Below are 55440 nucleotides of genomic sequence, written 5' to 3' on the forward strand. Positions count from 1 at the left end.
GCTTGCGCGCGGGCCTGGGCGGACGCTACGTCGGCGTGCGGCCGGGGGACCCCACCAACACCTTCCGCCTGCCCGACTACGCCGTGCTCGACGCGTTCCTGGCCTACGACACGGAGGTGGCCGGGCGCCCGACGACGCTGCAGCTCAACCTGCGCAACCTCACGGACGAGACCTACTACCTGTCCTCGATCGGCACGAACAACCTCGGCGTCGCCGTGGGCGAGCCGTTCCAGGCCCTGGTCTCGGCCCGCATGTTCTGGTGACGCGATGCCCCTGACGTTCCGGTCCGTCCTGTTCCGCCTGCACTGGCTGCTCGGCCTCTCGGCCGGCCTGGTGCTGGCGCTGGTCGGCCTGACCGGGGCGCTGATGAGCTACGAGGAGGCGATCACCGCGGCCATCGATTCCGACCGCGCCGTCGTGGCGGTCGTCGAGCGTCCCCGGCTCTCGCCGGAGGCGCTGGTGGCCCGCCTGGAGGCCCAGCGGCCGGGGCTCAGGGTCAACGCCCTGACGCTCTCCGGCGACCCGGCGGCGAGCCCGCGGGCGCGCTTCGTCTACGACGCCGCGACCGGCGCCCGGCCGCCCTCCGTCTACCTCGACCCCTACGACGGGACCGAACGCGGCGAGGCGCGGGCCGAGACCGCCTTTTCCACGATCCGGAACCTGCACCGCTGGCTGCTGCTGCCCGGCGAGGGAAAGGGCTGGGGCCGCACCGTCACCGGGACCTGCGCAATCGGCTTGCTGGTCTTCCTCGCGACCGGACTCTACCTGCGCTGGCCGAAGCTCCACACGTGGCGGGTCTGGCTGAAGCCGAACCTCGCGCGCCCCGGCCGGCCGCGCTGGTGGTCGCTCCACGCGGTCGCCGGGACGTGGCTCCTGCCGGTCTACGCGGTCATCGCGCTCTCGGGCTTGTGGTGGTCCTTCGACGCGTACCGGGCGGGGGCGACCTGGCTGCTGACGGGCCGCGCGCCCGAGGCCAAGCCGGGGCGGGTGCTCGGCCGCAAGGGGCCGGAGGGGCCGCTGGCCCTCGACCGGGCCTGGGCCGCGTTCAAGGCGGGCGAGGGGCGGGAGGCGGCGCTCGCCATCGTCACCCTGCCGGGCCCGGACGCGACGGCCATCCGCATCCGCTACCTCGCCGCCGCGTCCGACCACCCCAAGGCCCGCAACGAGGCGACCTACGACCCGGCGACCGGGGCGCGGCTCGCCGGCAGCCTCTACGTCGACAAGGCGCTCGGCCAGCGCATGGCCGACAACATGCTGGAGGTCCATCGCGGCCGCTTCTTCGGCGGGCCCGTCGCCGCCCTGTTCTTCGCCGCCGCCCTGCTGATGCCGGTGTTCTCGGCCACCGGGCTCACGCTCTACGTCCTGCGCCGGCGCGCCGGCCGGCGGCGGATGCAGGCCCGAGGCGTCGAAGGCCGGGGCGCCTATGCCGGCCTGCGCGGAACCGGGTCCTGAGGCTGCGCGCCGGCGACCGCCTCCGTCAGGGCCGCGATGCGCCGCCCCTGTTCGTGGAGCAGGCCTTCGAGATGCTCCAGCCGGATGCGGTCCAGCTTGTCGTGGAGCGACATGATCTCGATCTCGGACTTCAGGTTCACCTCGTAGTCGAGGTTGGCCGCCAGCCGGTCGCGGGCGGCCTGGCGGTTCTGCGACATCAGGATGACGGGAGCCTGCAGCGCCGCCACCATCGACAGGATCAGGTTGAGGAAGATGTAGGGGTAGGGGTCGAAGCCGCCGTTGAAGCGGGCCAGGACCAGGGTGTTCCCGAACACCCACGCCAGCAGCATCCCCGAAAAGATCAGGATGAAGCTCCAGGACCCGCCGAACCGGGCGACCCGGTCGGCCAGGCGCTCGCCCACCGTCTGCGTCTCGGTGAAGACCCGGTCCGGGTTGCGGCTGACGTGGAGCCGCCGGGCGATATGCAGGACGACGCGCTGCTCGCGCTCCGTCAGGCAGGCCACGCCGCCGTCCAGGAGCCGGCGGGCGAGGTGTGCGACGTCTTCGTCCATGTCGGTCGCGGCGCTCCTCACCCGGCCCGCCCGCGCCACAGGGGGAACCCTGCGGCCTTCAGTCGGCGATGCGCTTCACGAGGCGCTCCACCTCGTCCAGGGCCTGCCCGATGCAGGCGGCCTGGGCCTTGATCGCCGCGGCGTCGACCCTGGCCGGGGCGTCCGAGGCCCACCAGATGCCGCCGTCCATGTCCCGGATCATGTTGGCGAAGCGCGTGTGCTGCGTGCACAGGGCATCCAGGGCGGTCTGGGGAATCGTGGTCATGGGGCTTCCTGCTCGGCCGTCCAGCATCGCACAGGCGGCGGACGCGGGCGAGGGCGACGATGACCCGTGGCCTTGAGGCGGCCAAGCCGAGCGGCTACCTCTGCGCGCGGGGGCCGGCCGCCCGGCGATCCTCGCAAAGCCGTCCCCCGCGGTCGAGAGTGCACCCGTGGCGCCATCCATCCCGCCGATCCCGCCGGTCCCCGAGATCGATCCGACCGCCCCGCGCAAGCGCGTCAGCGCGCGGGGGCGCCTGCGGACCTACTTCCTCACCGGCATCATCGTGGCGGGGCCGCTGGCCATCACCGCCTACATCACCTGGTGGTTCATCGCCCTCATCGACGGCTGGGTGAAACCCCTGGTGCCGGCGAGCTACCTGCCGGACCATTACCTGCCGTTCTCGATCCCCGGCCTCGGCCTCGTCATCGCCTTCGTGGCGGTGACGCTCCTCGGCTTCCTCACCGCCAACCTCGTCGGGCGCAGCGTGATCGAGTTCGGCGAGGTGCTCCTGGCGCGCACCCCCGTGATCTCGGGGCTGTACAAGGGCTTGCGGCAGATCTTCGAGACCCTGTTCTCGGCCAACGGCACCTCGTTCCGCACCGTCGGCCTCGTGGAGTTCCCGGTGAAGGGCACGTGGTCCGTGGTGTTCCTCTCGGCGCCCGCGGCGGCCGAGGTCCAGGAAGTGCTGCCCAAGGGCGAGGGGGAGGGCGCCCACGACTACGTCGGGGTGTTCATGCCCTGCGCGCCGAACCCGACCACGGGGTTCTTCTTCTACCTGCCGCGCTCGGAAATCATCGAGGTGGGGATCAGCGTCGACGACGCGGCCAAGCTCGTGATGTCGGCGGGCGTGATCCAGCCGGAGGACCCGCAGGCCCGCCTCCACGCCATGGCCGCCTCCCTGAGGACGGCGCAGGCGGAGGCCGGGAGTGCGCCGCAGGCGCAGCGGCCGGAGCCCCTGCGCCAGGACGCGTGAGGTGAGTTTAGGACGCGCTGGCGGTGACGACGGGCACCTTGGCGACGGGGTGGACGGCCTGCGAGCCGCCCCCCATCCAGCCCGTCGCGCCCTCGGCGGCGAGCAGCAGGGCGAGGGCGAGGCAGAGGCCGTGGGCCGCGATCCAGAGGGGGCGGGCGGCGCCGCGCACGGCCTCGGCCGCGGACTCGGTTGCGGCCGACGCCTTGGCGTCGAATCCGTCGGAGATCGGCAGGAGCCAGGGATCTCCGGCAGTCCAGCCCTCGGAAGAGCCGGGCAGGCGTTGGAACGGTCCGGTCAGCATCGGCAGGCCCTCCACGTTTCCGTCAATCACCCGTTCTGTTCAGGTAATCGTTCATCCTGAGTTAAGGTTGGCTCACGATGTCTTCAAGGCAGAATGCGCCCTTCTCATGTCCGGCACAACCCCGCCTGACCAGGCAGGTCGGCCGCGTTGCCCTTTCGCCATGGCCGGGACCGGCACCGGTGCGGGGCCGCAGGGGTTCGGTGATGGGCACCTGACAAGGGGCACTGCACCTTCAGAGGCCCGACACAGGCGCGACCGGGGAGCGCCGCGCGGATGCCACGCCGACCAGCTTGGCGCCTCCGCAACACATCGAACGGATTGTCATTTCGTACGTCGAGAATGGCATCACGTTCGAACACGCGCTGCCCTCCCCCCTCTGCGGGGGAGGGAAGAGCCTGCTCCGGAAACGGCGGGACGGCTCAGCCCGCGCCCAGCAGCCGGATCGCCGCGTCGCGCTCGAACAGGTAGAGCAGCACCCGCAGGGCCTGGCCCCGCGCGCTGCGCAAGGCCGGATCGCGCTCCACGATCAGCCTCGCGTCGTCGCGGGCGACCTCCAGCAGGTCGCCGTCGCTCTCCAGCCGGGCGAGGTGGAAGGCGGCCAGGCCCGACTGGCGGGTGCCGAGCACCTCGCCCTCGCCGCGCAGGCTCAAGTCTGCCTCCGCGATGCGAAACCCGTCCTCGCTCTCGCGCATCATCTCCAGCCGGGCCTTGGACACCTGGCCCAGGGGCCCGCGGTAGAGCAGCAGGCAGGAGGAGGCCTTCGAGCCGCGCCCGACCCGGCCGCGGAGCTGGTGGAGCTGGGCCAGCCCGAAGCGCTCGGCGTGCTCGATCACCATGATCGTGGCCTCGGGCACGTCGACGCCCACCTCCACCACCGTGGTCGAGACCAGGAGCGTGGTCTCCCCGGCGGAGAAGCGCGCCATGGCGGCGTCCTTCTCCGGCCCCGGCATCTTGCCGTGGATCAGGCCGACCGCGTCGCCGAAATGCTGCTTGAGGTCGTCGAAGCGCTCGGCCGCGGCGGCGAGGTCGATGAACTCGGATTCCTCCACCAGGGGGCAGATCCAGTAGACCCGCTCACCCGCCCGGAGGGCCCGGGCCAGGCCCGCCACCACCTCCTCGATGCGCTCCACCGGGATGGTCAGCGTGCGGATCGCCTGCCGTCCGGCGGGCTTCTCGTCCAGCACCGAGACGTCCATGTCGCCGAAGAAGGTCAGCGCCAGGGTGCGCGGGATCGGGGTCGCGGTCATCACCAGGAAGTCCACCGCCTCGCCCTTGGCGCCGAGCGCCAGGCGCTGGTGCACGCCGAAGCGGTGCTGCTCGTCCACCACCGCGAGGCCGAGGTCGGAGAACGTCACGGCCTCCTGGAACAGAGCGTGGGTGCCCACCAGCACGTCGATCCGCCCGGCGGCGAGGTCGGAGAGCGTCGCCTTGCGCTCGGCGGCCCGGTCGCGCCCGGTCATCAGGCGCAGGCGCAAGGGAGCGGCCAGCGGCGTCAGGCGCTCGAAATGCTGGCGGGCCAGGATCTCGGTCGGCGCCATCAGGGCGGCCTGCCGCCCGGCCTCGACGGCCGAGGCCATGGCGAGCAGCGCCACCGCGGTCTTGCCGGAGCCGACGTCCCCCTGGAGCAGGCGCAGCATGCGCCGGTCGGCGGACAGGTCCGCCCGGATCTCGGCCACCGCGCGGGCCTGCGCCCCGGTGAGCGCGAAGGGCAGGCCGGCCGCGATGCGCCCGCTGAGGCGCCCGTCGCCGGCGTTGACCCGGCCGGCCTTGCGGCGCTGGCGGGCCCGCAGCAGGGCGAGCGCCAGCTGCGAGGCCAGGAGCTCGTCGTAGGCCAGCCGCCGCCGGGCCGGGGTCGCGGGCGGCGGCTGCGTCAGGTCTGTCCGCTTCGGGGGCGCGTCCTCCGGGCGGTGCTCGGCGCGGAGCGCCTCGGCGAAGGGGGGTAGCGCGTTCCGCTCCAGCCAGGCCGGGTCCTGCCACTCGGGCAGCACCGGCAGGCGCTCCAGGGCGGCCAGCGCCAGCTTGCCGATCGCCCGCGAGGTCAGCCCCTCGGTGGCGCCGTAGATCGGCTCGACGGCGGGCAGGGCCGCCAGCCCGTCCTCGTCCACGATGCGGGACGGGTGGACCATCTGGCGGTGGCCGTCCCAGATGTCGATCCGGCCCGAGACGTAGCGATGGGCGCCCAAGGGCAGCATCTTCTCCACGCGGGCGGCGGGCATGCCGAAGAACACGAGGCTGATGTCCCCGGTCGGGTCCTCCACCAGCACCCGGTGCGGGCGGCGGCCCGCGCCCGCCTGCGCCGCCCGGTGGCCGACGACGGTGACGCCCAGCGTCACCGGCTCGCCCGGCGGCGCCTCGGCGATCGAGCCCTTGAGCTGGCGCGCCACGCCCCCGTGCGGCAGGTGGAACAGCAGGTCGACGATGCGCGCGGGCCGCTCCGGCGTGCCGAGCAGGCGCTCGATCATCGGCGCCATCTTCGCGCCGACCCCCGGCAGGCCGCGCACGGGCGCGAACAGCGGGTCGAGGATCGCGGGGCGGAGCGCCGGGGGGCGGGAAGCGTCGTCGGTCATGGGAGCGGGGCAGGATACGGGTGCGCGCGTTACTATCCCACTCACGCCGGCCGGGGCAGGCGGCACCGCGGCCCAGCCTGTGATCCGGAGATCGGAGGATCACCGGATACCGGTCTCAGCCGATCTCCCTGCTGGTCACGCGCGCGACCCCGGCGGCCCGCATCCGCGCCCAGGCCTCGTTCACCGACCCGTCCCGGTCGATGCCCCGCACCGCGTCCTCGACCACGGCGACCTCGAAACCGGCCGCGCGCGCATCCAGCGCGCTCCAGGCGACGCAGTAATCGGTGGCGAGCCCGCAGAGGTAGAGGCGGGTGAACCCGCGCTCGCGCAGGTATCCGGCAAGCCCCGTGCGGGTGGTGCGGTCGGCCTCCAGGAAGGCGGAGTAGCTGTCGATACCAGCGCGAAACCCCTTGCGGATCACGAGTTCGGCGCACTCCACCGCGAGCCCCGGGGCGAACACGGCCCCAGGGCTGCCCTGCACGCAATGGTCCGGCCACAGCACCTGGCTGCCGTAGGGCAGGTCCACCGTCTCGAACGGGGCCTTGCCCGGATGGGTCGAGGCGAAGGAGGCGTGGCCCGGCGGGTGCCAATCCTGGGTCAGCACCACGTGCGGGAATTTTCGGATGAGCCCGCCGACCGGTCCGATCACGGCGTCGCCCTCGGGGACGGGGAGGGCGCCGCCGGGCAGGAAATCGACCTGGAGGTCGATCACCAGGAGCAGGTCGCTCACGGGATCATCACGGTCGAGCCCGTGGTCTCCCGCCCGGCGAGATCCCGGTGTACCTGCTGCGCGTCGGAAAGCTTGTACTGGGCGTGCACGGGGATCTTCACCGCCCCGCTACCCACCACCGAAAACAGGTTCTCGGCCATGGCCTCGAGGACGGGGCGCTGGCTGGCGAAGGTGAAGAGCGTCGGCCGGGTGACGTAGAGCGAGCCCTTGGCCGCCAAGAGCCCGAGGTCGAGGGCCTGGATCGGGCCCGAGGCCGCGCCGAAGCTCGCGAGCAGACCCAGGGGCGCGAGGCTGTCCAGCGAGCCCATCAGGGTCGCCTGCCCGACGCCGTCGTAGACCACCGGCACGCCCTTGCCGCCGGTGATCTCGCGCACGCGCTTGGCCACGTCCTCCTCGCGGTAGAGGATGACGTGGTCGCAGCCGTGTCGCTTGGCCAGTTCCGCCTTCTCGGGGCTGCCGGCGGTGCCGATCACCGTGGCGCCGAGGTGCTTGGCCCATTGGCAGGCGATCAGGCCGACGCCGCCGGCCGCCGCGTGCCAGAGGATCGTGTCGCCGGCCTTCACCCTGTAGGTCCGGTGCAGCAGGTACTCGGCGGTCAGGCCCTTCAGCATCATGCCGGCGGCGGTCACGTCGTCGATGCCCTCGGGCACGTGGACGGCGCCGGCGGCCGCGATCACCGGCTCCTCGGCGTAGGTGCCCTCGCCCGCCCCCGTGGCGACCCGGTCTCCGACCTTGAAGCCGCTCACGCCCTCGCCGACCGCGGTGACGGTGCCCGCGCCCTCCTTGCCCGGCGTGAAGGGAAGCTGGGCCGCCTTGTAGGCGCCGGAGCGGAAGTAGATGTCGATGAAGTTGACGCCGATGGCGGCCTGCCGCACCCGGATCTGCCCGGGGCCGGGCTCGGCCAGGGGCACGTCCTCGTAGGCCATCACCTCGGGGCCGCCGTACTCATGAACCCGGATCGCCTTCGGCATCGTCACGTCCTCTCAGAGAAACCCGCGCCCTCGACATAGGCGGGCGGGCGGGCAGTGCAATGCCGGACCGGACGTAGGGGCACGCGAAGGGGCCTCGCAAGGGGCCTCGGAAGGGGCTTCGAGCGCGGGGATCATCGTAACCGCCCGTCAAGGGCGCCCGGCCTATGAGGAGGCGTCCCGCCCCGCACCCGTTGACCCATGTCGCGCGCCCTCGACGCCCAGACCTTCGGCTCCCTCACAGTCATCGGGGCGTTCGCCGCCGCCGAGGCGGCGGCGGCCTTCCTCAGCCTGCATCCGGGCTCGGAGGCCGCGTGGTATCTCAACCTCGCGGTGTTCCGGCCGTTCGAGCTCGCCCGCGCCGAGACCTCGCCCCTGCGCGGGCTGTTCGGCCCGGCCGCCCTGCCGGGGGCCGTGCTGCTGCTCGCCGCGACCCTGGCCGTGCGCGCCTGCCGCTTCCGCTTCGGGGTCGCGGCCATCGCCAACCTCTGCTTCAGCGCGGCGGCCACCCTGGCCTATCTCAGCCTCGGCCCCGGCGCGCCCGCGCGGGCGGCGGGCCTGCTGCCGCCCCCGGCGCTCCAGGGCCCCGACCTCGCGGTGATCGGGCTGATGCTGGGGAGTTCAGCCCTCGCCTTCGCGGTGAGCCACCTCTCCCTGGTCGGCCTGATCCGCGCCGACCGCCGGGCGCGCGCCGCAGGCGCTTGAGCGTTTCACGGGACACGGGCCGGGCGCCCCTTGGAGCGGGCCCGCGGCCGGGTCTATCATCTCCCATGCCCGCCCCGACCAGCCCCGCCGGCCGCCCGGTCCGCCGCCTCGACCCCGTCCTCGTGGACCGCATCGCGGCCGGCGAGGTGGTGGAGCGGCCGGCCTCGGCCGTGAAGGAGCTGGTCGAGAACGCCATCGATGCCGGCGCCCGCGCCATCGAGATCACCATCGAGGGGGGCGGGCGCCGGCTGATCCGCGTGGTGGACGACGGCGCCGGGATGGGGGCTGACGACCTGGCGCTGGCGGTGGAGCGCCACGCCACCTCGAAGCTGCCCGGCGGCGATCTCTCGGCCATCGACTCCCTGGGGTTCCGCGGGGAGGCCCTGCCCTCGATCGGGGCGGTCTCGCGCCTGACGATCACCACGCGTACGCGAGAGGCCGCCTCCGGGGCGACGCTCACCGTGGCTGCCGGCCTCAAGGGCGAGGTCCGCCCGGCGCCCGCCGCCAGGGGCACCCGCATCGAGGTGACGGAACTCTTCGCCGCGACGCCGGCCCGGCTCAAGTTCCTGAAGTCCGACCGGGCCGAGACCGCCGCGGTCGCCGAGATCGTGCGCCGGCTCGCGGTGGCCCAGCCGCAGGTCCGCTTCGCCCTGCGCACCGAATCCGGCAGCCCCCTGGTGCTCCCGGCCGAGGACGGGGCGGACGCGAGCCTGCGCCGGCTCGCCGCCGTGCTGGGCGCGGACTTCTTCCCGAACGCGCTCCCCCTCGACCTGGCGCGGGAGGGGTTTTCCCTGTCCGGCCATGTCGGCCTGCCGACCTTCCACCGGGGGAGTGCGGGCCACATCCACCTCACCGTCAACGGCCGGCCGGTGCGCGACCGGCTGCTGATGGGCGCGGTGCGCGGGGCCTATGCCGACGTGCTCGCCTCCGACCGGCACCCGGTGCTGGGGCTGTCCATCGCCTGCGACCCGGGGATGGTCGACGTGAACGTGCATCCGGCCAAGACCGAGGTGCGCTTCCGCGAACCCGGCCTCGTGCGGGCGCTGGTGGTCGGCGCGATCCACGAGGCCCTGCGCCGGGGGGGCGCCCGCTCGGCCACGACCGGGGCGGCGCGCGCGCTGGACGCCCTGCGCCCGGCCGGGGTCCAACCCTTCGGCCGACACACGGGCGCCGCCGCCCCGAGCCTGTTCCAGTCCGCCCGGCCGGGGTTCTTCCCGGCGCAGACCCCGTCTGTCGCCGCACCCTCGGGCTTCCACCGGCCGCCGGGCTTCCATGAGGCCGCCCAGGCCGTGCTGGAGCGCGCGCCCGACCTCGCCCCGCCGATGGCGGACCTGCGCGAGGCCGCCGACGCGGAGGAGGGCCTCGATCACCCGTTGGGGGCGGCGCGGGCGCAGGTGCACGAGACCTACATCGTGGCCCAGACCCGCGACGGCATCGTCATCGTCGACCAGCACGCCGCCCACGAGCGCCTGGTCTACGAGCGGCTGAAGCGGGAGCGCGCGGCGGGCGGCATCACCCGCCAGGGCCTGCTGATCCCCGAGGTGATCGAGATGAACCCGGATGCGGCCGAGCGGCTGGCGGCGGCCGCCCCCGACCTCGACCGCCTCGGCCTGACCCTGGAGGCCTTCGGCCCCGGCGCCGTGCTGGTGCGCGAGGTGCCCGCCGCCCTCAGCCGCGCCTCGGTCCGCACGCTCATAGCCGACATCCTCGACGCGCTCGATTCCAGCGGCCTGGAGGAGGGCGGGGCGCCGGCGGGCGAGGGCGGCCCGCTGGGCCGGCGCCTCGACGCGATCCTCTCGCGCATGAGCTGCCACGGCTCGATCCGCGCCGGCCGGCGCCTGCGCCCCGAGGAGATGAACGCGCTGCTGCGCGAGATGGAGGCCACCGAGCGCTCCGGCCAGTGCAACCACGGCCGCCCGACCTACGTCGCCCTCGAACTCCACGACATCGAGCGCCTGTTCGGCCGGCGCTGAACCATGGCCCGGTCCGCCGGCGCGCCCGGCGGGGATCGTTCGGCCGCGACCGGCGTTCGAACGGTATCGGCCGGGCCGCCCGCGCCCCGGCACCCGGAGGACAGCATGAAGAACCCCGCTCTCAGCCTCTGGATGTCCTCGGCCAACCGCGCGGCGGGCTGGTGGATGGGGCACGCCACCGCCGCGCTGCGGCGCCAGCAGAAGGCGGCCCTGGCCGAGACGGCCCGGGCGGCGACGGGCGCGAAGCCGAAGCGGAAACGCGCCCCGCAGCGGAAGCGCCCCGCGGCCACGCGGTAGCGGGGCCGGGGGCGCGGAGGGTTGCCGCTCGCCCCCCCGTCAGGTCGGCCCCTTCAGGATTCCGGTGGGCCGTCCTTACCCGTTCTATTCTGACGCCAGCCGAGGAAACCGGCCGCGACCAGGAACAGCATGAGACCCGTCCAGAGGCCGCCCTCGGTGATCTTGGCGACCAGCCATTCCCCGAACCCGGGCGCCGTCGCATCCTGCGACCAGCCGAGCGCCACCATCCCCGCGGTGAACAGTGCGAGCGTGAACAGGATCGCGGTGGGGTAGGGCATCCGTTCGCACCTTCCGGGGTCGTGCGGGGCCCCATGTAGCAGTCGCCGACGGGCCCGTCCGCAAGGACCTGGAGGCGACGGCACGAACGAAAAAGGCCGCTCGGAAGCAGCCCTTCGATCGTTCGATTCTCTGGATGAATTGGAGCGGGCGAAGGGATTCGAACCCTCGACCCCAACCTTGGCAAGGTTGTGCTCTACCCCTGAGCTACACCCGCTCACAATGCCGCGCCGCCCGGAAGTCGTGCCCGGCGGCCCCGGACGGCGCTCTCTAAACACCATTCCGCCGGGGGATGCAAGCGCCCTGTTTCCTGCCGTTCGCGGCTCACCAGTCCAGGCTCGGCGGGAGGTCGCCGCGGATCTCCTGCAGGCGCTCCCGCGTGGCGCGGGTGGTGTCGTCGGGCAGCGCGTCGAGGGGAAAGAAGCCGCAGGCGGCGATCTCGCGGTCGGGCGCCTTCGGGCCGGCCACCGTGAAGGCGGGGGCGAGGAAGAGGGCGACGTGGTCGCGGGCGGAAGCCGTCGCGTTGCGGTAGAAGCCGTGCAGCCGGAGCGGGCCTGCCAGCACGATCTCCGCCTCCTCGCGGAACTCGCGTTCCATCGCGTCGGCGGCCGCCTCCCCCCGCTCGACGCCGCCGCCGGGCAGGTACCAGCCCGACATGTAGGTGTGGCGCACGAGGCAGACCCGGCCCTGCGGGTCGATCGCCGCGCCGCGCACCCCGAGCGTCATGCCGCGCAGGCTCAGGGCACCGAGGTGGAACAGGCGCCGCAGCAGCGGCCGGTCGAGGAGCATCGCGTGGGAGATCCGTGGTTTTTCTTTTTTCGCCGCGCGGGGACTGCGCCGCGGTGGAGGGCAGCTGGACCACATGGCACAGTCGCGCGCGCCAGGGCCTGGACCTGTGTCGTATGATGGACGAGCGCAGGGTCGGCGGACGATCCCGCCGGGCCCGTCGTCCGCCGGCGTCAGACCACGTCCAGCACGATCTCGCCGAGCCCCTCGATCGCCGCCGCCATGCGCTCGCCGCGGCGCACCGGCCCGACGCCCGACGGGGTGCCGGTGAAGATCAGGTCGCCGGGCTGGAGCTCGAAATAGGCGGAGAGGTAGGCGACCTGCTCGGCCACCGACCAGATCATGTCGGCAAGGTCGCCCGCCTGCCGCGGCGCCCCGTCGACGGACAGGCCGATGAAGCCGCGGGCCGGGTGCCCGATCCGCGCGGCCGGGTGCAGGGGACCGATCGGGCCGGAGCCGTCGGCCGCCTTGCCGAGGTCCCAGGGCCGCGCCATGCGCTTGGCCTCGTCCTGGAGGTCGCGCCGGGTCATGTCGAGGCCGATGGCGTAGCCGTAGACGTGCTCCAGGGCCGAGGCGACCGGGATGTCGCGCCCGCCCGTCGCGAGCGCCGCCACCATCTCCACCTCGAAATGGTAGTTCTCGGTGCGCGGCGGATAGGGGTGGGGCACCGCCTCGGGGCCGCCGGCGATCTGCAGGGCGTCGGCCGGCTTCATGAAGAAGAACGGCGGCTCGCGGTCCGGGTCGGCACCCATCTCGCGGGCATGCGCCGCGTAGTTGCGCCCGACGCAGTAGACCCGGCGGACCGGGAACAGGTCCTCGCTGCCCAGCACCGGGAGCGCGACGCGCGGGGGATTGGGGATGACGGAGAGCATGCCTTCGCCTCTTGGGTGACGCCGTCGCCTCTTGGGTGACGCCGTGGAGGAAGCCTTGCGGAGGCCGCGGCGCCCAACGACGCCCGGCCGGAGCACCCCGTCGTTGTAAGGCATAGGGCGGCCGCTGCCATCCCGCCCCCCTTGCAACCTGCTCCCCTTGCAACCTGCTCCCCTTGCAACCCACCGGACCGTTGGGACAGAACGCCCCCATGACCCAGCCGGCCCCGCCCCAGGACACCCTGCTCGACGCCCTGCGTGCCCGCCTCGGGGCCGCGCACGTCCTCACCGATCCGGACACGGTGGCGCCCTATCTCGTCGAGGAGCGCAAGCTCTACCGGGGCACGGCGCTCGCCGTGGTGCGGCCGGCCTCGACGGAGGAGGTCGCCTTCGTGGTCCGGGCGTGCTCCGGGGCGGGCGTGCCGATGGTGGCGCAGGGGGGCAATACCGGGCTCACGGGCGGGGGCGTGCCGCAGGGCGGCGTGGTGATCTCGCTCGCGCGGATGGACCGGGTGCGCGGCCTCGACCCGGTCGACGCCAGCATCACCGTCGAGGCCGGGGTGATCCTGTCCGCGGTCCAGGACGCGGCCGAGGCCGCGGGGCTCCTGTTCCCGCTCTCCTACGCCTCGCGGGGCTCGGCCCGGATCGGGGGGGCGCTGGCCACCAACGCGGGCGGCATCGCGGTGCTGGCCTACGGCAACGCCCGCGACCTCGTCCTCGGGCTGGAGGTGGTGCTCGCCGACGGCCGGGTCTGGAACGGCCTGAAGAGCCTGCGCAAGGACAATGCCGGCTACGACCTCAAGCACCTGTTCGTCGGCTCGGAGGGGACGCTGGGGATCATCACGGCGGCCGTGCTCAAGCTGTTCCCGCGGCCGCTCTCGCGCTGCGTCGCCTTCGTCGGGCTGGCCTCGCCGCGGGCGGCCCTCGACCTGTTCGTGCGCCTGCGCGCCGGCGCCGACCGGGACCTGACCGCCTTCGAGTACCTGCCCGCCTTCGGCCTCGACATCGTCCTGCGGCACGGGCACGGCACCGTCCGGCCGCTCTCCGGCGACCACGCCGCCTACGCCCTGATCGAGTTGGCCTCGGCCCGGCCCGGCGCGGACCCCCGCGCCGAGATGGAGGCGGCGCTGGCCGCCGCGATCGAGGACGGCCTCGTGGAGGACGCGACCATCGGCGCGAGCGCGGCCCAGGACGACGCCCTCTGGGCCCTGCGGGAGACCCTGCCGGAGGCGCAGACCCGCGAGGGCGCCTCGATCAAGCACGACGTCTCGGTGCCGCTCTCGCGCCTGCCGGAGTTTTTGGAGACGGCGCGGGCCGCCTGCGAGGCGGCGATGCCGGGCCTGCGCGTCTGCGGCTTCGGGCATTTCGGGGACGGCAACATCCACTTCAACCTGAGCCAGCCGGTGGGCATGGACCGGGCCGCCTTCCTCGGGGAATGGCAGCGCTTCAACCGCATCGTGCACGACGTGGTGGCCGGCCTCGGCGGTTCGATCGCGGCCGAGCACGGCGTCGGCCTGATCAAGCGCGACGAGTTGCAGCGCTACGGCGACCCGGTCGGCCTCGCCCTGATGCGGACCCTCAAGGCGGCCCTCGACCCGGAGGACCGGCTCAATCCGGGCAAGGTCGTCGCCCTCTCGGACCATCCGCCCCAGGCCCTGCCCTGAGGCGTCTCTTCAGATGAGAAAGGCGATCTGCGTGCCCGCCCGCGCCTCCGGGCCGAGGAAGCGGTCGGGGATCGGCGCCTGGCGGTAGGCATCCCCCTGCTGGAGGCGCCGGACGTGCGCCCGCTGGACCAGGGCGGGATTGTACGCCGGGCTGTGGTCGTAGCTCGCGCAATCGTTCAGCGCCGGATCGAGGCCGACCGCGTCCATGAAGACGGGGCGTGCGCCCATCATCGCCAGGAGGCTCGGCACCAGCCCCTCGAAGGAAAACCGGTTGTGCCCGAGCGTGACCAGATTCGTCTCGAAATGGCAGGGCGTCGGCGAAGGCGTCCGGCAGGGTGGCGGGCGCGTCGTACGGGGTCAGGGTCGCGCCGAAGTTGAACGGGCTCGCCGCGATTCCGAGGCGGCCGGCGAGGCGGAGGCAGGGAGTCGTAGTCCGGGAACGGGTCGCCGATCCCCTTGGTGTGCAGGAACAGCACGGCGTCCTAGGCGGGCAGGAGCGGGCGGCAGCGCCCGAGGGCCAGCCGGCAGCCGTCCGAATCGACGTGCCTCTCCGGCGCCACCCGCTCCAGGCCGATCAGGCTCCCGAGCCCGAAGGACACGGCCTCCGCGATCGGGGGCGAGCCGTGGTTCAGGGCAACGCAGGTCGGGGCGCCGGGAGAGTGCGTTTCCACGACGCGGCGGTCCCAGTCCAGCCAGCGGCGCGTGTTCTGCCCGTCGTCGGGGGCCCAGGCGGAGAACAGGACGCGGAGTTTCATCCCGAGGCTCGCCCGATGAGGGCAGGGACCGCAGGATTACCAGCATCGCCACCGCGGAGCAGGGGGTGCGAGGCAGGGGCTCGCTCAGAATCTGATTGTGCGGTGCACCATTTTCGGCTAAGGTGATTGTTCGCATTGCGCCATAAATCGGCTCGCCGGCCGTCGCATGGTTCGCTCCGCGAGGCCGGCCGGTTCGGCCGGGACCGTATCCGGGAGTGTCGAGGACCCGTGCGTTATCGCTGCGTTAACGGTTTGGGCGGAGTTTTATCCACACCCGCCCGGGCCCGCGGACGACGACGGGCCCGCCCTTTGCTTTCCCGGTTCAAGACGCTCGCAACTGCGAAGGTGGAATCGACCCGTCCACCCGCCCGACAAGCTCTAAGGAGACCGTGAGATGCCCACCTCCCAGGCCCGCGTGCAGACGGCCGAGGCGAGCCGCTACCTGCAGCAGCTCTGCCGCCACTGGAGCCACAAGTTCCCGGTGAAGAGCACGCCCGAGCACGGCACCGTGCCCTTCGGCGAGGACCGCGTCTGCACCTTCGACGCGGAGCCCGACGCCCTCCTGATGCGGATCAACACCACCGACCCGGCCGGCCTCACCCGCCTGGAGAACGTGGTCTCCGACCACCTGATGCGCTTCGCCTTCCGCGAGAGCCTCGGCGAGATCACCTGGTCCCGCGCGACTTGACCGGGCCCGCCCCGCACCGATCATAACGCGATCGGACGGTTCGCGGGGAATGAGATGAACGTGCACGCCAAGCCGCAGGGTGTCGGGTTGCCCTTCGCGGAGCGCCTCGACCGGCTGGCCCGGGTCGCGATCCGGGTCGGGCTCGACCTGCGCCCCGGCCAGGAGCTCGTGCTGACCGCGCCCCTCGACGCGCTGCCGCTCGCCCGCGCCGTGACGGTGCAGGCCTACAAGGCCGGCGCCTCCCTGGTCACGACGCTGCTCGCCGACGACGTGGCGACGCTCGCGCGCTTCGCCCACGCCCCGGACGCGGCCTTCGACACGGCCGCGGGCTGGCTCTATTCCGGCATGGCCGACGCCTACCGCAACGGCGCGGCCCGGCTCGCGATCGCGGGCGACGACCCCGCGCTGCTGGCCGGCCAGGACCCCGACCGGGTGGCCCGCGCCAACCGCTCCCGCTCGAAGGCCTACGTGCCGGCGCTGGAGCTGATCGCCAACTTCGCCACCAACTGGACCATCGTCTCGGCGGCCACCCCCGCCTGGGCCCGCACGGTCTTCCCCGACCTGCCGGAGGAGGAGGCGCTCGCCCGCCTCTGGGACGCGATCTTCTCCGCCTCCCGCGTCGACGGGGACGACCCGATCGCGGACTGGACGGCCCACAACGCCGCCCTCCACGCCCGCAAGGACCGGCTCAACGGCCACCGCTTCTCCGCGATCCGCTTCCGGGGGCCCGGCACCGACCTCACCGTGGGGCTGGCCGACGACCACGAATGGTGCGGGGGCGCGGCCACCTCGCGCAGCGGCATCACCTGCAACGCCAACATCCCGACCGAGGAGGTCTTCACCACCCCGCACAAGGCGCGGGTGGACGGGTACGTGGCCAGCACCAAGCCGCTCTCCTACCAGGGCACCCTGATCGACGGCATCCGGGTCCGGTTCGCGGAGGGCCGCATCGTCGAATCGCAGGCCCGCACCGGGGCCGACGTGCTGGAGCGGGTGCTCGACACCGACGCGGGTGCACGGCGCCTCGGCGAGGTGGCGCTGGTGCCGGCCTCCTCCGCGATCTCGGCCTCGGGGCTCCTGTTCTACAACACCCTCTACGACGAGAACGCGGCGAGCCACATCGCCCTGGGCCAGGCCTATTCCAAGTGTTTTCGCGATGGGGGCGCGGGCTTGAGCGAGGACGACCTCGCCGCGCGGGGCGCCAACCGCAGCCTGATCCATATCGACTGGATGATCGGCTCGGCCGAGGTCGACGTGGACGGCATCGCGCAGGACGGCAGCGCCGTGCCGGTGATGCGCGGTGGGGAGTGGGTCTGAGGCCCATCTTCGCCGACCCGATCGATCCGACACACGAGCCCGCCTGACGACGGCCCCGATCCGTCGTTCCCCAGGGTGTGCGCGCTCGAAAAAGCCATTACAGACGGGCTCATGACTGGACTCTCCCACCGCGACGCCAAGCATCGGGACGCCAAGGGCCGGCCGCTGGTCGCCGTCACCGGCATCGGCATGGTCACCTCCCTCGGGCAGGGGCAGGCCGAGAACTGGGCCGCGCTCACCGCCGGCCGCTCCGGCATCCACGCCATCGCGCGGTTTCCCACCGACGGCCTGCGCACCCGCATCGCCGGCACGGTGGACTTCCTCGACACCGATCCCCTCGTCGCCCCCCTGCTGTCGGAGCGGTTCGCGCGGGTCGCCGCCGAGGAGGCCGTGGGCCAGGCGGGCATCGGCTCGGCCGGCGACTTTCCGGGCGCCCTGTTCATCGCGGTCCCCCCCGTCGAGATGGAATGGCCTCAGCGCCGGGCGCTGGCCGAGGCCGCCGGCGGGGAGGGGGCCGTGACCTATGCCGGGCTCCAGAGGGCCGCCGCGAGCCGGGCGTTCGATGACTGGCACGACCTCTTCATCTTCGGCACCGTGGCCGACCGGATCGCCGAGCGCTTCGGCACGCGCGGCTCGCCGATCTCCCTCTCGACCGCCTGCTCGTCCGGCGCCACCGCGATCCAGCTCGGCGTCGAGGCGATCCGCCGCGGCGAGATGCAGGCCGCGCTCTGCATCGGCACGGACGGCTCGGTGAACCCGGAATCCCTGATCCGCTTCTCCCTGCTCTCGGCCCTCTCGACCCAGAACGACCCGCCGGAGGGCGCCTCCAAGCCGTTCTCGAAGAACCGGGACGGCTTCGTCATGGGGGAGGGCGCCGCCGCCCTGGTGCTGGAGGATGCGCAGGCCGCCGCCGCGCGGGGCGCGACCATCCTCGGCTACGTGCTCGGCTGCGGCGAGAAGGGCGACGGCTTCCACCGCACCCGCTCCAGCCCGGACGGGGCGCCGGTCATCGCCGCGATCCGCGCGAGCCTGGCGGATGCCGGCCTCGGCCCGGAGGGCATCGACACGGTCAACGCCCACGGCACCTCGACGCCGGAGAACGACAAGATGGAGGCGTTCGGCCTCGCTGCCGTGTTCGGCGAGGCGGTCGCGCGCATCCCAGTGACCTCGAACAAGTCGATGATCGGGCACACCCTCACGGCGGCCGGCGCCATCGAGGCGGCGGTCTCGCTGCTGACGATCCGGCACGGCCGCATCCCGCCCACGATCAACTACGCCCTGCCGGACCCGGCCATCCCCCTCGACGTGGTGGCCACCGCCCGCGACATGCCCGTCGCCCGCGTGCTCTCGAACGCCTTCGGCTTCGGCGGCCAGAACACCTGCCTCGTCCTCGGGGCCGAGCCCGCATGAGCGGCCCGGACCAGCGCCGCGTCCTCGTCACCGGGGGCGCCTCGGGCCTCGGCGCGGCGATCGTGCAGGCCCTGGCGGCGGGGGGATACGCCGTCGACTTCACCTATCGCTCCTCCGCCGCGCAGGCCGAGGCGCTGCTCGGCGCGTTGCGCGCCGCCCATCCCGAGGGGGCGTTTTCGGCCCACCCCCTCGACCTGTCGGACCGGGCCGCCCTCGACGCCTTCTGCGAGGCGCAGGAGGGCGCGGGCTGGTACGGCCTCGTGCACAATGCCGGGCAATCGAGCGACGCGCTGGCCGCCATGCTGGACCAGGACCGGGCGGAAGCCGCCATGCAGGTCAACTTCTTCTCGCTGACCCGGCTGGCCAAGGCCCTGGTGCGGGGGATGATCCGGGCCAGAGCCGGCCGCATCGTCGCCATCGGCTCGGTGGCGGCCCTGCGGGGCAATGCCGGCAACGCGGCCTATGCCGCGACCAAGGGCGCCCTGATCGCCTATTGCCGGACGCTGGCCATCGAGTCGGCCAGGCGCGGCGTCACCGTCAACGTCATCGCGCCGGGCTTCATCGACACCGCGATGATGGCCCCTTACGCCGCCCACAGGGCCGGGATGGAGCGCCAGATCCCGGCGGGGCGCTTTGCCGCCCCCGCCGAGGTCGCGGGCCTGGCAGCCTTCCTGATGGGGGATGCGGCCGCCTACGTCACCGGCGCCGTCCTGCCCGTCGACGGCGGCCTGACCGCGATGATGGGCGTGCACCGCACCTGATGGCGCGCGCGATCATGACAACCCGGCTCCCCGCCCTGTACGCCGCCTGCCTCCTCGCAGTCCTCGGCGCGGGGCCGGCCGTGGCCGAACCCGTGCCCTACCGCCTCGACGGCCTGCCGCGCGGCGAGGCGCTCAGCATCCGCGCCGAGCCGGATGCGGGCGCCGAGGTGGTCGGCGAGATCCGCGGCCGGGCCCTGGTCTCCGGCTGCACCAACGACACCCCGAGCCGCACCACCTGGTGCCGCGTCAAGGTCGGCCGCGCGGTGGGCTGGGCCCGGCGGCGGTATCTGGTGCCGGAGTGACCCGGCTTGATGCGCCCCGGCGGGCTGCGTAGGGATACCGTGACGCGGATGGAAGCCGGTTCAGGTCGTGCCGCGGCCCGAGTGCGGGCCTCTCCTCCCCCTTGTGGGGAGGAGCCGGAGGTGGGGGTGGTGCAGGAGGCACCGATCCGCTCGATCCTGAACCACCCCCACCCCTGACCCCTCCCCACAAGGGGGAGGGGAAGACGCCCGAGACGGCGCCCTGAACCTAACTCGCAATGCGGCGGCCCGCCCCGGCAGCCGGAAAGACCGTGATGCAAGCCCTGCAACTCTTCGGAGACCGTGACCTGCGCCTGACCGAGGTCGAGGCGCCGCCGCCGCCCGGTCCCGGCGAGGTCCAGGTGCGCGTGCGCGCGGTCGGGCTCAATTTCATCGACGTCTGGGGCTTTCGCGGGATGGCCTTCGCCAAGCGCAGGCTGCCGCTGACGGTGGGTGCCGAGGCGGCGGGCGAGGTCGCGGCTTTGGGCGAGGGCGTCACGGGCCTCGCGGTCGGCGATTCCGTGGCGCTCTACGGCGCGCAGACCTGCGGGCATTGCAAGGCCTGCCGCGAGGGCCGCGACAACCTCTGCGAGGAGGTGGCCGGGGTGATGGGCTTCCATATCGACGGCTTCGCCCGCGAGCGGGTCAACATGCCGGCCCGCCTCGTGGTCAAGGTGCCGCCGGGCGTCGGCCTGGTCGATGCCGCCTGCGCGCCGATCGCCTTCGGCACCGTGCAGCACATGCTGTTCGACAACGCCAGGCTCGAACCGGGCGAGAGCGTGCTGGTCCATGCCGGCGGCTCCGGCATCGGCACGGCGGCGATCCGCATGGCCAAGGCCATCGGCTGCACGGTCTACACGACGGTGGGCGACGACGAGAAGGGCGCCAAGGCCGCCGAGCTCGGGGCCGACCACGTCGTGAACTACCGCACCGAGCGCTTCGAGGGCGAGGTGCGGCGGCTGACGAAGCGCAAGGGCGTGGACGTGGTGTTCGAGCATGTCGGGCCCGACACCTGGAACGGCTCCCTGCTCTGCCTCAAGCGCGGCGGGCGCCTCGTGACCTGCGGCTCGACCTCGGGCGTGTCCACGACCATGAACCTGATGCAGCTGTTCCAGCAGCAATACCGCATCACCGGCTCGTTCGGCTGCCGGCTCGCCAACATCCGCGAATCGCTGGACAAGATGGCGCAGGGCATCCTGCCGGTGGTCGACACGGTCTATCCCCTGGCCGCCTTCGCGCAGGGGCTGGAGCGGCTCGAATCCCGCAAGGTCTTCGGCAAGATCCTGGTGGAGTTCTGAAATCCTCCCGCGGCGACGCGAAATCGTCTAAGCGGGGGACGGCCGATCCGGCCGCCGACCCATCGCGAGGCCCGCGCCGACGGGACGCCGCGACCCGGAGCCTCCCTTGCTGCGCCTCGCCCTGATCCTGCAACGCTCCGGCCCCCGGCTGGCCGGCTACGCCATGGTCCCGCTGATCCGGGCCCTGTTCTGGCTGGCCCGCGCCCTCGGCCCCGAGCGCGCCAGCGATACCGGGGCCGGGCTGCTGCGGCGGATCGGCCCCTGGCTGCCGGCTCACCGCACGGCGGTGGCCAACCTGCGCGCGGCCTTTCCGGGGATGGCGGAGGCCGAGGTCCAGGCGCTCGCCCGCGGGGCCTGGGACAACCTCGGGCGCACGGGCGCCGAATACGCCCACCTCGACACTCTGTTCGACTACGACCCCGCCATCCCCGAGAGCCAGCGCATGGAGGTCTCGGGGCTGGAGCACTTCTACGCCCTGCGCGACGACGGCAAGCCGGGCCTGATCTTCTCCGCCCATCTCGGCAACTGGGAATTGCCCGCCATCTGCGCCGCCAAGTTCGGCCTGGAGGCGACCGCGGTGTTCCGCCCGCCCAACAACCCGGCCGCCGCCCGCCTCGTGCAGGAGGTCCGGCGCCGCACCATGGGGGGACTTGCGGCCTCCGGGCCGGGGGCGGCCTTCGCCATGCAGGGCGTGGTGGAGCGCGGCGGCCATCTCGGGCAGTTGATCGACCAGCACTTCACCCGCGGCGTGGTGGTCGAGTTCTTCGGCCGGCCGTGCCTGGCCAACCCCCTGCTGGCCAAGCTCGCCCGGCACTACGACTGCCCGGTCCACGGCGCCCGCGTGGTGCGGCTCGGCGGCGGCCGCTTCCGGCTGGAACTGACCCCGCCGCTGGCGCTGCCCCGCGACGCGGGCGGCGAGATCGAGGTGGCCGGCGCGATGCAGGCGATGACGGCCGTGCTGGAAGGCTGGGTGCGGGAGAATCCCGGCCAGTGGCTCTGGATGCACCGCCGCTGGCGGCCCAACATGCTGCCGAAGGCGCGCACGCCCACCGCAGCCGCGGAGGTCCGGCCCTCACCGGTGGTTGAGCCGTCTCAAGCCAACGTGACTTCACAGGGCGGCGCGGGCGCGCTCTGATGCGGCCATGACGCAAGGCTTTCTCGCTCACGGCCGGGCCGGCCTGTCCCTGGCGGTCCTGGCCGCCCTCTGCGCCGTGCCGGGCGTCGCCGTCGCCGAGCCCGTGCGCGCAGAACCTTTGCGCGCCGAACCTTTGCGCGCCGTCGTCGAGATGTTCACCAGCCAGGGTTGCGCCGTCTGCCGCTCGGCCGATCCGGTGGTGGGGGAGCTGGCCCGCCGGCCAGGCGTCCTCGCCCTGACCTTCCCCGTCACCTACTGGGACTATCTCGGCTGGCGCGACACCCTGGCCCAGCGCCCCTTCACCGAGCGCCAGCACGCCTACGGCAGTTCCCGCGGCGCGCGGCAGGTCTACACGCCCCAGGCCGTGGTCAACGGCGGCGCCTCCGTGGTGGGCTCGGACCGGGCCGGCCTGGAGCGCGTCCTGGGCGAGGCGGCGATGCAGGGGGGCCTGCCCGTCCCGGTCCGCGGCGAGGAGCGCGGCGGCCGGATCGTGGTGGACGTCGGCGGCGACGCCGGCGGCAAGGGCGAGGTCTGGCTGGTGCCGGTGCTGCGCAGCCGGGCCGTCACGATCGAGCACGGCGAGAACAAGGGCCGGGTGGCGACCTACGTCAACGTCGCCCGCGGCCTCCAGCGCCTCGGCACCTGGACGGGGCAGGCGGCCCGCTACGAGATCTCCCGCAAGGCGGTCGAGGGCGCCGAGGCCGATACCTGGGCGATCGTCGTCCAGGGCGCCCCGAACGGCCGGCCCGGCCGCATCTGGGGGGCGGCCAAGGGGCCGGGCCTGTAGACGGGGCCAGGTCGGTAGAAGGGGCCGCGGTCGTAGGCCTCGGCGGCCTACGGATCGAGGCCGTCCGCGACGCGGCGGGCCGCGCGCAGCTTCTCCATCCGCGCGACGGAGAAGACGGAGGCCTCGTAGAGCAGCAGCATCGGCAGGGCGAGCGAGAGCTGCGAGATCACGTCCGGCGGCGTCAGCACGGCGGCGGCCACGAACACCAGCACGATGGCGTAGCGGCGCTTCTCCCGCAGGAACTTGGCGTCGATCACGCCGATCTGCCCGAGCAGCGTCAGGATCACCGGCATCTGGAACGCGATGCCGAAGGCGAAGATCAGGGTCATGATCAGCGAGAGGTACTCGTCCACCTTCGGCAGCAGCGAGATCGTCGCCTCGCCCGGCACGTTCACCTGCTGGAGCGAGACCGAGAACTGGATCAAGAGCGGCATCGCCAGGAAGAACACCACCAGCGCGCCCAGCAGGAAGAAGACCGGCGTGGCCACGAGGTAGGGCAGGAACGCCTTGCGTTCGTTGCGGTAGAGCCCCGGCGCCACGAAGGCGTAGATCTGCGTCGCGATCACCGGGAACGCCAGGAAGGCCGCCCCGAAGACGCTGAGCTTGATGTTGGTGAAGACCTGTTCGAGGAAGTGCGTCGCGATGAGCTTGGCGTTCTCGACGCCCACGATCGAGACGTAGGGGTGGACCAGGATGTTGTAGATCTGGCGCGAGAAGAAGAAGCAGCCGAAGAACATCACCACGAAGGCGATGAGCGACTTGATCAGCCGCGCGCGCAACTCGATCAGGTGATCGAGGAGCGGTGCCCGCGACGCCTCGACCTCGGCCTCGTCCGCCTCGTTGATCATGGTCTCAGCGGTCCGGCGGGGAATCGGCCGGCACGGGCTTGGCCGGGGGCGGGGAGGGGGATGCCGGTTCCGCCGGGGGGCCGAACGGGTCGTCGGCGGGGTCGGGCACCGGCATCGGCAGGGGCACGTCGTAGCTCGCGTCCTTGACGACGGCGGACGGGGCGCCCTGCGGGTCCGCCCCCTCGGCGGCCTTCAACTGGGCCGTCGCCGCGGCCAGCGTGCCGGGTGCCGGGTCGGCCTGCGTGCCGGAACCGGACCAGTCGGGCTTGGGCACGCGCGCCTCGACGGCGCCCTTCAATTCGTCGCGGATGGTCTGGACCGGGTTGAAGCCGGTGCCCGCGGTCTTGACCGTGTTGCGGATGCCGTCGACCTCGCGGCGGACCTCGTCGAGTTCGGCCTCGCGGATCGCCTCGTTGAACTGCATCTGGAACTCGCCGGCCATGCGGCGCAGCTTCGTCGTGATCTGCCCGACGGTGCGCAGCGCCTTCGGCAGGTCCTTCGGCCCGATGACGATGAGGGCGACGCCGCCGATCAGCATCACCTCCCCCCAACTCATGTCCAGCATGTGGTCGACGGTCCTGGGCCTGGGGCGACGCCGCCGCCCCTCGGGCGCGGCCCCGGATGGGCTCTACCGATCCGGCCTTAGCATGTTCGGGCGGCCTGGATACCGGTCCGCCCGAAAACGCCGCGCTTCAGACGGGCTTGCGCTCGCCGCCGGGAAGGTGGCTCGCGGGGATCGCGGTGCCGGGGGTGGTCTCGGCCGCGTGCGGGATGGTGCGGACGGGCTCGTTCGGGGCGGCCGGCTGGACCGGGTGGCTCGCCTGCGCGGGCGTCTCGTCCTCGGCCATGCCCTTCTTGAAGGCCTTGATGCCCTTGGCGACGTCGCCCATCAGGTCCGAGACCTTGCCGCGTCCGAACAGCAGCATCACGATGACGGCGACGACGACCCAGTGCCAGATACTCATGCTGCCCATGGCAACCTCCCGAGTCCTTGTCCACGCTTGAGGAAGCGCCTGCGGGGCGCCGCGTCTGCGATCGGATTTCGGGCCGAACCTAGGGATCGCGCCCCGTCAGCACAAGCGGGGGCCGGGACTCGACGGGTGACGAAACCCCGACGCCGATCGCCGCGGCGGGTGGCGGCCCGGTCCGCCTCAGGCGGCCTGGGACAGGGCGGCGGCAAAGCGCGCGCGGGCCTCGGGCAGGTCGAAGCCCTCCCGCGAGCCCGTGAGGCGGTCCAGCGCCGCGGCGGCCCGGCGGGCGGGCTCGCCCGCGAGCAGCGGGGTGCCCTCGGCCACCGCCCGCATCTCGTCCATCGTGCCGTTGCAGTGGAGCGCCACGTCGATCCCGGCCTCGAAGGCCGCCTCGGCGCGGGCGCGGAACGGGCCGGTGAGCGCGTGCATCGAGAGGTCGTCGGTCATCAGCAGGCCGTCGAAGCCGATCGTGCCGCGGATCACCTGGTCGATCACGATGCGCGACTGCGTCGCCGGCCGCTCGGGGTCGAGGCCCGAGAAGACCACGTGGGCGCTCATGGCCATGGGCAGGTCGGAGAGCGCCCGGAAGGGCAGGAAGTCCTGGGCCCGCAGGGCGTCGCGGTCGGCCGCCACCACCGGCAGGCCGTGGTGGCTGTCGCAGCCCGCGCGGCCGTGGCCGGGGATGTGCTTCATCACCGGCAGGACGCCGCCGGCCATCAGGCCCTCGGCCACGGCCCGGCCGATCTCGGCCACGGCCTGCGGGCTGTCGCCGTAGGCGCGGTCGCCGATGATGTCGTGGGAGCCGGCCACCGGCACGTCGAGGACGGGGGCGCAGTCGACGTTGATGCCGACCTCGGCGAGATCGTGGGCCATCAGTCGGGCGCCGAGCCGGGCCATCGCGGCGGCCGAGCCGTTCATGCGCGCGAACCGGCCGCCGGCCGGATAGGCCGGCCAGTGCGGCGGCCCCATGCGCTGCACCCGGCCGCCCTCCTGGTCGATCAGGATCGGGGCGTCGTCCCGGCCGACGGTGGCCCGGAGGGATGCGGTGAGCGCACGCACCTCGTCCGGGGTGCCGACGTTGCGCTTGAACAGGATGAAGCCCCACGGCCGCACGTCGCGGAAGAAGGCGGCCTCCTCCGCCGAGAGGGACTTGCCGGCGCAACCGAGGATCAGGGCACGGGAACTCATCGGGGACGGCTCGCGCGAAGGTTTTCAGGGATCGGAGGTCGGGTCGTCGGCCCGCAGAATCGAGGCCGGCAGGGTCGGACGGGCGGCGGCCGCCCGCAAGCCGAAACCGTCCGCCGCGTCCCGCAACCGACGTGGCGGCGGGAGCGTGTTGCTTCGGGGACTCGCTGCCGCCGACCGGATCGAAGGGCCGAAAAGATCAGTTCTTGGCCACGAAGCACTGGCCGCCCGCGCCCTGGAGGGCGCTGCACAGGCTGGTCGCCTCGGCCTTGGCCAGGGGCCCGACGCGGACGCGGAAGATGGTCTTGCCGTTGACCTCGGCCTGCCGGATCAGCTCGGGCTTGCCGGCGAGCTGGCCGTACTTGCCCTGCATCTCGCGGAAGGCGGCCTGGGCGTCGCGGGCGCTGTTGCGCACGCCGAGCTGGACCGAGAAGCCGCCCACCGCCGCGTCGCTCACCGTAGAGGCCGTGGCCGTGGCGGCGGTCGTCGCCGGCGATTCGACGGGGCTGGTCACGTCCGGCGCGATCGAGGCGACGCGCTGCGGCGCCTTCGGCCGGACGGGGGCGGGCGCCGCGGCGACGGGGGTACGCTCGGCGGACGGGGCGGGCTGGACCGAGGCCGTCTGCGTCGGGGCGGGCTGCACGGGAGCGGCCTGGGCGGGCATCTGCGGCGTCGCGGAGGCCTGGCGGATGGAGCGCGACCGCGGGGCGGGAGCCTCGTCGGAGGGCAGGGTCATGGTCGGGATCGCGGAGGGAATCACGGGCTCGACGGCGGCGTCGCGCTGGGCTGCGGCCGGGGGTGATTCGGGCTTGACCGCCACGGTGCGGACCCGGCGGGGCTCGCCGAAGGCGTCGAGCGGCGCGCTGCCCGGCGTGACGCTGCCGGTCTGCGATCCGGTCTGGGCGCTTCCTTGGGCATTCCCTTGGGCCGAGCGGGCCGCCTGGGCCACGTCGAGGGGCTGCTCCTCGCGGTTGACGATGCGGATCTGGCTGTCCTTGACCTTGGGCTCGTAGATCTGCCGGTTCTGGTCGGGGATCTCGACGCCGTCGGCGACCTTGGGGGCGACCTTGAGGGGCGAGGTGTCCGCCTGGACGATCGGCACGCCGCCGGAGCCGCCGTGATGCAGGCCCTTCCAGGTCAGGGCGCCGGTGACGGCGACGACGACGACCGCGACGCCCGCGCCCACCGTGGCGAGGCGCCGGCGGGGCTTCACCCGCTTGAGGGCGCGCCCGTCGTAGACCTCCGGCTCCGCCGCCTGCTCCGGCTCGGCATGGGCGGGGTCTGCCGCGTAATCGTGCTCGACGGAGGCGAGGTACTGGTCGAAGGCGTCGGCCGGCGTCGGCCGGGGGGCGGCCTCCGGGGCGAAGCTCGGCTCGATCCGGCCGCGGGGGTCGTGCCCGGCTTGCTGGCCGGCCGCGGCCTGCTGGGCGGCGTCCGTGGCGTGGCGCGCGTCGCGGGCGGCGAGCAGGGCGCGGAAGGGATCGTCCTGCCCGACGATGCGGGCGAGTTCGGCCAGCGGGTCGCCCTTGCCCGTGGGCTGGGGGCTCGCCGCGGCGGCGGAGTGCTGCAGGTCGCGCGCGAAGGCTTCGAGATCGACCGGCGCGCGCGAAGCGTTCGTCATTGCAGCATCCTCACATTCAACGCCGGCTCGGGCTACCGCATCTCGTCGGGCGCGGTGACGCCGAGTACCGCGAGACCGGAGGCGATCGTGCCCCGCAACGTCTCCACGAGGGCCAGCCTCGCCTGGGTGGACTTTAGGTCGGTTGCATTAACAAACCGTAATTGCGGCAAGTCTTTGCCCTTGTTCCAGAAACTATGCAGCGCACTTGCGGTTTCATAGAGGTGGAAGGCGACGCGGTGCGGTTCGTGCGCGGCGGCCGCCGCCTCCAGCACGCGCGGATACTGCGCGATCAGGCGCATCATCTCCGCCTCGCCCGCATCCGTAAGGAGGGTGAGGTCGGCCGCCCCCAAATAGTCCGCGTCGGCGAAGTCGGTATCCGAAAAGGCTTCGCGGGCCTGGCGCTGCACCGAGCGGCAGCGGGCATGGGCGTACTGGACGTAGAAGACCGGGTTGTCCTTGGATTGCTCGACCACCTTGGCGAGATCGAAGTCGAGGGTCGCGTCGTTCTTGCGGTAGAGCATCATGAAGCGGATCGCGTCGCGGCCGACCTCGTCGATGACCTCGCGCAGGGTCACGAACTCGCCCGAGCGCTTGCTCATCTTCACCGGCTCGCCCGCGCGCAGAAGCCGCACGAGCTGGCAGAGCTTGACGTCGAGGCGCGCCCGCCCGTCGGTCACGGCCTTCACGGCCGCCTGCATGCGCTTGACGTAGCCGCCGTGGTCGGCGCCCAGCACGTCGATCAGCTCGGTCGCGCCGGCCAGGTACTTGGCCCGGTGATAGGCGATGTCGGAGGCGAAGTAGGTGTACGAGCCGTCCGACTTCAGCAGCGGCCGGTCGGTGTCGTCGCCGAACTCCTTGGTGCGGAACAGGGTCTGCTCCCGGTCCTCCCAATCCTCCGGCACCTGCCCCTTGGGCGGCGGCAGCCGGCCCTCGTAGACGAGGCCCTTCGCCCGCAGCTCCGCAAGGAGGGCGGCGACCGCCCCCCCGTTGCCGTCCTGCAGGGTGCGCTCGGAGAAGAACACGTCGTGGTGGATGCCGATGGCGGCCAGATCCGCCCGGATCATGTCCATCATCATGGCGATGGCGGTGTCGCGCACCGGGGCCAGCCACGCGGCCTCGGGCAGGCCGAGCAGGGCGCGGCCGTGGCGCTCGGCCAGGGTGCGGCCCACCGGCACGAGGTAGTCGCCCGGATAGAGCCCCTCGGGGATCGGGCCGACCGCCTCGCCCAGCGCCTCGCGGTAGCGCAGGTAGGCGGAGCGGGCGAGCACGTCGACCTGCGCGCCGGCATCGTTGATGTAGTACTCGCGCGTCACGCTCCGGCCGGCGGCGACCAGGAGGTTGGCCAGCGCATCGCCGAACACCGCGCCGCGGCCGTGGCCGACATGCATCGGCCCGGTGGGGTTGGCCGAGACGTACTCGACGTTGACCGGCCCACCCGCCATGTGCCCGCGGCCGTAGCCTTGGGGATCGGCCAGCGCTGCGCGCACCACATCGTGAAAAACCTCGGGGGCCAGGCGCAGGTTGATGAAGCCGGGGCCGGCGACGCTGGCCTCCACCACCCGCGGGTCGGCGCGCAGCTCCGCCGCCAGGGCCTCGCCCAGGGCCTTCGGGTTGGCCTTGGCCTCCTTGGCGAGCACCAGGGCGGCGTTGGTGGCGAGGTCCCCGTGGCTCGGGTCGCGCGGGGGCTCGACCACCACGCGGGCGAGGTCGAGCCCCGCGGGCAGCGTGCCGGACCGGGTCAGCGCTTCGAGAGCCTCGCGCACGCGCGCCTCGAACAGGGCGAAGATGTTCATGATCGCAGTCGGTTTCCGCTCGCACGGGCCGCGGCCCGTGCCTTACGGGGCTCGATAGCAAGGGGGGCCTTGGGTGTCACGGCGGGCGGAGGCCGCCCCGTTCCCCGCCGCGGGACGGGTTATCAGGCCGGCCCGACTACGGATGCGTAGACTGACCCCTTGAACGGACGGGGCCAAGTTTGCGTTCAACCTGAGGGCCGCATGCCCTGCATGCCCCTGGCGGTGGAGAACGATCATGAAGGCCCTTGTTCTGGCAGGTACGGCGCTCGGCGCCGCCCTGATGATGGTGCCCGCGGGCGCCGAGGCCCGCGGCTTCGGCGGCGGCTATGGCGGGCACGGCGGATACGGCGGCCATGGTGGCTTCGGAGGCCGCGGGGGCTTTGCCGGCCATCGGTCCGGCGGGTTCGGCGGCGGGGTCGCGGGCTATCGCGGCGGCTACGGCGGATACCGGAGCGCCGGCTACGGCGGCTATCGCGGCGGGTACGGTGGATACGGCGGGCGCGGATACGGCGGCCTCGGCTACGGCCTGGCCGGCGCCGGCATCGGCCTGGGCGTCGGGCTCGCGGCCGGCGCGCTCTCGGGCGGCTACGGCTATGGCGGCGGCTACGGGGGCTATGGCGGGGGCTACGGGGGATATGGCAGCTACGCCCCGGCGGGCTACGGCGGGTATGGCTACGGGGCAAGCTACGGCGGCGGCTACGGCTACGCGCCCGCCTCCTACGGCTACGGCACGTCCTACGGCGCCGATTGCTACGGCTACTGACGCCCGCACCTTCGTCGCCCGCCGGACCTCACGGTTCGGCGAGCGGCAGGCCCCGGCTCGGGGGCGCCCAGTGCAGGTCCGGCGTGGTCGCGTGGAACCGGCGGTGGGCGAGCACCGCGTAGGTGTCGGTCATGCCGGCGATGTAGTCGGCGATGCGCCGGGCGACCCGGCCTTCGGGAGCCCGCTCCAGCCCGGCGCTCCATTCCTCCGGCATCAGCGACGGGTCGGCGGAAAAGCAAGCGAACAGCTCGGCGACGATGCGGTTGGCCTTGGCCCGCACCGCCATCACGCCGGGGTGGCGGTACATCCGGGCGTAGAGGAAGCGCTTGATGTCGGCATCGGCCCGGGCGATCGCCGGTGAGAAGGCGATGACGGGGCCCGCCGCCCCCCGGATGTCGGCGACGTCCTGCGGGGCGAGGGCCGCGATCCGGGCGTTGGCCTCCGCGATCACGTCCTCCACGAACCGGGTGATGACCCGCCGGGCCAGTTCGTGGATCCTTCGCGATGTCTCCAGGCCTGGGTGCAGGGCCTCGATCTCGTTCAGCAGGCCTTCCAGGAACGGCACCTCGGCGAGGTCGGCGAGGTCGAACAGGCCGGCGCGCAGGCCGTCGTCGAGGTCGTGGGAATCGTAGGCGATGTCGTCGGCCAATGCCGCCGCCTGCGCCTCCGGTCCGGCGAAGCGCGACAGCTCCAAGGGGTGCTGCGCGTCGTAGTCCAGGATCGCGGCCGGGATGCCGGCCATCCGGTAGCGCGGCGTCGGGCCGCCCTCGGGCAGGAGCAGGGGGCCATTGTGCTTGACCAGCCCCTCCAGGGTCTCCCAGGCGAGGTTGAGGCCGTCGAAGCCGGCATAGCGACGCTCCAGCCGGGTGACGATGCGCAGGGCCTGGGCGTTGTGGTCGAAGCCGCCATGGGCCGCCATGCAGGCATCGAGCGCGTCCTCCCCCGTATGCCCGAAGCAGGTGTGGCCGAGGTCGTGCGACAGGGCCAGCGCCTCGGCGAGGTCCTCGTCGAGGCCGAGCGCACGGGCCAGCGCGCGGGCGATCTGGCTGACTTCCAGCGTGTGGGTGAGGCGCGTGCGGTAATGGTCGCCTTCGTGGTGCACGAAGACCTGGGTCTTGTGCTTGAGCCGCCGGAAGGCCGTGGAATGCACGATGCGGTCGCGGTCGCGCTGGAAGTCGCTGCGGGTCGGCGAGCCGGGCTCGGCGATCAGCCGCCCGCGGGTCCGGGCCGGATCGGTCGCGTAGGGCGCGCGCCAGCGCTCACCGTTGGCCCGCACGTCGCCTCCTGCCCATGACGATCCCTTGTTCCCAAGTCTCATAGGTCGGGACCTATGAGGTCCGGCGGACGGCCGCCGCCCCGCAGTCGCGGGGGCCGCGCCTCGATGAGCCCTCCTCACCGAGGCTCGGTCCGTCGGCCCCGCCTATCACGCAGCCCGCGTTGCGGCGCGGCCCCGTGGCGCATATCTTGTGGTGCGGCACGCATCCGGCAATCGCCGGGGGCGGCGTTCACCAGCAATCACCTGTGGCTCATCCATGGCCGAGATCGTCCTGACCCCCCGCGCCGCCAGGCGCATCAACGAGATCATGGGCGCCGAGCCCCCGGGCGCGTCCCTGCGCATCAGCGTCAACGGCGGCGGCTGCTCGGGCTTCTCCTACGCCTTCGACATCGCCCGCTCGCGGGAGGCGCAGGACGTCGCGATCGAGCGCGACGGCGCCACCGTGATCGTCGACCCGGTCTCCCTGGAATACATCGCCGGCTCGACCATCGATTTCGTCAACGACCTGATCGGCCAGTCCTTCAAGATCGAGAACCCGCAGGCGACCGCCTCCTGCGGCTGCGGCACCTCCTTCTCGCTCTGACGCGTCTCCACGCTCCAGGGAAAGACGAGACCCGTCAGGGACATCCGGGCGGGCCTTCGTCTCGGACATGATGTGGCCGCGCCGCGCGTTACCCCTCAACCGGCGCGTCGCACGGGCGCGGGCCGTTGCGTCCGTATGACAGGCGGCACCGGAACGGCGTGGGTGCGGCGCGGCCTGATTGCCTCGCCCCGCAAAACCCGGCACGGATGCGGGCAGGCGCAGTGCGACCGGCAAGCCTCCCCTCAGACGAATTCCGCGCGAGCTTCGGACACCATCATGACCCACCCGAAGGGCCGCGCCCGCCGCGTGCGGGCGGCATTCGCCTCGGTCTGCGCCTCGGTCTGCGCCTTGGCGCTGCTGGCCGGCGCCGGCGGGCCGCCGACGCCCGCGGCCGCGCAGGAGGCGGCCTCGGCGGTGCAGGACGTGACCCTGGTCGACATCGCCCTGCCGCTCGGCACCACCCTGCTCAAGGCGCCGAGGGCGACGGTCAGCGGCACCCGCCTGTCCAAGGACGAGCTGATGGCCATCCTGCGGCCGGACTCGCCCGAGCCCTGGGCCGCCCGCCTCACCCGGCTGGAGGCGGCCAGCATCACCATCCCCGTCCTGGTCTCGGAGCATGCAGGCCCCGGCGAGGCGCGCCAGACCGTCACCTACCGCGAGGTCACCGCCCGCGACGTGCGCGCGGGCCGGATCGCCGAGCTGACCTCGGCGGGCGCGGCCATCAGCATCACGGGGGGCCCCTCGAAGGGCTCGGGCACCTACGGCCGCATCCAGGCCACCGACCTCGACCTCGCGGCGCTGACCCGCCTCTACGGCACGCCGGGCGACGGCAAGGGCGCGGTCCAGCGCGTCTACGCCACGATCAAGGTCGCGGACGTGATCTACACCGACGAGTCCGGCACGACGGTCAAGCTCGCCGCCCTCGACGGGCGCGACCTCGGGGGCCGCCCGATCCCCGGCGGCTGGAGCGGCGCCTTCGACGCGCTCACCGCGAACCTCGCCGCCCTGGACGGCGACGCGGACATGTCGCCGGCCGAGCGGGCCGGGCTCGCGGGCGCGGCCGCCGACCTCGCCGAGGGGGTCTCGGTGGGCGGCCTCGAAGCGCGGGGCCTGTCCCTGAGCGACGCGGATTCGGACGGACCGCTGCTGATCGAGGTCGGCCGCATCGCCTATTCGGCCTCCGGGGCCGATGCCGGCACGACGCTGGAGGCCGTCGCGGTCTCGCAAGGGGCCCTGCGCGCGCGGCTGGGCCGCCTGTCGCTGGCCGGCTTCTCCCTGGCGCCGACCATCGCCACCCTGCGCAGGCTCGCCAAGCCCGAGACGGAGGTGCAGGAGGAGGACCTGCGCCGGCTGGCGCCTGCGATCGGCGCCCTGAGCGTCCAGGACCTCAGCCTCGACCTGCCGCCGGGCGACCGACCCAAGGGAGACGGCCCCAAGGGAGACGGCACCAAGGGCGATGCGCCGAAGGCCCGGAACGCGGGCGGCAAGCGGGAGGCCAAGGGGGCCGATCCGAAGGGGGCCGATCCGAAGGGGGCCGATCCCCTGGCGCCCCCGAGCCCGGCAGCCCCCCTGCACCTGACCCTGCGCGACGCCGCGATCAGCTTCGGGCCGCCGCGGGACGGGGTGCCGACCGCCGGCCGCATCAGCCTCTCGGGCCTGACCCTTCCGGCCTCGCTGGCCGCCGGCACGCCGGTGCTCGATGCGCTGCCAGCCTACGGCTACCGGGACCTCGACCTGAACTTCGTGGCGGATGCCGCCTGGGACGAGGCCAAGCGCGAGATCTCGCTCCGCGAGGTCTCCGTGTCCGGCCGCGACATGGGCACCCTGCGGCTGGCCGGGACGCTCGGCGGCTTCGGGCCGGAGGTGTTCTCCGGCAGCCTGCCCGATGCCAGCCTGCTGATGTTCACGGCCACCGCCAAGACCCTCGACCTCACCATCGAGAACACCGGCCTGTTCGAGCGCTTCCTCAGCGCGCAGGCCAAGACCCTGAGCCTGAAGCCGGACGAGCTGCGCCAGGAATACGTCACCGCGAGCCAGCTCGGCGTGCCGGTGATCCTCGGCAACTCCCCGGCGGCCCGCGCCATCGGCGCGGCGATGGGCCAGTTCGTGGTCAAGCCCGGCCGGCTCGCCCTCAGCGCCCGGGCCCGGAACGGGACCGGCCTCGGCTTCGCCGACTTCAGCGCCGCCCGCTCCCCCGCCGCCGTCCTCGACAAGCTCGACGTGGATGCCAAGGCCGATTGATGGAGCGCTGCGCAAAAGCTTGGCTCCGGTCGTGACCGGGTACCTCGCCTCCCTTTGTCGCGAGTGGCGGACATCTGACGCTTGGTACTTTTTGGACGTCCCCGGTTTCTATACGATTGATACGTTCGTCGGCGCGTTGGCGCATGTCTAGACGTGGCCGAAAGCTGTCGGTCCGCTTCGGAGCGAACGAGGGGTGTAGCGGACATTCTGCACGGCCCAGGTGAAGGCCTTGAAGTGACCCAAATCAGCTCCTGAGTATGTCCGCTTCCGGGCAGGCTGAGCGACTGGAACTGACAGGAAGCCAACTCGCAGCTTTCGCCTTCTAACGACGAAAGCGGACTTTCTGGCGGGCGTGTTCTGTTAGACACCCCACATAAAAAGCGACCCTCCAAGGTTGCGTCGGAGCCACCTATGGATGATCCTCGCATGACAAGGATATGGCTACGGGAGTGCAGGCCTTGAGCTTGATGGACGATCTCGTTGCCATTCCGCAACGCGAGAAAGGTGGAAGCATCGCGCTCGAACGGCTCGATTACCAATCATCGTGGGCTGTCTCGCTCGTTCTGATGCTGCACGAAAGGTCCGACGACTACGCAGTCGCGTTTGAATTCCACGACGACATTGTCGTGCTCAACAGCTCGTCCCAGCCCACAAGAGCAAGCTTCTACCAAGTCAAAACGAGAGACTCCGGCCATTGGACCGTGAAGCGGCTTACACAACGCTACAAGCAGCGCGGAGGAAGCGACAGAGTGCCGTCAATAGTGGCCAAGATGTACGATAACCGGATCAAATTTGGCAGTGCGGCTGAGATTCTTGGCTTTGTCACCAATCAGCCTTGTGAATTCATTGAGCAGTCGAAGTGCCCTTGCACTTTCGATGAAGGGGATAGTGTCAAAACTGACGCGCTCAGGAAAGCCCTAGCTGCCGAGATTTCAACGTTCGCTGCAGGCGACATCAATTTATTCGAGTATCATCTATCGGACCTCCCTTTGAGGAGGCCCGGAACCATGCTCCGGGGTTTGATCCTCCAGTTTCTTGAGCGCGAACTTGGAATTCCGGACTGTCCATCATCGGCGTTCGTCGTGGTCGTTCTCGAACATGCCCGAGAACGATCTAAGCACATGGGTAGCGTGACGAACTTCCAGGATTTAATGCGGGCGAAGGCGCTCACGCGTGCTCAGGTTCAAGAGATGCTGGACGAAACGAAACGGCGCCATCAGAGTAGGCCAAAGTGGTCTGTTGTTTCGGGCGACCTTACAGGGATATCTCCCGTCCAGAAGCGCGACATCGGCCGGGCTTGGGCACGCTACGAGATTGACAAGCTCAGCCAAGCTTCACACGCTTTCGAGCGCTTTTGCACAAAACTGTGCGATCTCGCAAACAGTATTGACGATGACGATCAAACGCTCGCTGAGATCGTCAGATCAAATCTTGGCCGCCTCCGCTCGCTCGGCCAGCAATTTGGCATTTCTCAGGACGAGGCATACCTAAGTGCCGCTTTTTTGTATGAGTTCTCATCATGACGGACGAGCGCAAATTTAGATTGCTGGTGAGGAATTTGCGCAAGAAGACAAATGAAAAACTTACTCTTCAAAAAATTATATCTCATGTCCGACCTGGAACAGGCGGCGTTCCAGACAACATTCGACCCGAAGATGACGATCATTCTAGGGGGCAACTCAACCGGTAAGTCGTCCCTGATCAAATCCTTATACTGGATCCTCGGCGCAGATCCTGCGCGCGTTCACGAAAGCTGGCCTAACCTAAAGGTGACTGGCCTTCTTGAATTCCAAGTAGACGGTAAAACCTTCTTCATGTTTCGGCATGGATCGATTTTTGCACTGTTCGATGACGCACGTATCCTCAAAGAATCGATGCAAAGGGTAACAAGCCAGTTAGCTCCGTATCTCGCGAAGCTACTTGGAATCAATCTGGTCTTGCCGGACCGCAAGGGGATTCCGACGACCCCGACACCCGCCTTCTTCTTTCTACCGTTTTACGTCGATCAGGATGTAGGCTGGGAGCGTCCTTGGCAGTCGTTCAGTGGGCTGAAGCAGTTCGCTGGGTATCATCGAAGCATTGTCTCATACCATTCGGGCATCCTGCCGGACGAATGGTTCGTCCGCCGAGCCGAGCTTCAACAAATGGCCGCCGAAAAAGGCGGGTTGCAGAGCCAAGCAACCGTCGTTGAACGGTCGGCCTTGGCTCTTCGGCAATCTGTGACTCATGACGCGTTGTCGATTGACCAGGAGGCGTACGAAGCGGCGATCCTGCGTTTGCTGGCGGAGTTGAAAAAGCTGCGCGAGAAGCGAGCCAAGTTCGCCGCCGCGTTGAGCGACGCTATCGCGCAAAGAACGCTCCTGAACGACCAGTTCGAGGTCGGACGTCGCGCCCTGAAAGAGCTTGAGAACGATCGCCAATGGCTCGTCGAGCGTGGCGATGAGCCTATCCCTTGCCCAACGTGCGGAACGATCCACGAGAATAACTTCGCAATGAGGTTCGGCATCATCGAGGACCGGGAGGCATGCGTTGCGGTTCTGAATGAACTTGTCGACCAGATGATCGAGGTAAAAACGCAGGTTGAAGCCGCTCACCTCAATCTCAGGACCGTTGACGAGCAGATTGCCGCCGCCCAGCAAGTGCTCACCATCAAACAAGGGGAGATCACTCTCGCTCAGGTAATCGCTTCAGAAGGACAGCGTCAGGCTCTGAGCGTCTTCGATCAGCAGGCCGCGGAGATTGAGGCAAAGACAGGTGATCTGACCACTAGAATTGATTCGGTCAAAAAATTGATTCGCAAACTCGAAAACAAAACACGGAAGCAGAAAATAGAGGCGTTCTTTGCTAAAGAGATTACGGCAAACATGAATTTGCTTGATGTTAAAAACGTCAATCTAGATAAGGCGCAAAAAATCCACCATGTTATCAAGGATACCGGATCGGTTCATCCACGTGCGGTCCTGTCCTACATCCTTTCGTTCGTCAGCACCTGCTTCGAGCACACAACAGCAATTACGGCGCCCGTCATCCTCGACAGTCCATTGCAGCAGGATCAGGACCCGGTAAACGCGAAGCGCATCTTCAGCACAATTGAAGCGCGGAGGCCTGCGAATGCCCAGTTCATCGTGGGGTCGGTATCGCTAAACGGATATGAGATGAGCGGAAAGAGGATCGATTTGACCAACGAGCGCAAGTTGCTCCAACCGAATCTATACTCAGAAGTGTCGGCATTCATCGACGGATTTAGAAGCCAAATGATTTGAGCTAACCTCGAACGCCTAAATAGGGCGATGCACCGCTCGATCCTGAATCATCCCCACCCCTACCCCTCCTCCTCCGCACAAGGGGTAGGGGAAGAAGTGCCGGTCAGCGGCTCCTCCGTCAATGCGGTCCAACGCATAGTCGCGCCGACACCGGCCAAGCCCCACCCCGATCGATGCGCGCCCGGCATCAATCCATCCAACCTTTGAGTTGGACGGCGTGCCCGCGCCGCTCCTAGGCTGATGTCCGAAGTGGTCGCCCGCGGTCCGTCCCAGGACCCCGCCAGGACGACCGCCCGACGCCACGGCGCAAAGCCGGGCGGGCCGAGCAGGGAGAACGTCCATGAGCGCCGGTCTGGCCATGACCGCGGTGAAGCGCAGCCGCGTGCGGCTCCTCATCGTGACGATGCTGTTCATCGCCACCACCATCAACTACGCCGACCGGGCGACCCTCTCGATCGCCGGCCCCGCGCTCGCCAAGGACCTCGGCCTCGACGCGGTGGCGATGGGCTACGTGTTCTCGGCCTTCGCCTGGTCCTACGTGCTGGCCCAGCTTCCCGGCGGCTGGCTGCTCGACCGCTACGGCGCCAAGTGGGTCTATGCCGGGGCGATCTTTTTGTGGTCGGCCTTCACCCTGATGCAGGGGGCGGTCGGCTTCTTCACCGGGTTCACGGCGGTGGCCGTGCTGTTTGCCCTGCGCCTCCTCGTCGGCCTGGCCGAGGCCCCGGTGTTCCCGGCCAACGCCCGCATCACCGCGGCCTGGTTCCCCACGGCCGAGCGCGGCACGGCCTCGGCCTTCTTCAATTCCGCGCAGTACTTCGCCACCGTGCTGTTCACCCCGCTGATGGGCTGGGTGGTGCACCATTTCGGCTGGCACCACGTCTTCACCCTGATGGGGGCCATAGGCATCGTCTTCGCCCTGGTCTGGACCCAGGTGATGCATGGCCCGAAGGAGCACCCCGGCATCAACCAGGGCGAGCGCGACTACATCGAGGCCGGCGGCGCCCTCCTCGACATGGACGGGCGCGGCGCGGCCGCCGCCCCCGGCAACGCGGGGCGCACCATCCGCCAGCTGCTCGCCAACCGCATGCTGCTCGGAATCTATATCGGCCAGTACTGCATCACCACGCTGACCTACTTCTTCCTGACCTGGTTTCCCGTCTACCTCGTCAAGGAGCGCGGCCTGTCGATCCTCCAGGCGGGCTTTGCCGCGGTGCTGCCGGCGTTGTGCGGCTTCGTCGGCGGCATCCTCGGCGGCTGGATCTCGGACCTGCTGCTCCGGCGGGGATACTCCCTGACGGCATCGCGAAAGATTCCGATCGTGGGGGGGATGCTGCTGTCGATGGTGATCGTCGGCTGCAACTACGTGCAGGCGGACGCCCTCGTCGTCGGGCTGATGGCGCTGGCCTTCTTCGGCAAGGGCATCGGGGCGCTCGGCTGGGCGGTGGTCTCCGACACCTCCCCGCGGGAGACCGGGGGCTTGAGCGGGGGCCTGTTCAACACCTTCGGCAACACGGCCGGCATCACCACGCCGATCGTCATCGGCTACATCGTCCAGCAGACCGGCTCGTTCAACGGCGCCCTGGTCTTCGTCGGGCTGAACGCCCTGGTCGCGGTGTTCTGCTACCTCGTCATCGTCGGCGAGATCAAACGGGTCGAACTGCGCTGAGGCGGGTGGAGACGCAGGAGACCATGCCCATGCCCCTCGACCGCAGGACCTTCCTCACCGCGGCCTCGGTGCTGGCCGCGCCGGGCGCCGCGCTGGCCGGCTGGGAGCCGTCGCAGCGCCTGCCCGACCCGGCGGTCGAGGTCCTCGACCCGAGCTTTGCCCGCTACCGCCTCGGCCTTGCCGCGGTGGAGCGGGTGGCCACCGGCCTGCGCTGGGCCGAGGGGCCGGTCTGGTTCGGCGACATGGGGATGCTGCTGGTCAGCGACGTCACCAACGACCGGATCATGCGCTGGGAGGCGGAGACCGGAAGGCTCTCGGTGTTCCGCAAGCCGGCGGGCTACGCCAACGGCAACACCCGCGACCGGCAGGGCCGGCTCGTGACCTGCCAGCACGCGACCCGCAGCCTCGTGCGCACCGAGCACGACGGCAGCCTCACCACCCTGGCCGCGGGCTTCGAGGGCAAGCGGTTCAATTCGCCCAACGACGTGGTCTGCCGCTCGGACGGTTCGATCTGGTTCACCGACCCCGCCTTCGGCCCCAACCCCTACGAGGCCATGGCCGCGCCGGAGCTGCCGGGCAACGTCTACCGGCTCGATCCCGTCAGCGGCGCGGTGACGGTCGCGGTGGCGGGCGTGGCCGGCCCCAACGGCCTCTGCTTCTCGCCCGACGAGCTAACCCTCTACGTTATCGAGGCCCGCGCGGAGCCCAACCGCCTGATCCGCGCCTACGACGTCACCGACGCCGGCCGCGCGACCGCCAACGGCCGGGTGTTCTTCGATTGCGGCAAGGGCACCGCGGACGGGTTCCGGGCGGACGTGGACGGCAACCTCTGGTGCGGCTGGGGCATGGGGGAGGGGGAGGACGGCGTGGTCGTGCTCTCGCCCGCGGGGCGGATGATCGGCCGCATCCGTCTGCCGGAGCGCTGCGCCAACCTCAGCTTCGGGGGCGCGAACCGCAACCGGCTGCTGATGGCGGCGACGCATTCGATCTACGCGCTCTACGTCAACACCCGCGGGGCCGGGTTCTGCTGAGGGACCGGCCGGCCGCGTCATCGACGGGGCGACCATGCTCGATTTCAGCCATCTCCGCTGCTTCTCCGCCGTGGCGGAAGAACTGCATTTCGGCCGGGCCGCCTCCCGGCTGAACATGACCCAGCCGCCCCTCTCGCGGCAGATCCAGGTGCTGGAGCGCGTCCTCGACGTGCAGCTCCTCGACCGCACCAGCCGCTCGGTGCGGCTGACGGCGGCCGGGCGCAGCTTCCTGCCGGAGGCCCAGCGCATCCTGCGGCTGGCCGAGACAGCCGCCCACGTCACCCGGCAGGTGGCGGCGGGCAAGGCGGGCGTGCTCAAGCTCGGCTTCACCGCGGCCTCGGCCTACGACTTCCTGCCCCGCCTCGTCACCGCCTGCCGCGCCGCCCTGCCGGACGTGACGCTGTCCCTGCGCGAGATGGTGACCAAGGACCAGGTCGAGGAACTGCTGGCGGGCCGGATCGACGCCGCCCTGGTGCGCCCGCCCACCACCCACCCGGACCTCACCGCGGTGCGAGCCCTGGCCGAGCCGATCGTGGCCGCGGTGCCGGCCGACCATCCCCTGGCCGGGCGCGAGCGGCTGGCGCTCTCCGACTTCCAGGCCGAACCCTTCATCGCCTACGCCCCGCACGAGGCGCGCTACTTCCACGACCTCGTGGTCGGCCTGCTCGCCGAGGCGGGGGTGCAGCCGAACGTCCTGCAGCAGCTCACCCAGATCCACTCGATCCTGGCGCTGGTCCGCGCCGGGCTCGGCCTCGCCCTGGTGCCGGCTGCCGCCGAGCGCCTGCGCTTCGAGGGCGTGGTGTTCCGGCCCCTCGTCCTGGCGCAGCCGCGTCCGGCGGAGCTGTTCCTCGCTTGGCGGCGCGGCGACGACGACCCGCTGATCGGACGCCTCGTCGCGATCCTCGCGGCCCTGCCGGAGGGTTGATCCATGTGCTTTCGGCATCGATCGATCCAGCCTTTGGCTTGGACCCGCATCGGCTCCTGTCCGTAGAACATGAGGGCGGACGGCGCACAGACGCCGCCGCGATCGAGATCAGGGAGAACGGTCATGCAGGCGCAGCCCATCGAGGCCGGATCGCGCGGCGTCTCGCGCACGCCCACCATCACGCAGATGCGGGTCGTGCCGGTGGCCGGCCGCGACAGCATGCTGCTCAACCTCAGCGGCGCGCACGGGCCGTTCTTCACCCGTAACCTCGTCGTCCTCACCGACAGCACCGGGGCCACGGGCCTGGGCGAGGTCCCCGGAGGCGAGCGCATCCGCGGCGTGCTGGAGGAGGCCCGAGACCTCGTGGTCGGCCGGCCGCTGGGCGCCTGGCAGACGGTGCTCAACGCCATGCGCACGCGCTTCTCCGACCGGGACACGGGCGGGCGCGGCCTCCAGACCTTCGACCTGCGGGTGACCATCCATGCGGTCACGGCGGTGGAATCCGCCTTCCTCGACCTGCTCGGGCAGTTTCTGGACGTGCCGGTGGCGGCCCTCCTCGGAGAGGGCCAGCAGCGGGACGCCGTCGAGATGCTGGGCTACCTGTTCTACGTCGGCGACCGCACCCGCACCGACCTGCCCTACCGCGAGCCGACCGCCCGCGACGGCTGGATGCGGCTGCGCGACGAGGTGGCCCTGACGCCTGAGGCCGTGGTGCGCCTCGCCGAGGCTTCGCACGAGGCCTACGGTTTCAACGACTTCAAGCTGAAGGGCGGCGTGTTGGCTGGCGAGGCGGAGATCGCAGCGGTCACGGCGATCCACGAGCGCTTTCCGCAAGCCCGCGTCACCCTCGACCCGAACGGCGCCTGGTCGCTGGAGGAGGCGATCCGCCTGTGCAAGGGCCAGGGGCACGTGCTCGCCTACGCCGAGGACCCCTGCGGGGCGGAGGACGGCTTCTCCGGCCGCGAGATCATGGCCGAGTTCCGCCGGGCCACGGGCCTGCCCACGGCCACCAACATGATCGCCACCGACTGGCGCCAGATGAACCACGCGATCCAGCTCGGCTCGGTCGACATCCCGCTCGCCGACCCGCATTTCTGGACGCTGGCCGGCTCGGTCCGCGTGGCCCAGCTCTGCCGCGACCACGGGCTGACCTGGGGCTCGCACTCGAACAACCACTTCGACGTGTCGCTGGCCATGTTCACGCACGTCGCCGCCGCCGCCCCGGGGCGGGTCACGGCCATCGACACCCACTGGATCTGGCAGGACGGCCAGCGCCTGACCAAGGAGCCGCCGGCGATCCGCGGCGGGCTGGTGCGGGTGCCGGAGCGGCCGGGCCTCGGCATCGAGATCGACTGGGCCGAGGTCGAGGCCGCCCACGCCCTCTACCAAAAGCACGGGCTCGGGGCCCGCGACGACGCGGCCGCGATGCAGTTCCTGATCCCCGGCTGGACCTTCGACAACAAGCGCCCCTGCCTCGTGCGCTGAACGGGCATTCCAAGCAGGTTCGCGCTGGCAGGCCAACGCTTCACCGGCTTATCTTTTTGAAAAGACGCAGGTTCTGTTCGCAAGACCGCAGACCGCTTTTGCGAAACCTGCTTTGGGAGACACCGCGATGGACATCCTGACGAACCGCTTCAAGGCGAACCTGCGCGAGGGCCGGCAGCAGATCGGCCTGTGGATGAGCCTGGCGAGCCCGATCTCGACCGAGATCGTCGCCGGCTCCGGCTTCGACTGGCTCCTGATCGACATGGAGCACTCGGCCAACGACCTGCGCGACGTCTACGGCCAGCTCCAGGCGATGATGGAGGGCGACGCCCACGCCATGGTGCGGGTGCCGAGCGACGAGCCGATCACGATCAAGCGCATCCTCGACACGGGCGCGCAGTCCCTGATGATCCCCAACATCGACGACGCGGCCCAGGCCGCCCGCGCGGTGGCCGCCACCCGCTACGCCCCCCGCGGCGTGCGCGGCTTCTCCCAGGCGCCGCGCGCGGCCCGCTTCGGCCGCATCCCGGATTACCACGCCCGCTGCGAGGCGGAGATCTTCGTGGCGGTGCAGATCGAGTCGCGCCGGGCGCTGGACAACCTGGAGGAGATCGCCGGCGTCGAGGGCGTGGACGGCGTCTTCATCGGGCCCGGCGACCTCTCCACCAGCCTCGGCTTCATCGGCCAGCAGAACCACCCCGAGGTGGTGTCCACGATCGAGGACGCGGTCGGCCGCATCCGCGCCAGCGGCAAGCACGCGGGCATCCTCACCGCCAACGAGGAACTGGCCCACCGCTACGTCGCGGCCGGCACGCGCTTCACCGCCGTCGGCTCGGATACGGGCCTGCTCGCCCGCGGCTCCGAGGCCCTGGCCGCCCGCTTCCGCAAGACCGCCTGACCCGGAGAGAGACATGAACGTCGGTTTCATCGGCCTCGGCATCATGGGCGCGCCCATGGCCGGGCACCTGATCGCAGGCGGCCACAGCCTGTTCCTGAAGAGCCGGCGCGCCGTGCCCGAGGCCCTGGTCTCGGCCGGCGGCACGGCCTGCTCCAGCCCCGCCGAGGTGGCGGAGCGTGCCGACACCATCATCCTGATGCTGCCCGACACGCCGGACGTGGAGACGGTGCTGTTCGGGCCGGGCGGCGTCGCCGAGGGTCTCGCCCCCGGCAAGACCGTGATCGACATGAGCTCGATCTCGCCCATCGCCACCAAGGGCTTCGCCGAGCGCATCGCCGGCCTCGGCTGCGCCTGGCTCGACGCGCCGGTCTCCGGCGGCGAGGTCGGGGCCAGGAACGCGGCCCTCTCGATCATGGTCGGCGGGGCGGAGGCCGACTTCGAGCGCGCCGGCCCCCTGTTCGCCCTCATGGGCAAGACCGTGACGCATGTGGGGCCTGCCGGCTCCGGACAGGTCGCCAAGGTCGCCAACCAGATCATCGTCGCGCTCACCATCGAGGCGGTGGCCGAGGGGCTGCTCTTCGCCTCCAAGGCGGGTGCCGACCCGGCCAAGGTGCGCCAGGCGATCACCGGAGGGCTGGCCACCTCGCGCATCCTCGAGCTTCACGGCGAGCGCATGATCAAGCGCACCTTCGATCCGGGCTTCCGCATCGGCCTGCACCAGAAGGACCTCAACCTCGCCCTCGAAGGCGCCAAGGCCCTGGGCCTCAGCCTGCCGGCGACCGCGCTCGCGCAGCAGCTCTTCTCGGCCTGCGTCGGCAACGGCGGCGCGGCCTGGGACCACTCGGCCATGGTGCGGGCCCTGGAGATCATGGCCAACCACGAGGTCGGGTCCGGCGCCTGATATCCCGCGTCACGGACGGCATCCCGCGGAACTCCGCGATGTCATCGGTCATGAGCGGTCCGCGAACCCCGCGTCTCTGTCCGTGGCAGGTTCACACACTGTCCGAGGCCAGATAACCCTCTGATCCGGAACGCGTTTCCCCTCCCCCTTGTGGGGAGGGGTCAGGGGTGGAGGTGGTTCAGGATCGAACGCAGCGGTGCCTCCTGCACCACCCCCACCTCCGGCTCCTCCCCACAAGGGGGAGGAGAGGCCCGCACGCGGGCCGCGGCATGTCCTGAAAGGAATTTGGGGCTGCGTCGAACGAACGATAGCGCCGAAGAGCCGCGCGCCATACGGCCCTTCGATGCCGGACACGCATCAATCCATCCAGTGTTTGGATTGGCATGCATCGAACCGGCGATTTAACGTCAAATCTTCGACGATCGACCTTCGCGGGCAAGCATCCGGGAGGCGGGCACCACCGAGGGAGGATACGATGTCGCTGGCGGTTCCGGTTCAGACGGGCACGCGCATCCGCGTCCGCTATCTCATCCTGCTGATGCTCTTCGCGGTGACGGTGCTCAACTACGCCGACCGCGCCATCATCTCGATCGCCGGCGTGCCGATCGCGCAGGAATTCTCCATCGACGCGGTGTCGATGGGCTACATCCTCTCCGCCTTCAGCTGGTCCTACGTCGCCTCGCAACTGCCCGGCGGCTGGCTGCTCGACCGCTACGGCTCCAAGTGGGTCTATGCGGCCAGCATCTTCTTCTGGTCGCTGTTCACCTTCGTCCAGGGCTGGGCCGGCTTCCTCGGCGCGGGCTCGGCCGTCACGGTGTTCTTCCTGATGCGCATGCTGGTGGGGCTGGCCGAATCCCCCTCCTTCCCCGGCAACGCCCGCATCGTCGCGGCCTGGTTCCCGAGCACCGAGCGCGGCAAGGCCTCGGCCGTCTTCAACGCGGCCCAGTACTTCGCGCCCGTGCTGTTCGCCCCGCTCACCGCCTGGGTGACCCACGCCTTCGGCTGGCGCTACGCCTTCTTCGGCATGGGCACGATCGGCATCGTGATGGCGCTCCTCTGGGTGCGGCTGATGCACGATCCCAAGGACCATCCGCGGGTCAGCGCGGAGGAACTCGACGAGATCGCCAAGGGGGGCGCCCTCGTCCAGGTCGGCGGCCCGGCGCCCGCCGCCGCCACCGGCCAGGACGCGACCTGGAGCGTGGTCAAGCAGCTCCTCGGCAACCGGATGCTGCTCGGCATCTACGTGGCCCAGCACTGCATCAACGTGATGACCTACTTCTTCCTGACCTGGTTCCCGATCTACCTGGTCAAGCAGCGCGGCCTCTCGGTGCTGCAGGCCGGCTTCGTGGCCTCGCTCCCGGCGCTCTGCGGCTTCATCGGCGGCATCCTGGGCGGCGTGATCTCCGACGCGATCCTGCGGCGCACAGGCTCCCTCAACCTCGCCCGCAAGCTGCCGATCATCGTCGGCATGCTGCTGTCGATGATCATCGTGGCCTGCAACTACGTCGATTCGCAGGCCCTGGTGATCGGCTTCATGGCCGCCGCCTTCTTCGGCAAGGGCCTGGGCGCGCTGGGCTGGGCCGTGGTCTCCGACACCTCGCCGCGGCAGGCCGCGGGCCTCAGCGGCGGGCTGTTCAACATGTTCGGCAACACCGCCGGCATCACCACGCCGATCATCATCGGCTACCTCGTCCAGGCGTCGGGCTCGTTCGACACGGCGCTGGTGTTCGTCGGACTGAACGCGCTCGTGGCGATGGGCGCCTATCTCTTCATCGTCGGCGACATCCGGCGGGTCGAGCTTCGGAGCGCCTGAGGCGCGGCGACGATTGTCCAGGGAGGATACGATGCTGGTCGAGACCGATGCGCAGACCCTGGAGCGGCCGGGCGGCGACACGCCCCGCACCATCCGCCTGCACGAGAGCGACAACGTCGCCATCGTTGTCAACGCCTTCGGGCTGCCCGCGGGCACGACCTTCCCGGACGGCCTGAGGCTCGTCGAGTTCGTGCCGCAGGGCCACAAGGTGGCGCTCGCCGACATCCCCGAGGGCGGGCACGTGCGCCGCTACGGCGAGGTGGTGGGCATCGCCACGCAGGCCATCCCGAAAGGGTCCTGGGTCGAGGAATCCCGCGTCGCCACGCCGACCGCGCCGGACCTCGACGCCCTGGAACTGTCCAACCGCGTGCCCGCCCCCCTGCCGCCCCTGGAAGGCTACACCTTCGCGGGCTACCGCAACCCGGACGGCTCGGTGGGGACCAAGAACATCCTCGCCATCTCGATCAGCGTGCAATGCGTGGCCGGCACCCTCGACGTGGCGATCCGCCGGATCAAGCAGGAGCTGCTGCCGCGCTTTCCCAACGTGGACGACGTGGTCGGCCTCACCCACGCCTACGGCTGCGGCGTCGCCATCAACGCGCCCCAGGCCGTGATCCCGATCCGCACCCTCCAGAGCCTCGCCCAAAACCCGAACTTCGGCGGCGAGGTGATGGTGGTGGGCTTGGGCTGCGAGAAGCTCGTCTCCGAGCGCCTGCTGCCGGACGGCCGGGATGCGGCCGGGGACAGCGGCGTGGTGCGCCTCCAGGACGAGCGCCACCAGGGCTTCTCCATGATGATGGACAGCATCATGGCGATGGCGGAGGCCCGCCTGGAGGTCCTGAACCGGCGCACCCGCGAGACCTGCCCGGCCTCGGAGCTGGTCGTCGGCCTGCAATGCGGCGGGAGCGACGCCTTCTCCGGCGTCACCGCCAACCCGGCCCTCGGCTTCTGCGCCGACCTGATCGTGCGCTGCGGCGGCACGGTGATGTTCTCCGAGGTCACGGAGGTCCGCGACGCGATCCACCTGCTGACGCCGCGGGCGCAGACGCCGGAGATCGCCCGCGCCCTGATCCGCGAGATGGCCTGGTACGACGCCTACCTCGCCAAGGGCGAGGCCGACCGGCGGGCCAACCCCTCGCCCGGCAACAAGAAGGGCGGCCTCAACAACATCGTGGAGAAGGCCCTGGGCTCGGTGGCCAAGTCCGGCACCGGCGCGATCTCCGGCGTGCTCGCTCCCGGCGAGCGGGTGCGGGACAAGGGGCTGATCTTCGCCGCGACGCCGGCCAGCGACTTCGTCTGCGGCACCCTCCAGCTCGCCTCCGGCATCACCCTGCAGGTGTTCTCGACGGGGCGCGGCACGCCCTACGGCCTCGCCCAATGCCCCGTGATCAAGGTGGCGACCCGCACGGAACTGGCCGAGCGCTGGTCCGACCTGATCGACCTCGACGCCGGCCGCATCGCCACCGGCCACGCCACGATCGAGGAGGTGGGCTGGGAGCTGTTCCACCTCATCCTCGACGTGGCCAGCGGCCGCAAGCGGCCCTGGTCCGACCGCTGGGGCCTGTTCAACGACCTGACCCTGTTCAACCCGGCGCCCGTGACCTGAGGCGATGCGTCAGCGCAGCCGCGGCAGGACGCGCTCGGCAAAGCGGGCCATCTCGGCCTCGAAGGGCTGGAACTGGAGCATGAACAGCTCGATGCCCGCGCCATGGAAGGCGCGGATGCGGGCGGCCACGGTCTCGTAGCTGCCGACGAGCCCGGCCGCCGTGCCGCCGTTGGTGCCGACGAAGCGCGCGGCCGCCGCGTCCGTCTTGGCGAACATGACGCTCGCCGCATCGGTGCGCGCCCGCGTGTCGGCGCGCAGGGCCGCGTCGCGCCCGGCCAGCGCCAGCAGGCGGGCGTGCTCGGCCTGCGCCTGCGCGTCGGTCTCGCGGGCGATCACGAAGGCCGAGAGGCCGTAGGCGAGGGGGGCGCCCGGCCTCGGACGCCGGGCCACGTCGGCGATCAGGGCCTCGACCTCCTCAAGGGGCTGGCCGTTGATGAACCACAGGTCGGCATGGTCGGCCGCCAGGGCGCGGGCCGGCTCCGACTCGCCCCCGAGGTAGATCCTGGGCCGCACCCGGTGGGTGCCGGCCGGACGCAGCCGGTAATCCTCAACCCGGAAATGCGCGCCCGCGAAGGACACGGACTCGCCCCGCATCAGCCGGTCCACGAGGCCGATCCATTCGCGGCCGTAGGCGTAGCGGGCGTCATGAGCCGGGAAGGGCAGGCCGGCGCGCTCGAATTCCGCCCGGTTCCAGGCGTTGACGAGGTTGAGGCCGAAGCGGCCGCCGCTCACGTGCTCGATCTGCAGCGCCATCTTGGCGAGGACCACCGGGTGGTACAGGCCCGGCTTGATCGCCGCGACGATCTCGATGCGCGTGGTCAGGGCCGCGAGCGCCGCCGAGGCGGTCCAGGCTTCGAGCTGGTCGCGGGTCTCGTCGTAGGGGTTCATCGTGTGCTGGGCGACCAGCACCGAATCGAAGCCCAGGGCCTCGGCCTCCAGGACCAGGGCGCGGTTGCGCTCCCAGGTGGCGTCGTCGGGCTCGTCCGGGTCGTGGTGGGCGGCACGCGACCCGTGCACCGCCGCCCAGATGCCGAACCGCAGGGGGCGCCCGGCCATCGGCTCAGCCCCGTCCCGCCGGCGGCTGCCAGATCCGCACGGCGGTGGCATCGATCGCCAGCGGGATCAGGCCGGCCTCGCGGAAGGTGTCGGCGATGGCCTGCTGCTCGCCCAGCCCGTCGCGCTCCACCGGCTCGACGGCGTAGGTGCGCCGGGCGTTGACGGCGGCCACCACCGGCTGGGGCAGGTCGCCCCACAGGGGCGCCAGCAGCGCTGCGGCGGGCTCCGGGTTCTGCTTCACCCAGCGGCCGGCCTCACTGAGGGCGTCGAACACCGCGGCGACCACCTCGGGGTGGGCGGCCACGAAGGCGTCGTTGGCGAGGTAGTAGCGGTGGTAGCTCGACAGGCCGGTGGCGTCGGCGATCACCCGCACCGGGCGCTTGGACTGGGCGATGGCGAGGAACGGGTCCCAGATCACCCAGGCGTCGAGGCTGCCCTGCTCGAACGCCGCCGCCCCTTCCGGCGCCTGGAGGTAGGCCGGCTTGATGTCGGAAAAGGCGAGGCCCGCGCGCTTGAGGGCGGCGGCCAGGACGAAGTGGCAGCCCGAGCCCCGCGAGACGCCGACCGTGCGCCCCTTGAGGTCGGCCACCGTGCGGATGGGGGAGGCCTCGGGCACGATGATCGCCTCGGCCGACGGTGCGCCGCGCTCGCGGGCGTAGAACGTGAGGGGGGCGTTGGCGGCCTGGGTGAAGATCGGGATCGCGTCGGCCACGTCCGCGTGCAGGTCGACGGCGCCCGCGTTCATCGGGCCGAGCACGTCGGTGAACAGGTGCCAGGAGGGGGCAAAGCCCAGGGGCTTCAGGCGCTCGTCCAGGGTGCCCTTGGCCTTGAGCACGGTCAGCAGGGTCGAGGAGCGCTGATAGCTCAGGCGCAATGTGCGCTCGGCCGCGCGGGCGGGCAACGCGCAGGCGAGGCCGGCGGCCAGCGTCGCACCCGCACGCAGCAGGGCGCGCCGCGACGGCAGGGCGCCGCCGTGCCGCGGGGAATCGTCGGTCATCGTCGTCTCCGGTGGGGTCTTCGCGCCAGCACCGCGAAGTATCGGGACAGTCCCGGACGCGGTCAAAGGAAGCATCTTTCCAAGATCGGCGCGGATCGACGACATCCTTCGCCGATCCCCGCAGGACGCGAGAAGATCGATGGCTCACGCAGCCGAGGCAGGGTGCGAAGCCGCCGCATGGCGAAAGCCGGCGCCGGGATGCGTCGCCTTCAGGCCGGGGCCGCCGCCCGGAAACAGTTTTTCGCGCAACGTGCCCTCAGCGTAACGCGTCTTGTAGGCGCCGCGGCTCTGCAGTTCAGGCACCACGAGGTCGACGAAGGCCGCGAGCGTCTCGGGCGCCACGGCCCGCGTCAGGTTGAAGCCGTCCACGTCCGCCGCCTCGGCCCAGGCGAGGAGCTCGTCGGCGACCTCGGAGGGCGAACCGACGACGAAGGGCGCCCGCGCCCCCCGCGGACCGAACTCCGCGAAGTCGGCGCGGGTGAAGGGCCGCTCGCCGGGCCCCGTGAGGTTCTCCACGAGGGAGCGCATCGCGTTGGTCTCGACATAGGCCAGCGCCTCGTCGGGCCGCAGCGTCGAGAGGTCGATCCCGGTCCAGCCGGAGACCAGGGCGAGCTGGCCCTCCACGTTGATGTAGCGGGCGTACTCGTCGCACAGGTCCAGGGCCTCGGCCCGCGTCGGCGCGACGATCACCGTGGCGCCCAGGAACATCAGGATGTCGCGGGGGTCGCGGCCCTCGGCCTGCGCCGCCTCGCGGATCGCGCGCACGGACCGGGCCGCGACCGCCTTGGTGTGCCCGTTGAGGAAGACCGCCTCGGCGTGGCGGCCGGCGAACCGGCGCCCCCGCGAGGAGGTGCCCGCCTGGTAGAGCACCGGGGTGCGCTGGGGCGAGGGCTCGCTCAGGCTGCGGCCGTCGACCCGGTAATAGGGGCCGTCGTGGACGATCCGGTGCACCCGCTCGGGCCGCGTGAACAGGCCATGCCCGCGGTCGCGCACGGCCGCCCCGTCCTCCCAGCTTCCCTCCCAGAGCTTGTAGGAGGCCGCCAGGAAGTCCTCGCCGGCCTCGTAGCGCTCGTCGTGGGCGCGGGCGCCGGCGAGCCCCATGCCGCGGGCGCCGCTCTCGAGATAGCCGGTGACGACGTTCCAGCCGACCCGGCCGCCGGTCAGGTGGTCCAGGGTCGTGACCCGGCGGGTGAAGGCATAGGGATGCTCGTAGGTGAGGTTGGCGGTGATGCCGAAGCCGAGATGGGCCGTGGCCTGCGCCATGGCCGGCACCACCAGGAACGGGTCGAGGTTCGGCGCCTGCGCCGCGCGGGCGAGCGCCGTGTCCCCGTTGCCGCCGTAGACGTCGTAGGTGCCGAGCACGTCGGCGAGGAAGACCCCGTCGAACAGGCCGCGCTCGGCGGTGCGCGCCAGGGACACCCAGTAGTCGAGGGTGTTGTACGCGCTGGACCGGTCGCGCGGGTGCCGCCACAGGCCGGCCCAGGTATGGCCGGGCGCGCCCATCTCGAAGGCATTGAGCCTCAGTTCGCGGCGTGCGGTCATGGAAAATCCGAAAGGTGGTCGGAGGGCGCCGCCGGAGGGATCGGCCTCGGGCCGCAGGCTCGGGCAGGGCGTATGTCCCGGCGAGCGTAGCGGCCGGCCATGCCCGGTCAACGAGAATGATTTTTTTATAGGCTCTCGATCGAGAGAAATACGGCCCTCCGGGGCATGTCCTGGAAGTAGATACTTCCGAACAGGCGGCCGCCCTCGGTTTTTACTTGCGGCGGCGTGCACGATTGCCGATCTCTCGCGGCCGGCGGAAACCAGGGCGGCGCTCGATCCGATGGGGGCGGGCGCCGCTGGGCGCCGCCGAGCGGGATTTGCGGGATCGGACGGATGTCTCAGACGGATGCGGGGTGGGGCGCGGGGCCGGGCGTGCGCTACGAGGCGCTCGCCGCCGACTTCCGGCCGGTCTTCGGGCGGATCGCCGCCGGGGCGGTGTCGCGCGACCGCGAGCGCCGGCTGCCGCACGACGAGATCGGATGGCTCAAGGAATCGGGCTTCACCACCCTGCGGCTCGCGCGCGGGCAGGGCGGCTTCGGGGCGAGCCTGCCCGAGCTGTTCGCCCTGCTGATCGAGCTGTCGCAGGCCGATCCCAACGTCACCAACGCGCTCCGGGCCCATTTCGGCTTCACCGAGGACGCGCTGTGCGCCGCCTCGCCCGAGTGGCGCGAGCGCTGGATCGGCCGCATCGCGGACCGCCAGACGGTCGGCAGCGGCGTGTCCGAGACCGGCGAGGCCAAGGTCGGGCAGTTCGACACCGTGCTGCGGCGCGAGGGCGGGCAGTGGCGGCTCGACGGCCGGAAATTCTACACCACCGGGTCCCTGTTCGCCGACTGGATTCACCTCTCCGCCCAGGACGAGGCCGGCGAGGCGGTCGTCGCGGCCGTGCCGGTACGGGCGCCGGGCGTCGAGATCGTGGACGACTGGGACGGGTTCGGGCAGGCGCTGACGGCCAGCGGCACCGCGCGCTTCACCGGCGTCGTCCTCGGCCCGGACCTGGTCAAGCCCGACCCCGCCCGCTTCCCCTACGCCATGGCCTTCTTCCAGCTCGTCCACCTCGCTACCCTGGCGGGGATCGGCCGGGCGGCGGCGCTCGACCTGGCCCGGCTCGTCTCAGAGCGGACCCGGATCTACAGCCACGGCAATGCCGGGCGCAGCGGCGACGACCCGCAGGTCTTAGGGGTTGTCGGCCGGGTGCGCGGGGCGGCCTACGCGGCCGGGGCCACCGTGCTGAAGGCCGCCGAGGCCGTCCAGCGGGTGCACGACGCGCACCTGGCCGGTCCGGGGGAGGCGGCGGAGGCCGCCGCCGCGATCGCCGACCTGGAGGTCAACCAGGCCGTGACCGTGGTGACGGACCTCGTCCTCGACGCCACCACGATCCTGTTCGACGCGCTGGGCGCCTCGGCGGTCAAGGGCGGCCTCGGGCTCGACCGCCACTGGCGCAACGCCCGCACCATCGCCTCCCACAACCCGCGGATCTACCGGGACCGGATCGTGGGGGATTTCGCCGTCAACGGCACACAGCCCCCGCGCCAGTACCGGGTCGGGTCGGCCTGACGGCAGGGGAGGCGAACCATGCCGCGCCGCGCGGATCAGATGCGCCTGGGCGCCTTCCTCTATCCGGGTGGGCACCATGTCGCCGCCTGGCGCCACCCCGCGTCCCAGGCGGATGCGGGGATCGACCCCGTCCATTACCGGCGGCTGGCGCAGGTGGCGGAGCGGGCCGGGTTCGACCTGCTGTTCCTGGCCGACGGCGTCAGCATCCGCGGCGACGACCTCGATGCCCTGAGCCGCACGGCGATCCGCTACGTCGGGCAGTTCGAGCCCCTGACCCTGCTCGCCCACCTCTCGGCGGTGACCGAGCGCATCGGCCTGGTGGCTACCGCCTCGACCACCTACAACGAGCCCTTCCACGTGGCGCGCAAGTTCGCCTCCCTCGACCACCTCAGCGGCGGCCGGGCGGGCTGGAACCTCGTCACCTCCGCCGACCCGCGCGAGGCCTACAATTTCGGTCGCGAGAGCCACCTCGCCCACGCGAGGCGCTACGCCCGCGCCGAAGAGTTCGTGGACGTGGTCGCCGGCCTGTGGGACAGCTTCGAGGACGACGCCTTCGTGCGCGACCGGGCCGAGGGCCGGTTCTTCGATCCGGCCAAGCTGCACGCGCTCGACCACGAGGGCGAGCACTTCTCGGTGCGCGGCCCCCTCAACGTGCCGCGCCCGCCCCAGGGCCACCCGGTGGTGGTGCAGGCGGGCTCGTCCGAAGCCGGCAAGTCTCTGGCCGCCCGCACGGCCGAGGTGATCTTCACCGCCCAGGACACGCTGGCCGACGCGGTCGCCTTCTACGCGGACGTGAAGGGGCGGATGGAAGGGCACGGGCGCCACCCCGACGATCTCAAGATCATGCCCGGCGCCTTCCCCGTCGTCGGCCGCACGGAGGGGGAGGCCCAGGACAAGTACGGGGCGCTCCAGGACCTGATCCACCCGGTGGTCGGCCGCTCGCTCCTGGAGCAGCTCGCCGGCATCGACCTGTCCGGCCACCCGGACGACGGGCCCGTGCCGGAAGCGCCCGAGACCGAGGGCGGCAAGAGCCGTCAGGCGCTGCTGCTGACGCTGGCCCGCCGCGAGGGCCTGACGATCCGCGACCTCTACCTGCGGGTGGCCGGCGCGCGGGGCCACTGGACCCTCGTCGGCACCCCGGACAGGATCGCCGACGCCCTCCAAGAGCGCTTCGAGGCCCGTGGCGCCGACGGCTTCAACATCATGCCCCCGACCTTGCCGGGCGGGCTCGATGACTTCGCCACCCTGGTGATCCCCGAGTTGCAGCGCCGCGGCCTGTTCCGCACCGCCTACGAGGGCCGGACGCTTCGCGAAAACCTCGGCCTGCGGCGGCCGGCCCACCGGCGCCACGGACCTGCGCGGCGGGCTTGACGGCCTCCGGGGAAGGACCGGCCACGGGCCGGGCGGGCACGAGAGGATGCGTCTCTGGGACCCGATGAATAGGGTCGCGCGTTTCATTGACTGTCTGTCCGTCCCGGAGAAAGACTCCGACCGATGCGGCCCGGCGGCGCCCGGCCGACTCCCTTCGAGGAACCTGCGTGTCATCCGCCCAAGCCCCCCTTCGTGACGACGGCCCCCCGGCCGCGGACGCGGACGGCCACACCGCCCCCCTGATCGCGTTCGAGGGCGTCTCCAAGACCTATGTGGGCCGCGCCGGCGCGGTCCCCGTCCCGGCCCTGTCGGGGATCGACCTCGCGGTCCCGACCGGCTCGGTGCTCGGCGTGATCGGACGCTCAGGCGCCGGCAAGTCGACCCTGATCCGCCTCGTCAACGGCCTGGAGCGGCCGAGCGCCGGCCGCGTCCTGGTCGGCGGCGCGGAGGTCTCGGCCCTGGGGGAGGGGGAGCTGCGGGCGGTGCGGGCCCGCGTCGGCATGATCTTCCAGCACTTCAACCTGCTGTCCTCGCGCACCGCCGCGGGCAACGTCGCCCTGCCCCTGGAAATCGCGGGGCGACCGCGGGCGGCGATCCGCGACCGCGTCGCGGAACTGCTGGCGCTCGTCGGGCTGGAGGCGCAGGCCGGGCGCTACCCGGCCGAGCTGTCGGGCGGCCAGAAGCAGCGCGTCGGCATCGCCCGCGCGCTGGCGACCGCGCCCGACGTGCTGCTCTCGGACGAGGCCACCTCGGCCCTCGACCCGGAGACCACGCGGTCCATCCTCGCCCTGCTGCGGCGCATCAACCGGGATCTCGGCCTCACCATCGTGCTCATCACCCACGAGATGTCGGTGATCCGCGCCGTGGCCGACCGCGTCGCCGTGCTGGAGCACGGCCGGATCGTGGAGCAGGGCGACGTGTTCGAGGTGTTCACCCGGCCGCGGGCCGAGATCACCCGGACGCTGCTCGCCGCCGAGATGGGCCTGTCGCTGCCGCCCACCCTCGCCGGGCGGCTCACCGCCGCGCCGCTCGCGGGCGCCGCGGCCGTGCTGCGCATCGCCTTCCGCGGGCCGCACGCCTCCGACCCGATCATCGCGCGGCTCGCCCGCGAGACCGGAATCGAGGCCAACATCCTGTCGGGCACCGTGGACGAGATCGGCGGCCAGCCCTTCGGGTCGCTGGCCGTCTCGCTCCCGCCCGGCCCCGACGTGACGGCGCGGGCCG

At 71.5% G+C, this 55440-nt stretch carries 52 protein-coding genes and 1 tRNA gene (1 of these 53 only partly in view); 31 read left to right on the top strand and 22 right to left on the bottom strand.

From position 1 onward, the window contains the following. Window positions 1-263 (top strand): TonB-dependent receptor domain-containing protein (locus COGEMETH_RS06090; RefSeq protein WP_238181713.1); only part of this gene is annotated, 263 nt, incomplete at its 5' end. Between the two features lie 4 nt (window positions 264-267). Continuing rightward, window positions 268-1452, top strand: a complete 1185-nt coding sequence (locus COGEMETH_RS06095) for a PepSY-associated TM helix domain-containing protein (protein WP_238181714.1) — start codon at window positions 268-270, stop codon at window positions 1450-1452. On the opposite strand, the gene COGEMETH_RS06100 is transcribed toward COGEMETH_RS06095, so the two are convergent. Both COGEMETH_RS06100 and COGEMETH_RS06105 read right to left on the bottom strand, forming a co-directional pair. Continuing rightward, a complete protein-coding gene (locus tag COGEMETH_RS06100) occupies window positions 1422-2003 on the bottom strand; it encodes a DUF1003 domain-containing protein (RefSeq protein WP_238181715.1) in 582 nt (193 codons plus the stop codon). The genes COGEMETH_RS06095 and COGEMETH_RS06100 overlap by 31 nt on opposite strands. 58 nt (window positions 2004-2061) lie before the next feature. After that, window positions 2062-2268, bottom strand: a complete 207-nt coding sequence (locus COGEMETH_RS06105; protein WP_238181716.1) for a hypothetical protein — start codon at window positions 2266-2268, stop codon at window positions 2062-2064. A 166-nt stretch (window positions 2269-2434) separates the two neighbouring features. On the opposite strand from COGEMETH_RS06105, the gene COGEMETH_RS06110 reads away from it, so the two are divergent. Beyond that, on the top strand, window positions 2435-3238 hold the full coding sequence (locus COGEMETH_RS06110) for a DUF502 domain-containing protein (RefSeq protein WP_238181717.1): 804 nt from the start codon (window positions 2435-2437) through the stop codon (window positions 3236-3238). A 7-nt stretch (window positions 3239-3245) separates the two neighbouring features. On the opposite strand, the gene COGEMETH_RS06115 is transcribed toward COGEMETH_RS06110, so the two are convergent. The 4 genes from COGEMETH_RS06115 to COGEMETH_RS06130 form a co-directional block, all read right to left on the bottom strand. After that, a complete protein-coding gene (locus tag COGEMETH_RS06115; protein ID WP_238181718.1) occupies window positions 3246-3569 on the bottom strand; it encodes a hypothetical protein in 324 nt (107 codons plus the stop codon). A gap of 389 nt (window positions 3570-3958) precedes the next feature. Continuing rightward, on the bottom strand, window positions 3959-6106 hold the full coding sequence (recG, locus tag COGEMETH_RS06120; protein WP_238181719.1) for an ATP-dependent DNA helicase RecG: 2148 nt from the start codon (window positions 6104-6106) through the stop codon (window positions 3959-3961). A 115-nt stretch (window positions 6107-6221) separates the two neighbouring features. Continuing rightward, on the bottom strand, window positions 6222-6836 hold the full coding sequence (gene pncA / locus COGEMETH_RS06125; protein ID WP_238181720.1) for a bifunctional nicotinamidase/pyrazinamidase: 615 nt from the start codon (window positions 6834-6836) through the stop codon (window positions 6222-6224). Then, on the bottom strand, window positions 6833-7807 hold the full coding sequence (locus tag COGEMETH_RS06130) for a quinone oxidoreductase family protein (RefSeq protein WP_238181721.1): 975 nt from the start codon (window positions 7805-7807) through the stop codon (window positions 6833-6835). Before COGEMETH_RS06130 ends, pncA begins: the two co-directional genes overlap by 4 nt. Before the next feature lie 198 nt (window positions 7808-8005). Here COGEMETH_RS06130 and COGEMETH_RS06135 point away from each other — a divergent pair, with 198 nt between their 5' ends. The 3 genes from COGEMETH_RS06135 (at window position 8006) to COGEMETH_RS06145 (ending at window position 10779) form a co-directional block, all read left to right on the top strand. Continuing rightward, complete coding sequence (locus COGEMETH_RS06135; protein ID WP_238181722.1) at window positions 8006-8509, top strand: hypothetical protein; 504 nt, start codon at window positions 8006-8008, stop codon at window positions 8507-8509. Between the two features lie 65 nt (window positions 8510-8574). Next, window positions 8575-10482 (top strand): DNA mismatch repair endonuclease MutL, encoded by a 1908-nt coding sequence (gene mutL / locus COGEMETH_RS06140; RefSeq protein WP_238181723.1) that lies wholly within the window; start codon window positions 8575-8577, stop codon window positions 10480-10482. 105 nt (window positions 10483-10587) lie between these two features. Then, complete coding sequence (locus tag COGEMETH_RS06145; RefSeq protein ID WP_238181724.1) at window positions 10588-10779, top strand: hypothetical protein; 192 nt, start codon at window positions 10588-10590, stop codon at window positions 10777-10779. Window positions 10780-10832: 53 nt separating this feature from the next. Here the strand turns inward: COGEMETH_RS06145 and COGEMETH_RS06150 are convergent, their stop codons facing one another. The 4 genes from COGEMETH_RS06150 to COGEMETH_RS06165 form a co-directional block, all read right to left on the bottom strand. Continuing rightward, a complete protein-coding gene (locus COGEMETH_RS06150) occupies window positions 10833-11057 on the bottom strand; it encodes a hypothetical protein (protein ID WP_238181725.1) in 225 nt (74 codons plus the stop codon). A gap of 140 nt (window positions 11058-11197) precedes the next feature. Further along, window positions 11198-11272 (bottom strand) — tRNA-Gly (locus COGEMETH_RS06155). A gap of 107 nt (window positions 11273-11379) precedes the next feature. Next, window positions 11380-11844 carry an NUDIX domain-containing protein gene (locus COGEMETH_RS06160; protein WP_238181726.1) on the bottom strand — a complete coding sequence of 155 codons (465 nt, stop codon included), beginning with the start codon at window positions 11842-11844 and terminating at the stop codon, window positions 11380-11382. A gap of 170 nt (window positions 11845-12014) precedes the next feature. Then, window positions 12015-12713, bottom strand: coding sequence for a fumarylacetoacetate hydrolase family protein (locus COGEMETH_RS06165; RefSeq protein ID WP_238181727.1), 699 nt, complete (start codon window positions 12711-12713; stop codon window positions 12015-12017). A 209-nt stretch (window positions 12714-12922) separates the two neighbouring features. Here COGEMETH_RS06165 and COGEMETH_RS06170 point away from each other — a divergent pair, with 209 nt between their 5' ends. Beyond that, the gene (locus tag COGEMETH_RS06170; RefSeq protein ID WP_238181728.1) at window positions 12923-14374 is read left to right on the top strand and encodes an FAD-binding oxidoreductase; all 1452 of its coding nucleotides are present in this window, start codon (window positions 12923-12925) and stop codon (window positions 14372-14374) included. A 9-nt stretch (window positions 14375-14383) separates the two neighbouring features. Here the strand turns inward: COGEMETH_RS06170 and COGEMETH_RS06175 are convergent, their stop codons facing one another. Both COGEMETH_RS06175 and COGEMETH_RS06180 read right to left on the bottom strand, forming a co-directional pair. Further along, entirely contained in the window at window positions 14384-14623 is a 240-nt protein-coding gene (locus COGEMETH_RS06175) for a hypothetical protein (RefSeq protein ID WP_238181729.1), read from the bottom strand. A gap of 233 nt (window positions 14624-14856) precedes the next feature. Further along, window positions 14857-15129 carry a hypothetical protein gene (locus tag COGEMETH_RS06180; RefSeq protein ID WP_238181730.1) on the bottom strand — a complete coding sequence of 91 codons (273 nt, stop codon included), beginning with the start codon at window positions 15127-15129 and terminating at the stop codon, window positions 14857-14859. Window positions 15130-15523: 394 nt separating this feature from the next. Here COGEMETH_RS06180 and COGEMETH_RS06185 point away from each other — a divergent pair, with 394 nt between their 5' ends. The 8 genes from COGEMETH_RS06185 (at window position 15524) to COGEMETH_RS06220 (ending at window position 22824) form a co-directional block, all read left to right on the top strand. Next, the gene (locus COGEMETH_RS06185) at window positions 15524-15817 is read left to right on the top strand and encodes a DUF2218 domain-containing protein (protein WP_238181731.1); all 294 of its coding nucleotides are present in this window, start codon (window positions 15524-15526) and stop codon (window positions 15815-15817) included. Window positions 15818-15871: 54 nt separating this feature from the next. Next, a complete protein-coding gene (locus COGEMETH_RS06190; protein WP_238181732.1) occupies window positions 15872-17134 on the top strand; it encodes an aminopeptidase in 1263 nt (420 codons plus the stop codon). 111 nt (window positions 17135-17245) lie between these two features. Beyond that, on the top strand, window positions 17246-18544 hold the full coding sequence (locus tag COGEMETH_RS06195) for a beta-ketoacyl-ACP synthase (RefSeq protein WP_238181733.1): 1299 nt from the start codon (window positions 17246-17248) through the stop codon (window positions 18542-18544). Beyond that, entirely contained in the window at window positions 18541-19305 is a 765-nt protein-coding gene (locus COGEMETH_RS06200; protein WP_238181734.1) for an SDR family oxidoreductase, read from the top strand. The genes COGEMETH_RS06195 and COGEMETH_RS06200 overlap by 4 nt, the downstream gene beginning before the upstream one ends. Window positions 19306-19319: 14 nt before the next feature. After that, window positions 19320-19607, top strand: coding sequence for an SH3 domain-containing protein (locus COGEMETH_RS06205; protein WP_238181735.1), 288 nt, complete (start codon window positions 19320-19322; stop codon window positions 19605-19607). Window positions 19608-19879: 272 nt separating this feature from the next. Further along, a complete protein-coding gene (locus COGEMETH_RS06210) occupies window positions 19880-20902 on the top strand; it encodes a zinc-binding dehydrogenase (protein WP_238181775.1) in 1023 nt (340 codons plus the stop codon). A gap of 106 nt (window positions 20903-21008) precedes the next feature. Then, window positions 21009-22037 (top strand): lipid A biosynthesis lauroyl acyltransferase, encoded by a 1029-nt coding sequence (locus COGEMETH_RS06215; RefSeq protein ID WP_238181736.1) that lies wholly within the window; start codon window positions 21009-21011, stop codon window positions 22035-22037. Window positions 22038-22044: 7 nt separating this feature from the next. Then, window positions 22045-22824, top strand: a complete 780-nt coding sequence (locus tag COGEMETH_RS06220; RefSeq protein ID WP_238181737.1) for a DUF1223 domain-containing protein — start codon at window positions 22045-22047, stop codon at window positions 22822-22824. 47 nt (window positions 22825-22871) lie between these two features. Here COGEMETH_RS06220 and tatC read toward each other — a convergent pair whose 3' ends face one another. The 6 genes from tatC to argS all read right to left on the bottom strand — a co-directional run bounded on the left by tatC (window position 22872) and on the right by argS (window position 29242). After that, window positions 22872-23672: a twin-arginine translocase subunit TatC gene (tatC, locus tag COGEMETH_RS06225; RefSeq protein ID WP_238181738.1), complete on the bottom strand. Its 801-nt coding sequence runs from the start codon at window positions 23670-23672 to the stop codon at window positions 22872-22874. A 4-nt stretch (window positions 23673-23676) separates the two neighbouring features. Further along, window positions 23677-24237, bottom strand: coding sequence for a Sec-independent protein translocase protein TatB (gene tatB, locus COGEMETH_RS06230; protein WP_238181739.1), 561 nt, complete (start codon window positions 24235-24237; stop codon window positions 23677-23679). Between the two features lie 127 nt (window positions 24238-24364). After that, complete coding sequence (locus COGEMETH_RS06235; RefSeq protein ID WP_238181740.1) at window positions 24365-24646, bottom strand: twin-arginine translocase TatA/TatE family subunit; 282 nt, start codon at window positions 24644-24646, stop codon at window positions 24365-24367. Window positions 24647-24823: 177 nt separating this feature from the next. After that, window positions 24824-25831 (bottom strand): beta-N-acetylhexosaminidase, encoded by a 1008-nt coding sequence (nagZ, locus tag COGEMETH_RS06240; protein WP_238181741.1) that lies wholly within the window; start codon window positions 25829-25831, stop codon window positions 24824-24826. Between the two features lie 196 nt (window positions 25832-26027). Next, window positions 26028-27449 carry an SPOR domain-containing protein gene (locus tag COGEMETH_RS06245; RefSeq protein ID WP_238181742.1) on the bottom strand — a complete coding sequence of 474 codons (1422 nt, stop codon included), beginning with the start codon at window positions 27447-27449 and terminating at the stop codon, window positions 26028-26030. Between the two features lie 32 nt (window positions 27450-27481). Then, window positions 27482-29242 carry an arginine--tRNA ligase gene (gene argS, locus COGEMETH_RS06250; RefSeq protein ID WP_238181743.1) on the bottom strand — a complete coding sequence of 587 codons (1761 nt, stop codon included), beginning with the start codon at window positions 29240-29242 and terminating at the stop codon, window positions 27482-27484. A 235-nt stretch (window positions 29243-29477) separates the two neighbouring features. Here argS and COGEMETH_RS06255 point away from each other — a divergent pair, with 235 nt between their 5' ends. Next, window positions 29478-30005 (top strand): hypothetical protein, encoded by a 528-nt coding sequence (locus COGEMETH_RS06255; RefSeq protein ID WP_238181781.1) that lies wholly within the window; start codon window positions 29478-29480, stop codon window positions 30003-30005. Window positions 30006-30033: 28 nt separating this feature from the next. Here COGEMETH_RS06255 and COGEMETH_RS06260 read toward each other — a convergent pair whose 3' ends face one another. Continuing rightward, window positions 30034-31323: a deoxyguanosinetriphosphate triphosphohydrolase gene (locus COGEMETH_RS06260; RefSeq protein WP_238181744.1), complete on the bottom strand. Its 1290-nt coding sequence runs from the start codon at window positions 31321-31323 to the stop codon at window positions 30034-30036. Between the two features lie 214 nt (window positions 31324-31537). Between COGEMETH_RS06260 and COGEMETH_RS06265 the strand changes: the two genes are divergently transcribed. The 12 genes from COGEMETH_RS06265 to garD all read left to right on the top strand — a co-directional run bounded on the left by COGEMETH_RS06265 (window position 31538) and on the right by garD (window position 47693). Further along, window positions 31538-31864, top strand: a complete 327-nt coding sequence (locus COGEMETH_RS06265; protein ID WP_238181745.1) for a HesB/IscA family protein — start codon at window positions 31538-31540, stop codon at window positions 31862-31864. A gap of 276 nt (window positions 31865-32140) precedes the next feature. Continuing rightward, window positions 32141-34105 (top strand): aq_1923 C-terminal domain, encoded by a 1965-nt coding sequence (locus COGEMETH_RS06270; RefSeq protein WP_238181746.1) that lies wholly within the window; start codon window positions 32141-32143, stop codon window positions 34103-34105. A 449-nt stretch (window positions 34106-34554) separates the two neighbouring features. Then, complete coding sequence (locus COGEMETH_RS06275; RefSeq protein ID WP_238181747.1) at window positions 34555-35628, top strand: dsDNA nuclease domain-containing protein; 1074 nt, start codon at window positions 34555-34557, stop codon at window positions 35626-35628. A gap of 51 nt (window positions 35629-35679) precedes the next feature. Next, the gene (locus tag COGEMETH_RS06280) at window positions 35680-37368 is read left to right on the top strand and encodes a coiled-coil domain-containing protein (RefSeq protein ID WP_238181748.1); all 1689 of its coding nucleotides are present in this window, start codon (window positions 35680-35682) and stop codon (window positions 37366-37368) included. 340 nt (window positions 37369-37708) lie between these two features. Then, window positions 37709-39034 carry an MFS transporter gene (locus COGEMETH_RS06285; protein WP_238181749.1) on the top strand — a complete coding sequence of 442 codons (1326 nt, stop codon included), beginning with the start codon at window positions 37709-37711 and terminating at the stop codon, window positions 39032-39034. A gap of 29 nt (window positions 39035-39063) precedes the next feature. After that, on the top strand, window positions 39064-40065 hold the full coding sequence (locus tag COGEMETH_RS06290) for an SMP-30/gluconolactonase/LRE family protein (protein WP_238181776.1): 1002 nt from the start codon (window positions 39064-39066) through the stop codon (window positions 40063-40065). Window positions 40066-40099: 34 nt separating this feature from the next. Beyond that, window positions 40100-40990, top strand: coding sequence for a LysR family transcriptional regulator (locus tag COGEMETH_RS06295; protein ID WP_238181750.1), 891 nt, complete (start codon window positions 40100-40102; stop codon window positions 40988-40990). Window positions 40991-41113: 123 nt separating this feature from the next. Next, window positions 41114-42475, top strand: a complete 1362-nt coding sequence (gudD, locus tag COGEMETH_RS06300; protein WP_283214963.1) for a glucarate dehydratase — start codon at window positions 41114-41116, stop codon at window positions 42473-42475. Window positions 42476-42602: 127 nt separating this feature from the next. Then, a complete protein-coding gene (locus COGEMETH_RS06305) occupies window positions 42603-43373 on the top strand; it encodes an HpcH/HpaI aldolase family protein (RefSeq protein WP_238181751.1) in 771 nt (256 codons plus the stop codon). Between the two features lie 13 nt (window positions 43374-43386). Continuing rightward, the gene (locus COGEMETH_RS06310) at window positions 43387-44274 is read left to right on the top strand and encodes a 2-hydroxy-3-oxopropionate reductase (RefSeq protein WP_238181752.1); all 888 of its coding nucleotides are present in this window, start codon (window positions 43387-43389) and stop codon (window positions 44272-44274) included. 475 nt (window positions 44275-44749) lie between these two features. After that, window positions 44750-46087, top strand: a complete 1338-nt coding sequence (locus COGEMETH_RS06315; RefSeq protein ID WP_238181753.1) for an MFS transporter — start codon at window positions 44750-44752, stop codon at window positions 46085-46087. A 31-nt stretch (window positions 46088-46118) separates the two neighbouring features. Further along, the gene (gene garD / locus COGEMETH_RS06320) at window positions 46119-47693 is read left to right on the top strand and encodes a galactarate dehydratase (protein ID WP_238181754.1); all 1575 of its coding nucleotides are present in this window, start codon (window positions 46119-46121) and stop codon (window positions 47691-47693) included. Window positions 47694-47702: 9 nt separating this feature from the next. Here garD and COGEMETH_RS06325 read toward each other — a convergent pair whose 3' ends face one another. The 3 genes from COGEMETH_RS06325 to COGEMETH_RS06335 all read right to left on the bottom strand — a co-directional run bounded on the left by COGEMETH_RS06325 (window position 47703) and on the right by COGEMETH_RS06335 (window position 51288). Beyond that, window positions 47703-48749 carry an LLM class flavin-dependent oxidoreductase gene (locus COGEMETH_RS06325; protein WP_238181755.1) on the bottom strand — a complete coding sequence of 349 codons (1047 nt, stop codon included), beginning with the start codon at window positions 48747-48749 and terminating at the stop codon, window positions 47703-47705. Between the two features lie 4 nt (window positions 48750-48753). Further along, entirely contained in the window at window positions 48754-49746 is a 993-nt protein-coding gene (locus COGEMETH_RS06330; RefSeq protein WP_238181756.1) for an ABC transporter substrate-binding protein, read from the bottom strand. Between the two features lie 144 nt (window positions 49747-49890). After that, on the bottom strand, window positions 49891-51288 hold the full coding sequence (locus tag COGEMETH_RS06335; protein WP_238181757.1) for an LLM class flavin-dependent oxidoreductase: 1398 nt from the start codon (window positions 51286-51288) through the stop codon (window positions 49891-49893). A gap of 333 nt (window positions 51289-51621) precedes the next feature. Here COGEMETH_RS06335 and COGEMETH_RS06340 point away from each other — a divergent pair, with 333 nt between their 5' ends. From COGEMETH_RS06340 to COGEMETH_RS06350, 3 genes are all read left to right on the top strand, one after another. After that, the gene (locus COGEMETH_RS06340) at window positions 51622-52845 is read left to right on the top strand and encodes an acyl-CoA dehydrogenase family protein (protein ID WP_238181758.1); all 1224 of its coding nucleotides are present in this window, start codon (window positions 51622-51624) and stop codon (window positions 52843-52845) included. A gap of 18 nt (window positions 52846-52863) precedes the next feature. Then, the gene (locus COGEMETH_RS06345; protein ID WP_238181759.1) at window positions 52864-54216 is read left to right on the top strand and encodes an LLM class flavin-dependent oxidoreductase; all 1353 of its coding nucleotides are present in this window, start codon (window positions 52864-52866) and stop codon (window positions 54214-54216) included. A gap of 167 nt (window positions 54217-54383) precedes the next feature. Then, a protein-coding gene (locus COGEMETH_RS06350) for a methionine ABC transporter ATP-binding protein (protein WP_444980408.1) crosses the window boundary here: on the top strand, window positions 54384-55440 show its 5' portion. It continues 83 nt past the right edge of the window; the window shows 1057 of its 1140 coding nt (coding positions 1-1057); it begins with the start codon at window positions 54384-54386; the stop codon falls past the right edge of the window.

The sequence above is a fragment of the Methylobacterium trifolii genome (assembly GCF_022179685.1).
GTDB lineage: Bacteria > Pseudomonadota > Alphaproteobacteria > Rhizobiales > Beijerinckiaceae > Methylobacterium > Methylobacterium trifolii.

Excerpts from the sequence above, each read along its gene's own strand:
- COGEMETH_RS06095 (WP_238181714.1), top strand. The coding sequence starts at position 268 with ATGCCCCTGACGTTCCGGTCCGTCCTGTTCCGCCTGCACTGGCTGCTC.
- COGEMETH_RS06100 (WP_238181715.1), bottom strand. The coding sequence starts at position 2,003 with ATGGACGAAGACGTCGCACACCTCGCCCGCCGGCTCCTGGACGGCGGC.
- COGEMETH_RS06105 (WP_238181716.1), bottom strand. The coding sequence starts at position 2,268 with ATGACCACGATTCCCCAGACCGCCCTGGATGCCCTGTGCACGCAGCAC.
- recG (WP_238181719.1), bottom strand. The coding sequence starts at position 6,106 with ATGACCGACGACGCTTCCCGCCCCCCGGCGCTCCGCCCCGCGATCCTC.
- COGEMETH_RS06130 (WP_238181721.1), bottom strand. The coding sequence starts at position 7,807 with ATGCCGAAGGCGATCCGGGTTCATGAGTACGGCGGCCCCGAGGTGATG.
- COGEMETH_RS06135 (WP_238181722.1), top strand. The coding sequence starts at position 8,006 with ATGTCGCGCGCCCTCGACGCCCAGACCTTCGGCTCCCTCACAGTCATC.
- mutL (WP_238181723.1), top strand. The coding sequence starts at position 8,575 with ATGCCCGCCCCGACCAGCCCCGCCGGCCGCCCGGTCCGCCGCCTCGAC.
- COGEMETH_RS06145 (WP_238181724.1), top strand. The coding sequence starts at position 10,588 with ATGAAGAACCCCGCTCTCAGCCTCTGGATGTCCTCGGCCAACCGCGCG.
- COGEMETH_RS06150 (WP_238181725.1), bottom strand. The coding sequence starts at position 11,057 with ATGCCCTACCCCACCGCGATCCTGTTCACGCTCGCACTGTTCACCGCG.
- COGEMETH_RS06160 (WP_238181726.1), bottom strand. The coding sequence starts at position 11,844 with ATGCTCCTCGACCGGCCGCTGCTGCGGCGCCTGTTCCACCTCGGTGCC.
- COGEMETH_RS06165 (WP_238181727.1), bottom strand. The coding sequence starts at position 12,713 with ATGCTCTCCGTCATCCCCAATCCCCCGCGCGTCGCGCTCCCGGTGCTG.
- COGEMETH_RS06170 (WP_238181728.1), top strand. The coding sequence starts at position 12,923 with ATGACCCAGCCGGCCCCGCCCCAGGACACCCTGCTCGACGCCCTGCGT.
- COGEMETH_RS06180 (WP_238181730.1), bottom strand. The coding sequence starts at position 15,129 with ATGAAACTCCGCGTCCTGTTCTCCGCCTGGGCCCCCGACGACGGGCAG.
- COGEMETH_RS06185 (WP_238181731.1), top strand. The coding sequence starts at position 15,524 with ATGCCCACCTCCCAGGCCCGCGTGCAGACGGCCGAGGCGAGCCGCTAC.
- COGEMETH_RS06190 (WP_238181732.1), top strand. The coding sequence starts at position 15,872 with ATGAACGTGCACGCCAAGCCGCAGGGTGTCGGGTTGCCCTTCGCGGAG.
- COGEMETH_RS06195 (WP_238181733.1), top strand. The coding sequence starts at position 17,246 with ATGACTGGACTCTCCCACCGCGACGCCAAGCATCGGGACGCCAAGGGC.
- COGEMETH_RS06200 (WP_238181734.1), top strand. The coding sequence starts at position 18,541 with ATGAGCGGCCCGGACCAGCGCCGCGTCCTCGTCACCGGGGGCGCCTCG.
- COGEMETH_RS06205 (WP_238181735.1), top strand. The coding sequence starts at position 19,320 with ATGACAACCCGGCTCCCCGCCCTGTACGCCGCCTGCCTCCTCGCAGTC.
- COGEMETH_RS06210 (WP_238181775.1), top strand. The coding sequence starts at position 19,880 with ATGCAAGCCCTGCAACTCTTCGGAGACCGTGACCTGCGCCTGACCGAG.
- COGEMETH_RS06220 (WP_238181737.1), top strand. The coding sequence starts at position 22,045 with ATGACGCAAGGCTTTCTCGCTCACGGCCGGGCCGGCCTGTCCCTGGCG.
- tatC (WP_238181738.1), bottom strand. The coding sequence starts at position 23,672 with ATGATCAACGAGGCGGACGAGGCCGAGGTCGAGGCGTCGCGGGCACCG.
- tatB (WP_238181739.1), bottom strand. The coding sequence starts at position 24,237 with ATGCTGGACATGAGTTGGGGGGAGGTGATGCTGATCGGCGGCGTCGCC.
- COGEMETH_RS06235 (WP_238181740.1), bottom strand. The coding sequence starts at position 24,646 with ATGGGCAGCATGAGTATCTGGCACTGGGTCGTCGTCGCCGTCATCGTG.
- nagZ (WP_238181741.1), bottom strand. The coding sequence starts at position 25,831 with ATGAGTTCCCGTGCCCTGATCCTCGGTTGCGCCGGCAAGTCCCTCTCG.
- COGEMETH_RS06245 (WP_238181742.1), bottom strand. The coding sequence starts at position 27,449 with ATGACGAACGCTTCGCGCGCGCCGGTCGATCTCGAAGCCTTCGCGCGC.
- argS (WP_238181743.1), bottom strand. The coding sequence starts at position 29,242 with ATGAACATCTTCGCCCTGTTCGAGGCGCGCGTGCGCGAGGCTCTCGAA.
- COGEMETH_RS06255 (WP_238181781.1), top strand. The coding sequence starts at position 29,478 with ATGAAGGCCCTTGTTCTGGCAGGTACGGCGCTCGGCGCCGCCCTGATG.
- COGEMETH_RS06260 (WP_238181744.1), bottom strand. The coding sequence starts at position 31,323 with ATGAGACTTGGGAACAAGGGATCGTCATGGGCAGGAGGCGACGTGCGG.
- COGEMETH_RS06265 (WP_238181745.1), top strand. The coding sequence starts at position 31,538 with ATGGCCGAGATCGTCCTGACCCCCCGCGCCGCCAGGCGCATCAACGAG.
- COGEMETH_RS06270 (WP_238181746.1), top strand. The coding sequence starts at position 32,141 with ATGACCCACCCGAAGGGCCGCGCCCGCCGCGTGCGGGCGGCATTCGCC.
- COGEMETH_RS06280 (WP_238181748.1), top strand. The coding sequence starts at position 35,680 with ATGAAAAACTTACTCTTCAAAAAATTATATCTCATGTCCGACCTGGAA.
- COGEMETH_RS06285 (WP_238181749.1), top strand. The coding sequence starts at position 37,709 with ATGAGCGCCGGTCTGGCCATGACCGCGGTGAAGCGCAGCCGCGTGCGG.
- COGEMETH_RS06290 (WP_238181776.1), top strand. The coding sequence starts at position 39,064 with ATGCCCCTCGACCGCAGGACCTTCCTCACCGCGGCCTCGGTGCTGGCC.
- COGEMETH_RS06295 (WP_238181750.1), top strand. The coding sequence starts at position 40,100 with ATGCTCGATTTCAGCCATCTCCGCTGCTTCTCCGCCGTGGCGGAAGAA.
- gudD (WP_283214963.1), top strand. The coding sequence starts at position 41,114 with ATGCAGGCGCAGCCCATCGAGGCCGGATCGCGCGGCGTCTCGCGCACG.
- COGEMETH_RS06305 (WP_238181751.1), top strand. The coding sequence starts at position 42,603 with ATGGACATCCTGACGAACCGCTTCAAGGCGAACCTGCGCGAGGGCCGG.
- COGEMETH_RS06310 (WP_238181752.1), top strand. The coding sequence starts at position 43,387 with ATGAACGTCGGTTTCATCGGCCTCGGCATCATGGGCGCGCCCATGGCC.
- COGEMETH_RS06315 (WP_238181753.1), top strand. The coding sequence starts at position 44,750 with ATGTCGCTGGCGGTTCCGGTTCAGACGGGCACGCGCATCCGCGTCCGC.
- garD (WP_238181754.1), top strand. The coding sequence starts at position 46,119 with ATGCTGGTCGAGACCGATGCGCAGACCCTGGAGCGGCCGGGCGGCGAC.
- COGEMETH_RS06325 (WP_238181755.1), bottom strand. The coding sequence starts at position 48,749 with ATGGCCGGGCGCCCCCTGCGGTTCGGCATCTGGGCGGCGGTGCACGGG.
- COGEMETH_RS06330 (WP_238181756.1), bottom strand. The coding sequence starts at position 49,746 with ATGACCGACGATTCCCCGCGGCACGGCGGCGCCCTGCCGTCGCGGCGC.
- COGEMETH_RS06335 (WP_238181757.1), bottom strand. The coding sequence starts at position 51,288 with ATGACCGCACGCCGCGAACTGAGGCTCAATGCCTTCGAGATGGGCGCG.
- COGEMETH_RS06340 (WP_238181758.1), top strand. The coding sequence starts at position 51,622 with ATGTCTCAGACGGATGCGGGGTGGGGCGCGGGGCCGGGCGTGCGCTAC.
- COGEMETH_RS06345 (WP_238181759.1), top strand. The coding sequence starts at position 52,864 with ATGCCGCGCCGCGCGGATCAGATGCGCCTGGGCGCCTTCCTCTATCCG.